Annotated in this window: 51 protein-coding genes, 1 tRNA gene and 1 pseudogene (2 of these 53 running past the window's edge); 34 read left to right on the top strand and 19 right to left on the bottom strand. The window is 60.0% G+C overall.

Features of this window, described 5'->3' with window-relative positions; genetic code table 11:
* From CRN80_RS07605 to CRN80_RS07570, 8 genes and pseudogenes are all read left to right on the top strand, one after another.
* Positions 1-374 carry the 3' end of a ShlB/FhaC/HecB family hemolysin secretion/activation protein gene (locus CRN80_RS07605; RefSeq protein ID WP_098949886.1) on the top strand. The gene continues 1,348 nt to the left of window position 1, outside the view, so 374 of the gene's 1,722 nt are visible here — the last part of the coding sequence; its start codon lies beyond the left edge, outside the window; its stop codon occupies positions 372-374.
* 30 nt (positions 375-404) lie between these two features.
* Positions 405-7,673: pseudogene (locus tag CRN80_RS07600) on the top strand (filamentous hemagglutinin N-terminal domain-containing protein).
* A 436-nt stretch (positions 7,674-8,109) separates the two neighbouring features.
* The gene (locus tag CRN80_RS07590; protein ID WP_084570995.1) at positions 8,110-8,310 is read left to right on the top strand and encodes a hypothetical protein; all 201 of its coding nucleotides are present in this window, start codon (positions 8,110-8,112) and stop codon (positions 8,308-8,310) included.
* A complete protein-coding gene (locus CRN80_RS31190; RefSeq protein ID WP_156995558.1) occupies positions 8,285-8,686 on the top strand; it encodes a hypothetical protein in 402 nt (133 codons plus the stop codon). Before CRN80_RS07590 ends, CRN80_RS31190 begins: the two co-directional genes overlap by 26 nt.
* Before the next feature lie 155 nt (positions 8,687-8,841).
* The gene (locus tag CRN80_RS07585) at positions 8,842-9,507 is read left to right on the top strand and encodes a hypothetical protein (protein WP_032894215.1); all 666 of its coding nucleotides are present in this window, start codon (positions 8,842-8,844) and stop codon (positions 9,505-9,507) included.
* A 348-nt stretch (positions 9,508-9,855) separates the two neighbouring features.
* Positions 9,856-10,329: a competence protein ComJ gene (gene comJ, locus CRN80_RS07580; protein ID WP_098949885.1), complete on the top strand. Its 474-nt coding sequence runs from the start codon at positions 9,856-9,858 to the stop codon at positions 10,327-10,329.
* Positions 10,330-10,431: 102 nt separating this feature from the next.
* On the top strand, positions 10,432-10,863 hold the full coding sequence (locus CRN80_RS07575; protein WP_098949884.1) for a hypothetical protein: 432 nt from the start codon (positions 10,432-10,434) through the stop codon (positions 10,861-10,863).
* Between the two features lie 88 nt (positions 10,864-10,951).
* Complete coding sequence (locus CRN80_RS07570; protein ID WP_169918256.1) at positions 10,952-11,401, top strand: hypothetical protein; 450 nt, start codon at positions 10,952-10,954, stop codon at positions 11,399-11,401.
* Between the two features lie 106 nt (positions 11,402-11,507).
* On the opposite strand, the gene CRN80_RS07565 is transcribed toward CRN80_RS07570, so the two are convergent.
* Positions 11,508-11,765 carry a hypothetical protein gene (locus tag CRN80_RS07565; protein WP_005783616.1) on the bottom strand — a complete coding sequence of 86 codons (258 nt, stop codon included), beginning with the start codon at positions 11,763-11,765 and terminating at the stop codon, positions 11,508-11,510.
* Between the two features lie 500 nt (positions 11,766-12,265).
* Here CRN80_RS07565 and CRN80_RS07560 point away from each other — a divergent pair, with 500 nt between their 5' ends.
* From CRN80_RS07560 to CRN80_RS07540, 5 genes are all read left to right on the top strand, one after another.
* On the top strand, positions 12,266-12,658 hold the full coding sequence (locus tag CRN80_RS07560) for a DUF2846 domain-containing protein (RefSeq protein ID WP_169913177.1): 393 nt from the start codon (positions 12,266-12,268) through the stop codon (positions 12,656-12,658).
* Positions 12,659-12,731: 73 nt separating this feature from the next.
* The gene (locus CRN80_RS07555; protein WP_098949882.1) at positions 12,732-13,424 is read left to right on the top strand and encodes a hypothetical protein; all 693 of its coding nucleotides are present in this window, start codon (positions 12,732-12,734) and stop codon (positions 13,422-13,424) included.
* A 439-nt stretch (positions 13,425-13,863) separates the two neighbouring features.
* A complete protein-coding gene (locus CRN80_RS07550) occupies positions 13,864-14,544 on the top strand; it encodes a CsgG/HfaB family protein (RefSeq protein WP_054920387.1) in 681 nt (226 codons plus the stop codon).
* Between the two features lie 29 nt (positions 14,545-14,573).
* Entirely contained in the window at positions 14,574-14,936 is a 363-nt protein-coding gene (locus tag CRN80_RS07545; RefSeq protein WP_003187504.1) for a DUF4810 domain-containing protein, read from the top strand.
* A complete protein-coding gene (locus CRN80_RS07540; RefSeq protein ID WP_005783625.1) occupies positions 14,933-15,583 on the top strand; it encodes a DUF799 domain-containing protein in 651 nt (216 codons plus the stop codon). The genes CRN80_RS07545 and CRN80_RS07540 overlap by 4 nt, the downstream gene beginning before the upstream one ends.
* Before the next feature lie 23 nt (positions 15,584-15,606).
* Here the strand turns inward: CRN80_RS07540 and CRN80_RS07535 are convergent, their stop codons facing one another.
* On the bottom strand, positions 15,607-17,544 hold the full coding sequence (locus CRN80_RS07535; protein ID WP_169918257.1) for a M10 family metallopeptidase C-terminal domain-containing protein: 1,938 nt from the start codon (positions 17,542-17,544) through the stop codon (positions 15,607-15,609).
* A gap of 493 nt (positions 17,545-18,037) precedes the next feature.
* Between CRN80_RS07535 and CRN80_RS07530 the strand changes: the two genes are divergently transcribed.
* The 4 genes from CRN80_RS07530 (at position 18,038) to CRN80_RS07515 (ending at position 21,721) form a co-directional block, all read left to right on the top strand.
* Positions 18,038-19,651, top strand: a complete 1,614-nt coding sequence (locus CRN80_RS07530) for a VWA domain-containing protein (RefSeq protein ID WP_098949880.1) — start codon at positions 18,038-18,040, stop codon at positions 19,649-19,651.
* Positions 19,652-19,845: 194 nt separating this feature from the next.
* Positions 19,846-20,418 carry an RNA polymerase sigma factor gene (locus CRN80_RS07525; RefSeq protein WP_098949879.1) on the top strand — a complete coding sequence of 191 codons (573 nt, stop codon included), beginning with the start codon at positions 19,846-19,848 and terminating at the stop codon, positions 20,416-20,418.
* A complete protein-coding gene (locus CRN80_RS07520; RefSeq protein WP_098949878.1) occupies positions 20,415-20,957 on the top strand; it encodes a hypothetical protein in 543 nt (180 codons plus the stop codon). Before CRN80_RS07525 ends, CRN80_RS07520 begins: the two co-directional genes overlap by 4 nt.
* A gap of 140 nt (positions 20,958-21,097) precedes the next feature.
* Positions 21,098-21,721: a LysE family translocator gene (locus CRN80_RS07515; protein ID WP_032894207.1), complete on the top strand. Its 624-nt coding sequence runs from the start codon at positions 21,098-21,100 to the stop codon at positions 21,719-21,721.
* Between the two features lie 36 nt (positions 21,722-21,757).
* On the opposite strand, the gene CRN80_RS07510 is transcribed toward CRN80_RS07515, so the two are convergent.
* On the bottom strand, positions 21,758-22,789 hold the full coding sequence (locus CRN80_RS07510) for an SDR family oxidoreductase (RefSeq protein WP_098949877.1): 1,032 nt from the start codon (positions 22,787-22,789) through the stop codon (positions 21,758-21,760).
* A gap of 116 nt (positions 22,790-22,905) precedes the next feature.
* Between CRN80_RS07510 and CRN80_RS07505 the strand changes: the two genes are divergently transcribed.
* Positions 22,906-23,805: a LysR family transcriptional regulator gene (locus CRN80_RS07505; protein ID WP_098949876.1), complete on the top strand. Its 900-nt coding sequence runs from the start codon at positions 22,906-22,908 to the stop codon at positions 23,803-23,805.
* A gap of 252 nt (positions 23,806-24,057) precedes the next feature.
* Here CRN80_RS07505 and CRN80_RS07500 read toward each other — a convergent pair whose 3' ends face one another.
* On the bottom strand, positions 24,058-25,278 hold the full coding sequence (locus CRN80_RS07500; RefSeq protein WP_032894204.1) for an alginate lyase family protein: 1,221 nt from the start codon (positions 25,276-25,278) through the stop codon (positions 24,058-24,060).
* A gap of 113 nt (positions 25,279-25,391) precedes the next feature.
* A complete protein-coding gene (locus tag CRN80_RS07495) occupies positions 25,392-26,204 on the bottom strand; it encodes a MipA/OmpV family protein (RefSeq protein ID WP_098952580.1) in 813 nt (270 codons plus the stop codon).
* Between the two features lie 219 nt (positions 26,205-26,423).
* On the opposite strand from CRN80_RS07495, the gene CRN80_RS07490 reads away from it, so the two are divergent.
* Positions 26,424-27,113 (top strand): response regulator, encoded by a 690-nt coding sequence (locus tag CRN80_RS07490; protein ID WP_003187519.1) that lies wholly within the window; start codon positions 26,424-26,426, stop codon positions 27,111-27,113.
* 5 nt (positions 27,114-27,118) lie between these two features.
* Positions 27,119-28,294 (top strand): cell wall metabolism sensor histidine kinase WalK, encoded by a 1,176-nt coding sequence (locus tag CRN80_RS07485; protein WP_032894203.1) that lies wholly within the window; start codon positions 27,119-27,121, stop codon positions 28,292-28,294.
* Positions 28,295-28,486: 192 nt separating this feature from the next.
* Here the strand turns inward: CRN80_RS07485 and CRN80_RS07480 are convergent.
* Positions 28,487-28,563 (bottom strand) — tRNA-Arg (locus tag CRN80_RS07480).
* A 195-nt stretch (positions 28,564-28,758) separates the two neighbouring features.
* On the opposite strand from CRN80_RS07480, the gene CRN80_RS07475 reads away from it, so the two are divergent.
* From CRN80_RS07475 to CRN80_RS07460, 4 genes are all read left to right on the top strand, one after another.
* On the top strand, positions 28,759-29,019 hold the full coding sequence (locus CRN80_RS07475; protein WP_138183502.1) for a hypothetical protein: 261 nt from the start codon (positions 28,759-28,761) through the stop codon (positions 29,017-29,019).
* Between the two features lie 349 nt (positions 29,020-29,368).
* Positions 29,369-30,811: an NADP-dependent succinate-semialdehyde dehydrogenase gene (gabD, locus tag CRN80_RS07470; protein WP_098949874.1), complete on the top strand. Its 1,443-nt coding sequence runs from the start codon at positions 29,369-29,371 to the stop codon at positions 30,809-30,811.
* A 177-nt stretch (positions 30,812-30,988) separates the two neighbouring features.
* Complete coding sequence (gene gabT / locus CRN80_RS07465; RefSeq protein ID WP_014716416.1) at positions 30,989-32,266, top strand: 4-aminobutyrate--2-oxoglutarate transaminase; 1,278 nt, start codon at positions 30,989-30,991, stop codon at positions 32,264-32,266.
* 116 nt (positions 32,267-32,382) lie between these two features.
* Complete coding sequence (locus tag CRN80_RS07460; protein ID WP_098949873.1) at positions 32,383-33,585, top strand: HDOD domain-containing protein; 1,203 nt, start codon at positions 32,383-32,385, stop codon at positions 33,583-33,585.
* Between the two features lie 127 nt (positions 33,586-33,712).
* Here the strand turns inward: CRN80_RS07460 and CRN80_RS07450 are convergent, their stop codons facing one another.
* The gene (locus CRN80_RS07450; protein WP_032894198.1) at positions 33,713-34,714 is read right to left on the bottom strand and encodes a sensor domain-containing diguanylate cyclase; all 1,002 of its coding nucleotides are present in this window, start codon (positions 34,712-34,714) and stop codon (positions 33,713-33,715) included.
* Between the two features lie 188 nt (positions 34,715-34,902).
* The gene (gene desA / locus CRN80_RS07445; protein ID WP_032894197.1) at positions 34,903-36,087 is read right to left on the bottom strand and encodes a delta-9 fatty acid desaturase DesA; all 1,185 of its coding nucleotides are present in this window, start codon (positions 36,085-36,087) and stop codon (positions 34,903-34,905) included.
* A 166-nt stretch (positions 36,088-36,253) separates the two neighbouring features.
* Between desA and dibA the strand changes: the two genes are divergently transcribed.
* The 6 genes from dibA (at position 36,254) to CRN80_RS07415 (ending at position 42,663) form a co-directional block, all read left to right on the top strand.
* Complete coding sequence (dibA, locus tag CRN80_RS07440; RefSeq protein ID WP_098949872.1) at positions 36,254-38,170, top strand: phosphodiesterase DibA; 1,917 nt, start codon at positions 36,254-36,256, stop codon at positions 38,168-38,170.
* A gap of 296 nt (positions 38,171-38,466) precedes the next feature.
* Positions 38,467-38,649, top strand: coding sequence for a sulfur starvation response protein OscA (oscA, locus tag CRN80_RS07435; RefSeq protein WP_010565387.1), 183 nt, complete (start codon positions 38,467-38,469; stop codon positions 38,647-38,649).
* A gap of 148 nt (positions 38,650-38,797) precedes the next feature.
* Positions 38,798-39,808, top strand: coding sequence for a sulfate ABC transporter substrate-binding protein (locus tag CRN80_RS07430; RefSeq protein WP_003187562.1), 1,011 nt, complete (start codon positions 38,798-38,800; stop codon positions 39,806-39,808).
* Between the two features lie 178 nt (positions 39,809-39,986).
* On the top strand, positions 39,987-40,805 hold the full coding sequence (cysT, locus tag CRN80_RS07425; RefSeq protein ID WP_032894195.1) for a sulfate ABC transporter permease subunit CysT: 819 nt from the start codon (positions 39,987-39,989) through the stop codon (positions 40,803-40,805).
* A 13-nt stretch (positions 40,806-40,818) separates the two neighbouring features.
* A complete protein-coding gene (gene cysW, locus CRN80_RS07420) occupies positions 40,819-41,691 on the top strand; it encodes a sulfate ABC transporter permease subunit CysW (protein ID WP_003187565.1) in 873 nt (290 codons plus the stop codon).
* Between the two features lie 3 nt (positions 41,692-41,694).
* The gene (locus CRN80_RS07415; protein ID WP_098949871.1) at positions 41,695-42,663 is read left to right on the top strand and encodes a sulfate/molybdate ABC transporter ATP-binding protein; all 969 of its coding nucleotides are present in this window, start codon (positions 41,695-41,697) and stop codon (positions 42,661-42,663) included.
* A 107-nt stretch (positions 42,664-42,770) separates the two neighbouring features.
* On the opposite strand, the gene CRN80_RS07410 is transcribed toward CRN80_RS07415, so the two are convergent.
* A complete protein-coding gene (locus CRN80_RS07410; protein ID WP_098949870.1) occupies positions 42,771-43,298 on the bottom strand; it encodes a DUF962 domain-containing protein in 528 nt (175 codons plus the stop codon).
* 83 nt (positions 43,299-43,381) lie between these two features.
* On the opposite strand from CRN80_RS07410, the gene CRN80_RS07405 reads away from it, so the two are divergent.
* A complete protein-coding gene (locus CRN80_RS07405; RefSeq protein ID WP_098949869.1) occupies positions 43,382-44,068 on the top strand; it encodes a Crp/Fnr family transcriptional regulator in 687 nt (228 codons plus the stop codon).
* On the opposite strand, the gene uraH is transcribed toward CRN80_RS07405, so the two are convergent.
* The 3 genes from uraH to CRN80_RS07390 all read right to left on the bottom strand — a co-directional run bounded on the left by uraH (position 44,063) and on the right by CRN80_RS07390 (position 46,170).
* Positions 44,063-44,473 carry a hydroxyisourate hydrolase gene (uraH, locus tag CRN80_RS07400; protein ID WP_032894191.1) on the bottom strand — a complete coding sequence of 137 codons (411 nt, stop codon included), beginning with the start codon at positions 44,471-44,473 and terminating at the stop codon, positions 44,063-44,065. The genes CRN80_RS07405 and uraH overlap by 6 nt on opposite strands.
* A 27-nt stretch (positions 44,474-44,500) precedes the next feature.
* Positions 44,501-44,974, bottom strand: coding sequence for a heme-binding protein (locus tag CRN80_RS07395; RefSeq protein WP_098949868.1), 474 nt, complete (start codon positions 44,972-44,974; stop codon positions 44,501-44,503).
* 191 nt (positions 44,975-45,165) lie between these two features.
* A complete protein-coding gene (locus CRN80_RS07390; RefSeq protein WP_098949867.1) occupies positions 45,166-46,170 on the bottom strand; it encodes an AraC family transcriptional regulator in 1,005 nt (334 codons plus the stop codon).
* 101 nt (positions 46,171-46,271) lie between these two features.
* On the opposite strand from CRN80_RS07390, the gene CRN80_RS07385 reads away from it, so the two are divergent.
* Positions 46,272-47,345, top strand: coding sequence for a fatty acid desaturase (locus tag CRN80_RS07385; protein ID WP_098949866.1), 1,074 nt, complete (start codon positions 46,272-46,274; stop codon positions 47,343-47,345).
* Positions 47,346-47,348: 3 nt separating this feature from the next.
* On the opposite strand, the gene CRN80_RS07380 is transcribed toward CRN80_RS07385, so the two are convergent.
* The 3 genes from CRN80_RS07380 to CRN80_RS07370 all read right to left on the bottom strand — a co-directional run bounded on the left by CRN80_RS07380 (position 47,349) and on the right by CRN80_RS07370 (position 50,212).
* Complete coding sequence (locus CRN80_RS07380; protein ID WP_032894187.1) at positions 47,349-47,663, bottom strand: hypothetical protein; 315 nt, start codon at positions 47,661-47,663, stop codon at positions 47,349-47,351.
* Positions 47,664-47,801: 138 nt separating this feature from the next.
* Entirely contained in the window at positions 47,802-48,617 is an 816-nt protein-coding gene (locus tag CRN80_RS07375; RefSeq protein ID WP_098949864.1) for an ABC transporter ATP-binding protein, read from the bottom strand.
* Positions 48,614-50,212 carry an ABC transporter permease gene (locus tag CRN80_RS07370; protein WP_098949863.1) on the bottom strand — a complete coding sequence of 533 codons (1,599 nt, stop codon included), beginning with the start codon at positions 50,210-50,212 and terminating at the stop codon, positions 48,614-48,616. The genes CRN80_RS07375 and CRN80_RS07370 overlap by 4 nt, the downstream gene beginning before the upstream one ends.
* A 279-nt stretch (positions 50,213-50,491) precedes the next feature.
* Here CRN80_RS07370 and CRN80_RS07365 point away from each other — a divergent pair, with 279 nt between their 5' ends.
* Positions 50,492-51,493 (top strand): ABC transporter substrate-binding protein, encoded by a 1,002-nt coding sequence (locus CRN80_RS07365; RefSeq protein ID WP_098949862.1) that lies wholly within the window; start codon positions 50,492-50,494, stop codon positions 51,491-51,493.
* A gap of 100 nt (positions 51,494-51,593) precedes the next feature.
* Here the strand turns inward: CRN80_RS07365 and CRN80_RS07360 are convergent, their stop codons facing one another.
* Positions 51,594-52,514, bottom strand: a complete 921-nt coding sequence (locus CRN80_RS07360; protein ID WP_098949861.1) for a LysR family transcriptional regulator — start codon at positions 52,512-52,514, stop codon at positions 51,594-51,596.
* Positions 52,515-52,696: 182 nt separating this feature from the next.
* Between CRN80_RS07360 and CRN80_RS07355 the strand changes: the two genes are divergently transcribed.
* Positions 52,697-53,602: a TauD/TfdA family dioxygenase gene (locus CRN80_RS07355; protein ID WP_098949860.1), complete on the top strand. Its 906-nt coding sequence runs from the start codon at positions 52,697-52,699 to the stop codon at positions 53,600-53,602.
* 124 nt (positions 53,603-53,726) lie between these two features.
* Here the strand turns inward: CRN80_RS07355 and CRN80_RS07350 are convergent, their stop codons facing one another.
* The 3 genes from CRN80_RS07350 to CRN80_RS07330 form a co-directional block, all read right to left on the bottom strand.
* Complete coding sequence (locus tag CRN80_RS07350; RefSeq protein ID WP_098949859.1) at positions 53,727-55,334, bottom strand: alkaline phosphatase family protein; 1,608 nt, start codon at positions 55,332-55,334, stop codon at positions 53,727-53,729.
* Between the two features lie 666 nt (positions 55,335-56,000).
* Positions 56,001-56,462 (bottom strand): HIT family protein, encoded by a 462-nt coding sequence (locus tag CRN80_RS07335; RefSeq protein ID WP_098949857.1) that lies wholly within the window; start codon positions 56,460-56,462, stop codon positions 56,001-56,003.
* 108 nt (positions 56,463-56,570) lie between these two features.
* Positions 56,571-57,228, bottom strand: partial view of a LysR family transcriptional regulator gene (locus CRN80_RS07330; protein ID WP_098949856.1) — the 3' portion only. The gene runs 287 nt beyond the window's last position; 658 of the gene's 945 nt are visible here — the last part of the coding sequence; its start codon lies off the right edge, out of view; its stop codon occupies positions 56,571-56,573.

Below are 57,228 nucleotides of genomic sequence, written 5' to 3'. Positions count from 1 at the left end.
ACCCGCTGTTTTCGCCGCAGCGCATGAGCCTTGGCGGCTCGGCCTCGGTGCGTGGCTTCAAGGACCAATTGCTCACCGGCGACAGCGGCGGCTACTGGCGCAACGAAGTGCGTTGGGCGCGCCCGGTGACCCTCGACTGGATGCGCCCTGCCTTCGCCGAGTACGGCGCCAGTGTCGGCTACGACCAGGGCGTGATCCGCAACGACCGCTACAACGGCAACGTTCATGGCCGGGTGTCCAGCAACTCCCTGGAACTGTTCGCCCGTGGCAAACATGTCAGCACCAGCGTGACCTTTGCCCATTCGTTAGAAAGACCCGGTGTGGTGACCGAGCGCGAAGCGCCGATCTACTTTCGCATGGATTTTTTCCTGTAATTCAACGCCCCGCTGCATGAGAGCCTGACAATGGATGTTCGCCAATTCGCCTTCCTGGCCCGCCAACCTTCTGCCGCCCTGAAGCGCCGGGACGCGTTCTTCGGCCTGCCCAAGCGCGGGCTGGCGTTGATCCTCGCCAACGCATTGTTCTGGCAGCCGCTGCTGGCCCAGGCCGAGGGCATTGTGGTCAGTGCGCCGGGCACCACCGTGGGCGCGGCGGGCAATGGCGTGCCGGTGGTCAACATCGCCACCCCCAATGGCGCGGGCCTGTCCCATAACCAGTTCAAGGACTACAACGTCGGCCCCAACGGTGTGATCCTCAACAATGGCAACGGCGCCATGGTCAACACCCAGCTGGGCGGGATCATTGTCGGCAACCCCAACCTCAAGGGCGGCGCGGCGAACGTCATCCTCAACGAAGTCAACGGCGGCAGCCCCAGCCAGTTGCGCGGCTACACCGAAGTGGCTGGGCAGTCGGCCAAGGTCATCGTGGCCAACCCGTACGGCGTGACGTGCAGCGGTTGCGGCTTTATCAACACCCCCAACGTCACCCTCACCACCGGCAAACCGGTACTCGACGCCAGCGGTCAGTTGCAGCGCTATGAAGTGGATGGCGGCGCCGTGACCATCGACGGCGAAGGCTTGAACGCCAGCAACGTCGAACGCTTCGACATCATCACCCGCTCGGCAAAGATCAACGCACAAATCAACGCCCGCGAACTCAACGTGATCGCCGGGCGCAACGACGTCGATGCGCAAAGCCTGAAAACCACCGCCCGCGCCGATGACGGCAGCGCCAAGCCCGAGCTGGCAATTGACTCCTCGGCCCTGGGCGGCATGTATGCCGGCGCAATCAAGCTGGTGGGCACCGAAGCCGGTGTGGGCGTGAAGCTCGACGGCACCCTGGCCGCCAGTGGCGGCGATATTCAGCTCGACGCCAACGGGCGCCTGAGCATGGCGCAAACGGCGGCCACCGGTAACGTCAAGGTCACCGCGCAAAACGTCGACCTCACCGACAAGGTCTACGCCAACGGCAATGTGCAGGTCACCAGCGCCCAGGCTTTGGTCAACCGCAAGAGCATCGCCGCCGGCCAGCGCATCGAGATCAACGCGGCCAGCGTGAACAACCCCGGCATCATCGAAGCCGGCGTCGCCGCCGATAACAGCCGCAACACCACGGGCGACCTGGTGGTGAACGCGCAAACCGTCACCACCAGCGGCAACCTGTTGGCCAGCCGCGCCCTGGCGATCACTGCCGCGCAAGCGCTGACCAACCAGGGCGCGATCATCCAGGCCAAGACCGTCGAGGTCAGCAGCGCCAAACTCACCAACCAGGGCGCCAGCGCTCGCCTGTTTGGCGAGCAGAGCCTGGCGATCAACTCGCCGGCCATCGTCAACCTCGGCGGCTTGATCCGCTTCGGCGAAGGCCAGGCCGCCACGCTTAACAGCGCCTCCCTGGACAACCGCCAGGGCCGTATCGAAATGGCCGGTGGCAGCCTGGTGCTCACCAGTGCCGACCTGAACAACAGCGGCGGGCAAGTCATCGCCAACGACCTGACCGTCAACGCCGGCAACCTGAACAACCAGAACGGCGTAATGGTGGCCAAGACCGCCACCGTCAATGCCAGCAACCTCGACAACAGCCTCAAGGGCCTGATCCAGGCCGACGGTGGCGCACTCAACCTCGCCGTAACCAACACCTTCAACAACAATCAGGGTTTCGCCCAGGCCAGCACCGATCTGAACGTCACTGCCGGCACCCTCAGCAGCAACGCAGGCGGCGTACTGAGCGCCGACACCGGCAAGCTCACCCTCACCGCCGCACAACAGCTCAACAACGCCCAGGGCCGCTTGCAGGCCGGGCAGGGCGATATCGAACTGCACGCCGCCAACCTGGATAACCAGGGCGGCACCATCGTTGGCAAGCAACTGCTGCTCGACGTGGCTGGCGGCGATATCGACAACCGCGCCGGGCGCGTGTTGGGCGACCACCTCGACGTACGCGCCTCGGGCCTCGACAACCGCAACGCCGGCCTGCTGGCCGGTGGCGCCCAGGGCGTAAGCCTACTGCTCAAAGGCCCGGGCCAGTTGCTCAACGCCCAGGGCCGTATCCAGAGCGAGGGCCTGCTGCAATTGCAAGGCGAGCGCTTGGACAACAGCGCTGGCATCCTGCTGGGCCAGACCGTCGACGTCACCGCGCAAACCCTCACCAACAGCAACAAAGGCGCGCTGGTCAGTGATGGCGGCGACGTGGTGCTCAAGGTCAGCGACCTGCTCACCAACGTCGGCGGCCAGATCGACGCAGGCGAACGCAGCGTGCTGGTCAAGCAACTCACCACCCTCAACAACGACGGCGGCACCCTGCGCGGCAAGCGCCTGGACATCGCCGCCCAGCACCTGAACAACGACAACGGCCAACTGCTGGCCGGCGCCGAAGGCCTGAGCTACAGCGGCCAGGATGTGAGCAACCGCAAGGGCCTGATCCTCAGCGGCGGCGCCCTCACCGAACTGAACACCACCCGCCTGGATAACCAGGGCGGCACCGTGCAGGGCGACAGCCTGAGCGTCACCGCCAACAGCGTCGACAACGCCAGCGGCGGCCTGATGGCCAGCCTGGTCGGCAACCTGCAACTGACCGTAGAAGCCCTGGCCAACCGTGGCGGCAAGCTGTTCGGCAAAGAACAAGTGACCGTCAGCGGCGCCAGCCTCGACAACAGCGCGGGCGGCCAGATCAGCGGCAACCAGCTCAACCTGACCTCACGCGATACGCTCACCAACCAAGGCGGGCTGATCGAAGCCAACCAGGGCCTGACCCTCACCGGCGGCAACCTGGATAACAGCGCCAACGGCCAACTGCGTGCCCTGGGCGGTGCCAGCAGCCGCGTCAACCTCAGCGGTGCGTTGAACAACCAGAACGGCACCCTCGAATTCGGCAGCCAGGCCTTCAGCCTTGACGCGGCCAGCTTCAACAACCAGAACGGGATGCTGCAACACGCCGGCACCGGCCTGTTCCACCTCAACACCGCCAGCCTCGCAGGCAGCCAGGGCAATATCCAGGGCATGGGCAGCGCCGACTGGGCATTCGGCAAGGTCGACGGCCTGGGCCGTGTGCAACTCAACGACGTGCTCACCTACAAGAGCGACCAAGGGCTGGCCTTCAAGGCCGGCGACCGCATGGCCAGCGCCAAGGGCTTGGTCCTCAACGTGGCCAGCCTGGACAACGGCGGCGAACTGCTCAGCGACGGTGACATCAGCATCACCACCGGCGATATCACCAACAGCGGCCGCGTCTCGGCCCTGCAAACACTCACCGTCGCCGCCAACAACCTCAGCCAGAACGGCGGCCGCCTGGCCGCAACCAATGCGCGCCTGACCCTGGGCGGCACCCTGGACAACCTCGGTTTCCTCACCGCCCGCCAACAACTGGACATCGCCGCCGCGCAAATCAACAACCGTGGCACCCTCGGTGCCCAGGGTGCAGTGAACCTCACCGCAGTCAACGGCATCACCAATGCCGCCGACACTCTGCTGTTCAGCGGCGGCGACATGACCTTGCGCAGCAATGGTTTCAGCAACAGCTATGGCGATGTCTACAGCAAAGGCAACCTGAGCTTCGCCGCTCGCGATGGCGGGCGTGCCGTGCTGTTCAGCAACCGCTCCGGCACCGTGGAAAGTGAAGGCTCGATCGGCATCAATGCAGGCTTTATCGAAAACGCCAAAGACGCATTCGAACTTGGGCAAACGCTGACCACCGGCAGCTTGAGTTGGATCTGTGGCCAGCACTGCGGCGAGAGCGACAACTGGGAACGCGGCGAGATCACCATCTACGAAACGTACCTTGAGGCAGCGACCAAGGACTCGGCAGCGGCACGCCTGGTGGCAGGCAAAAACATGCTGCTGCAAGGCGACACGGTGCAGAACCGCTACAGCCTGATGGCCGCCAATGGCGACCTGAGCATCACCGCCGGTGACCTGCTCAACCAGGGCGCCGCCACCCGCACGGGCCAGCGCAAGCTTGTCATCGGCACGCCAGGTCACGTCTCCGACGATTTGTTTGAACGCATGCAATATGTCGACGTGCCCGCGTTCAATGCGGCCACGGCGGCTGGGAATTTCGACAAGGCGCGCTTCGAAGAACTCAAAAGCCGCTCACCCAATAGCCTGCCGTTCGCCTACGCAAGTGACGTCACCACCTGGACCAACAACAGCGGCCCCGGCTACGACGCCACCCTGCAAGCGGGCGGCACGGTCAACCTCAACGTCGCCCGCACCCTGCAAAACGGCACGCTGCACAACAACACCCTGGCGCAGTTGACCGGCACCCTCGGCGACGACCAGACCGGCATCCCCGTTGGCGGCATCAACATCAACCTGAGCAAACACGCCAACGACCCGAGCGCCCAGGCGCCCGGCAGCGTATTGCCCGTGGTAGGCGTGGCCCCTGGCGGCGGCTTCGTGCCCGTGGACTACACCGGCACCGCCTTCGCCCCGGTCGACCCCACCACCTCGCCCACCTTCCAACTGCCCAAGGGCGAGTACGGCCTGTTCGTCAAAAACGCCGACCCTACCAGCCACTACCTGATCGAGACCAACCCCGAGTTCACCTCGGTGTCGGGCTTCTTCAGCTCCGACTACATGCTCGGCAAACTCGGTTTCACCGCCGACAACGCCTGGCGCCGCCTCGGTGACGGCCAGTACGAAACCCGCCTGATCCGCGACGCCGTCCTCGCGCAAACCGGCCAACGCTTCCTCGCCGGCGGCCTGTACAGCGACGCCGACCAGTTCCGCTACCTGATGGACAACGGCCTCGCCAGCAAAGACGCCCTGCGCCTGAGCCTGGGCGTGGCCCTCACCGACCAGCAAGTCGGCGCCCTGACCCACGACATCGTGTGGATGGAAAACCGCGTCATCGACGGCCAGACCGTCCTCGTACCGGTGCTATACCTGGCCCAGGCCGACTCGCGCAACGTGCGCGGCAACAGCCTCATCCAAGGCCGCGACCTCAACCTGGTCACCGGCGGCGACCTGATCAACGTCGGCACCCTGCGCGCCAGCAACAACCTCTCCGCCATCAGCAGCGGCAGTATCTACACCGGCGGCCTGGTCGAAGCCGGCAACAACCTCAACCTGCTGGCCCAGGACAGCATCCGCAACGCCATGGCCGGCGAAATCCGCGGCAAGCAAGTCAGCCTTACGGCCCTCAAAGGCGACATCACCAACGAGACCACCGCCATCCAGGTGCGTGACGGCGCCGGCATGCGCACCCTCACCGACACCAGCGCCGGCACCATCGTCGCCCGCGAAAACCTCGCCATCGACGCTGGCCGCGACCTCAACAACCGCGGCGCCCTTACCGCTGGTAACGACGCCAATCTCACCGCCGGCCGCGACCTGAACCTCATCGCCGCCAGCGACACCAGCGTCAAACACGAGAGCCGCGACGGCGGCGAGAAATCCACCATCACCACCGACGTCAAAAACCTCGCCGCCAGCGTCACGGCGGGCGGCAACCTCAACATGCAGGCCGGGCAAGACGTCAACATCATTGGCAGCAATGCCACGGCGGGTAAGGACATCAACATCCAGACTGCTCGCGATTTCAACGTTGCGTCCGTTGGGGAGACGCATAAGGTTGAGGGCAGAGAAAAGGACGGGAAGAAACGCATCAAAACGTCGGACGAGCAGGTAACGCAGGAGGCTAGTGTATTGACGGCAGGCAGGGACTTCACCAGTCAGGCCGGGCGTGACACGACACTGGTGGCGAGCAAAATCAGCGCCGGAAATGAGGCGTACCTGTACAGCGACCGTCGGCTGGGTCTGTTGGCTGGGCAAAATAGCGCCTACACCCTCTATGACATGAAAAAGAACAGTGGTTGGGGCAATAAACAGACCCGTCGTGATGAGGTGACGTAGGTTACGCACGTTGGTACTCAAATCACAGCCGGTGGCGACATAGGCTTGATAAGCGGCAGCGACCAGTTATACCAGCGCGCCAATATAAGCAGCGGCAAGGATGTCAACATCCTGAGTGGTGGATCGGTGACATTCGAGGCGGTAAAAGACCTGCACCAAGAAAGTCACACCAAAAGCAAGAACGATTTGGCCTGGACGAGTTCTTCCGGGCGAGGAAGCACTGATGAAACTCTCCGCCAGACTCAGGTTGTTGCACAGGGCAAGTTCGCGATCCAAGCTGTCAATGGCCTGAAGGTGGACCTCAACCATATCGATCAAAAAACTGTTGCTCAAACCATTGATGTAATGGTCCAAGCGGACCCGCAGTTGGCTTGGTTGAAGGACGCCGAGAAGCGTGGTGATGTTGATTGGCGTCAGGTTCAGGAGGTCCACGATTCCTTCAAGTACAGCCACTCGGGCCTCGGGCAGGGCGCGATGCTGGCTATCATTATCGTCGTGACGGCACTGACGGCAGGCGCAGCAAGCGGTCCACTAGGCGCAGCGGCGGGCGCCAGTGCGGGCTCCGGTACAGCCATGGCGGCGGCTGGTAGTTCGGCGATGGTGACGGCGGGCACAGCGACGGGCGTGGCCGCAGCAGGTTGGGGCAACGTCATGGTCACAACCGCGCTTTCTTCAATGGCCGGCACTGCAGCTGCCAGCACAATCAATAACAAGGGCAACCTTGGGAAGGTATTGGAAGATGTAACCAGTGCTGATGCATTGAAAGGCTATGCAACGGGAGCGGCAATTGCAGGTTTTGGTGCGGCATTTACCAATGGCTGGGGACGTGAGTTGACTTCCGACGGTAACTACAAAACGGTGAGCTACGCTGAGCGAGTCAAGGCCTATACAGCGAATACTACGTTGAAAGGTGTGCTGAGCGGTTCAGATAAAAAGTCGTGGCTGACGATTGCGGGTACCGGAGCGATGACGGAGGTCTATGAGTTCTCTGCTGGTCGCGGGCCTGATGTCCGGCCAGGAGTCGATAGGGACACAGGGCCAGCATATGAGGCTGGAGCCGACGGTTTCGTTCCGAGGCAGTACACAGACGATGTGATGCGAGAAGGGAAGAATATTGGTTTAAATAAAGCCATTGAGTGTGAAAGCTTCTATGCGGTATGCCATGGGACCCCCATCAGCAATATGCTCAATCAAATACCTGGGTTTAATGCGTTTGCCACGCTGCATGATGGATGGATGATTGACCTTGAAGCTTATAAAGCCGCGCCAATGTCATTGTTTGAAAATTTGGGCAGTATGCCTCCAGCTCTAATGACTAATTACGGTGCTTTATATGACAAGTATCGGCCACAAATAGAATCGGAGAGAAAGCGTGAGCAAAATTAGCGTAATAATGGTAGTTGTATTTCTGATTGCGGGTTGCGCGCCGTCACGGTCTGCGTGGGTATCCAGTAAAGATGGATGGGTAGGTACCACGTTTGAATCTCACGTATACAGCATTTGCTCGCGCACGCCCCATACATGTACTGAGCCATTTTGGTCCCCCGCTAACAAAGAAAAAACGTTCGATAGGGTAGTAAAAGAAAGCAGCGGGACGCGCTACTACATAACCTGGATTAGGAATTGTCGCTATTCGGTGCTTGTGTCTCCGGAAAGTAGGATAGTGTCATGGAAGTATGAAACTAATAACTTAGAAAGTTGCTATTTGTTTTAGGGTGATATATAAAGAAAAAGGGCGAATTTATTTAGGCTGGAGTTGGAAGGCCTATTAAATAAATCTGTCTCCTTTTGTTATAGCTCTGGTAAAACTGCGGGGGCGGACATGTCCATGACGGTCGCAGGAAAAGATGTATGCGGTTTCTGCAAAGGTGACATTGCTGCTGCCGCAGAAAAAGCTGAGTTGAAATCGCTCACCGTGAAAGCTATAGATGATAAAACGGGACTTCCGAGAAACTATTACTGGGAGACAGGCATGAAGTCCATTAAGGAGAAAATAGATGATAATTGGAGGGTATACACTTAATCCTGAACACGGTAGATTGCAAATCCCTCTTGTTCGCCAACCGTCCCTGGAAGATGTGAAGTCCATTATAAGCAAGTATAGAAAATTTGACGGTGTCGCTTCGTTGTCTATTTCACCGACGCCTGAATATGGACCGTATGAAATCAATCTTTACGCTGATTCTGGAAATTATCTTTTGATGCTAAATCAATACCTTAAAGATGGTGAGCACGTCGTGCGTACTCTTAATAATACGTCGATGGGGACAAGTTCAGTTGAGATTTTGGGCGACTATTACCCGGCGAGTTTCATAACTAGAGATATAGGTGTCGTTACTTCTTGTTTTCAAGAGTTTTTGAATTTTGGTGATGTGAGTTCGTTCGTCTTGAGTGCATAGAAATAATAAGAATGTAATAAAAGAGTAAAGGGGGGCAAATTTATTTTAATTCGAGATGGCGGTAAAGCCCTATTAAATAAATCTGTCCCCTTTTGTTCAATAGATATACTTAATGAGCCAAATATCAGAAATATTTCTGTAAGGGTGGCACGGTGATGACCACATATAAACTCGAATTTCGACATAGACCTAGTGTTTCAGAGTCTATCGAAGAGAGGCATAAAGATTTTTTGAGAGCTATAGGCGATTTGGGCGTTCCGTGGAATTTGAACGATGCCTTTGACGTCCCCCCTATTGGAAGCGAGTTGGTGACCTCGGTGTCATTGGATAAGCTACTTCCAGTCGGCGTTAAAGGTCGAATTTCATATGCTCTGCGAGATCAGAAGTATCTCCAAGATGATGCGCAGTTTGATGATACGCTATTTATTGAATTTAAAGACTCCAAAGTCGACTATTTATATTTGTTGAAGATTGTTTTTCCTGTTTATATAAAGGCGTTTGGCTCCTATCGCTCAGCTTTACATGATTGGAATGTTACGAGGAGCGATTGGCCTTTAGTGTTGGAAGCTTGTGATGCTACGAAAAAAGACGTTAACGGTAGGGATGGCGTTTTTCGTATAAATGCGGCGAATTATTTCGATAAGGAATTGTGTTTTCGCGCCTTTGGAAAAGGGTCGCGTGAACTTGTCGATTTGTTGAATGGTTATGTAGAAGAAGTGTGTGAGTTTGAAGAGGGGGTTTTGATTGTAATTAGTTATACTCCGCTTTCTGCCGACGAACTACTCAGTGCGGGTGATCGACTAAAGAGCTTAGTGGTTTGATTTTTTTGTCTGGTCAAATTGGTTGATATATTACAGTTTTGATTAGGCTTGGTTGAGTTGGTGTAAAGGTTCTGTTTTGGTAGTTCTTTAACAAAATGGTTTCTTGTAAGTCGGTCGGGCAGTTATGAGTTAACTGCCCAGATTCTGCTTTAGATCTTCGCGTTTAATTTTCGTCCAGTAATATCCAGCAGATCACACCCGTCCCTCAGCGGGATAGCCAGAAATAGCGCAAGAACATGCAACATAATCGCACAATTGCTGATCTTCTCCCTAAATGCCAGTTATTAAATAGAACTGTCCCCTTTTCATTCGCGATGGTGAGAAGGTCGGAATTAAGGTGGTGAACTAATGGCTAGGTTTAGAGAAATTATATATTTGTCTTATTCGCAATTTTGCGTGTTTTTGAGTTCGCTTGATCAGCCGTACAATGATTGGAGTGTTCGTGGTTATGCGCAAGGATTTGCGTGGAGGTTAGGGAGTGTCTCTTTTAGAGCTTTGGTTGACGAAGGGTACCATATAATTAGCCTTTTCATTAACGAACAAGTGCCCGCTATAAGCGCAGACGTGGTTCGGGCCTTTAAAGTTCCCTTCTCGGTGATAGATAGAAATATTGAGGTTGGTAGTATTTCGAGTACGGTTCCTCTAGAACTGCCTGAAGGAGATTATTCTCTTCAGGTCGCATTTATAAGACCCTCCTCAAGTGGAGTGTATGAAATAAATGTCCATTTGAATTTAGGGGGCTGCGATTTTGAGGTGTTGAGAGCTGACGCCGAAATTGACGAGCAAGGTGAGTTTGATATCGATGCGGTTCCTGCGAAATAAAATTTCGGAGAAATGGGGGCGGATTTATTTTAATTCGAGATAGCGGTAATAAAGCTTATTAAATAAATCTGTCCCCCTTTTGTTCAAAAAAGGAGCTGAATAGTGCATTCCGTACCGCTAGAACATGAGAAGCAAAAATTGATTTTCTACGTGGCTCAGGACTTAGATCAGTCTATTAGATCTCATGTGCAGCAGCTTGTGAATGAGTTCGCCGCGTCAAGAAAATGGAGCATTGCCCCGCCAACCTTTATTGACGCGATAGACGAAGGGGGCGCGGAAGTAGTGGGTGGAATGTTGGAGATTTATTCAGCGCTGCAACCAAGCATACTCTCCGTTGATATGGATTCGAAAAATCTAGATGAAGTAGAAGAAATAATCTGCACTGTAAAAAAGTTATCTGAAAAACAAAATATTTCTTTTGAATTTCAACTGGATACAACTTATGTTGGCGCCATTGATGATGGTGTTATTGATCGAATCTTGCTGGAAGGACTGCTCGTCCCGTGGCGAAATCATATCAAAGGGAAAAGTTGAGCTGGTGCAAAGATAAGAAAAGGGCATAGATTTATTTTGATTCGAGATCGCATAAAAACCAATCAATGGTTGAAGGGAGCCATACATAATGACTGATGAAACAAAAAAGGGATTTTGGCGTTGGGGTTTTGCATTGTTGTTTGTTGGTATAGCGGCGGTCTTGATAAAACAAGCAACAGAAGAAACGCCTGAGCCTAGCAAACCAACCTTCCTTAGTGACTTGATAATCGTCACCGCGAGGACGCACGCGCGTAATTGGAAGGTTGACAAAAATACAGAGCTTGTTCGTATGGAGGCGACTAATAGTCATACTATAACGGTTTATTATTCTTTATTGAATTATGATTCTGATGTTTCTAGTTTTAACTTGGAAGCTACCAAATCAGCAGTTGTAAATATTTTTTGTGATCCCAAAAATTTTGAAAAACAATCCATTTTTTCGCTGGGCGGTACTTACGTTTATGTTTTTGGTAGCAAAAATGTAAAAGAAATTGGCCGATTTGAATTTAACAAAAAGAATTGTGAAGGTTCTTTGTAAACGCTTGGTCATCAAGGCGGAGCAGTGCGAAAGGGCAGGTTTATTTAGCCTTTACCCTCCCCGCACGAGGCCAAAGCGGGCGACACAAAGGCCGCCCGGTTTTCACTCAGGACGGATCGGCATTAAGCCTGCGACTGATGACATCCAGCAAATCACACCCATCACGCAGCGGAATGGCCAGCAAGTGGGCGAAGTCTGAAAGTACTACGGCATCGCTGCTGAGTTGTTCGCGGAAGGCCAGGTTTTCCAGCAGTTGGGTGACGGCCCGAATGCGGTGCACGGCGGCGTCGTGAAGGACGTCGAGAGGTGCCTGGGTGTCGATGATCAGGGCTGGGACGGTGCAGTCGTGGCCGGTTAGGGGCATGTATCTATTCATGGTACAACCTCGGTCAGTAAGTGAGGCTGTCACTTGTCGTCGCCAAACGAATGGGTGACAGCTGTACGCAGGTTGGCGAACCGGGACCGAGTTCCGGCAGACCCGAAGGTCTCCCGCGCACAGCTGCCATAAAGCAGCAATGCGGGTACGGAAGCCCCTGCAAGCAAGCAGAAAGCTTTCGCATACGGTCAACGGATCGCCAAATCCGATCGCCCTGTTGGGCGACGGCCGGACTATAAGCCCCTGACCCAAATCCGCGCAAGGCATCACAGCAATGGCACAATGCCTCGCGCCATGCCACTCATTGCCGACACAACGGCGATGACCAACGCATCAAAAAATGAGATCGCGCCATCATCGGCACTCTCAAAACCGCTCCACCGTTACCCACAAGGAAGAAATACATGATCAAGTTGTTCTGCAAAGCCGCTGTTGTTCTGTCCCTTGCCACGCTGTTTGGCTGTTCCTCTACGCCGTCGGTGGAGAAGATGCAGGCTGACGTGGCGAACTATTCGCTGCCCAAGGCTGCCGTGGCTGATAAAGGCCTGGTGTACGTCGTGCGCCCGAGCAACGTAGGGATGTTGGTGCGGTTCAACGTGTTCCTGGATGACAAGGAAGCCGACTCGGAGATGGGTTACAACCGTGGTAACCAGTACATCTATTTTTTCGTGACGCCGGGCAAGCACGTGATCAGCTCCAAGGCTGAAAACTGGGCGGATATGCCGATTGATGTAAAGGCGGGCGAGGTGGTTTACCTCAAGCAGGAAGTCGAAATGGGCTTCGCCGTGGCGCGTAACAGCCTCAAAGCGCTGAGCGAAGTCGAAGGCCGTTATCTGGTCAAGGATGCGTCCTTGGGCACCATTGCCAAAGAAAGCAAATGAGTTGAGCCAGTGTGTCGGCAGGGTCCAGGCCCTGCCGGCTTCTCGTATTCACTGCAAACATTAAAGGACTGATGTGAAAAACCTCCTCCTCATTCTCTTCACCACCCTCATCCTCGGCGGCTGCGTCAGCCACCCCCTCACTCCCGAAAACCGCGCGCAGATCAAGACCGTCAAAGTCCTGCCCGTGAAGTGGGAAAAGAACATGGTGTACTTCGGCCGCGAACAGGCCTGGGGCGCGGCCCTGGGTGCCGGGGTTGGCGCGGGTGTTGGCATGGCTAGCGGGGCGTCCAAGCTGGGTACTGCGGCGTTGAGTGGCGCCGGGTTTGCCGGCGGCATGAAGCTTGGGCAGTTGGCCGAGATGCCGACGCCGGTGGCTATTCTGACGGTGATGGAGGCGGAAAAACTCGATGTTGGCGTGTTGCTCAAGCAGGGCTTTGTCGATGAGTTGGGTAAGACTTCGACGCTCAAGGTGGTCGGCGACGATGAGCCGGCTGATGCGCAGATTCAGCTGACCGTGTCTGAGTGGGGTTTTCGCCTGACCCAGGGTTTCAGCAGTGTGATTTATCCGACCCTTAACGTGTTAGCGCAGATGGATCGCGGCGATGAGATGATCTGGCGCACCTTTGAAGCGGTTACGCCGTTCAATGGTCAGAATGTCTATGGCTACACCCCGTTGACCTATCGCACTGACCCTGAAGCCTTGCGCCGGGCGTTGACCGGGATTACGCAGATTTCTGCGCAGTACCTGGTGAAGGAGCTCAAGTAGGGCTGTGCGAAGGCTGGCGGCTGTTGGTGTAATGCCAGTCAGTTAAGGATTTTTTTGTAGGAGCGAGCTTGCTCGCGAAAAACCTACAGGCGCCGCGTTCATTCAGAAAGCACGCGTTATCGTTGACGTTTTTCGCGAGCAAGCTCGCTCCTACAGTAGACGTGTGCTTATGAAGGCCGTGTGTCGGTTGCTGTACTGGCGCTTTCGCAGGCAAGCCAGCTACCACATTTGATCTTTGTTGCTTTGAGTATTGCGGTCGGCAGGAGGGTAAGCCTCCCACCTATGGCCGAAACAACTTGAGAACCGCTCTCAACCCCGTAAAATGCCGCAGCCGTTGCATCACCGTCTTTCAGGGAAGAATCCAGGCCAGCGCGTTTTCAGGCTGCCTTTCTCCTTGGAAAACCCAGCAACGCTGATTTCCTCACCCAAGGAGCACCCTGTGAAGACACTGTCCAAAATCCTGCTGTCGGGCCTCACCGCCGCGGCGCTGTTGACCGTGGCCGGTTGCGCCACCGAGAGCAACCGCGCGATGCCGGTGGAGCAAGTCGCCAGCGCCCACCTGGCCTATTCCGGCGTGCGTGTGCCGATTGCCGTGGGTAAGTTCGATAACCGCTCCAGCTACATGCGCGGCATCTTCTCCGATGGCGTTGACCGTCTCGGCGGCCAGGCCAAGACCATCCTCATCACCCACTTGCAGCAGACCAACCGCTTCAGCGTGCTGGACCGCGACAACATGGGCGAAATCTCCCAGGAAGCCAAAATCAAAGGCACCGTGCAGAAGCTCAAGGGCGCTGACTATGTGGTGACTGGCGATGTGACCGAGTTCGGCCGCAAAGAAACCGGCGACCGCCAGCTGTTCGGCATTCTCGGCCGTGGCAAGACCCAAGTGGCCTACGCCAAAGTCGCGTTGAATATCGTCAACATCAACACCTCTGAAGTGGTGTATTCCACCCAGGGCGCCGGTGAGTACGCGCTGTCCAACCGTGAAGTGATCGGCTTCGGCGGCACCGCCAGCTATGACTCCACCCTCAATGGCAAGGTGCTGGACCTGGCCATGCGCGAAGCGATCAACCGCCTGGTCGACGGCATCAATGCCGGCGCCTGGAACCCGCGTAACTGATCAGCCATACCACAAGGAGCAGTACACGGATGAGCAAGGCAGTGAAATTGGCGCTGACGTTGGCAGCAGTCGCAACGGTAGCCGGGTGCCAGACGGCGCCCCAGCCCCTGTATCAATGGGAGAGCTACCAGCCGCAGGTTTACGAGTACTTCAAGGGCGAGCCCAAGGAAGCGCAGGTGGAAGCACTGGAGCGCGATCTGCAGAAGATCAACGCCAGTGGCCGCAAGGCGCCGCCGGGTTACCACGCGCACCTGGGCATGCTGTACATGAACATGGGCAAGGATGACCAGATGGTGCAGGAGTTTCGCACCGAGAAGGCGCTGTTCCCTGAGTCTGCTGCGTACATGGACTTTCTGTTGAAAAACGCCAAAGCCGGAGTCGCCACCAAATGAGCCTGTTAAAACTCACCGGCGCCTTGCTGGCCCTGGCGTTGCTCGGCGGTTGCGCCGCACCCAAGACGGTTGATTATTCGGCGTACAAACAGGCGCGGCCCAAGTCGATCCTGGTACTGCCGCCGATCAATGAATCGCCGGAAGTGCAGGCGTCCTACAGCCTGGTGTCGCAAGTCACCTACCCGCTGGCCGAAGCCGGCTACTACGTGTTGCCGATTGCCCTGGTGGACGAAACCTTCCGCCAGAACGGCCTCACCACCGCCAACGATATCCAGGCCGTACAACCGGCCAAGCTGCATGACATCTTTGGCGCGGACGCGGCGCTGTACATCACCATCAGCGAGTACGGCACCCAGTACATGCTGATCTCCAGCGACACCTCGGTGACGGCCTCGGCCAAACTGGTGGACCTGCGCACCGGCACCACCTTGTGGACCGGTTCGGCGCGCGCGTCGAGCGAGGAGGGCAACAACAACGGCGGCGGCCTGGTGGGCATGCTGATCACGGCGGCGGTCAAGCAGGTGATTAACAGCTCTACCGATGCGGCGCACCCGATTGCCGGTATCACCAGTGCACGGTTGCTGTCGGCGGGGCAACGCACCGGCATCTTGTACGGCCCGCGTAACCCGAAATACGGCACGGACTGATCAGCGGCAACCGGTAAACCGCGTCACCTCTGACGACGGTGCTGTTGGATCAAGTCGATGCGGGTGGCCGTGCCCATGGAGTCGCGTTGCCCGTTCACGTGGGTGCCGATGGAGCCGTTGTGCAAGGCAACGATTTCGCCGGTGTCGACGCTGATCAGCGGTGAACCGGAAGTGCCGGGTTTCTTGAAGGCATCGTGGTAGACCGTGCCCTGATAACCGCTGTCCTGGTCGTATCTCTTGAGAGTGGTGGGTTGGCCCTCGGCATTCAGAAATGAAATGCCGAGGGCCTCTTGCCCATGGTTGGGCATAAAGACTTTCTGCCCAGGCGATGCTTGGGGGCCGGAGGCCAACTTGAGTGGCCGGAACTGCTCGGCCAAGGCTTTTTTCTCGCCGGCGGGCAAGTCGACACGCAGCTCGGCGTAGTCCAACCGTGCGTCGCCACTGAGCGGGTTGGGGTCCAGCGGCACTTTGCGCTCTACCTTCATCCGGCCAGTACTGTCTTGCTCATACCCCAGCCAAAGCTCGAGCTTGCTGCCTTTGGCCAGCGCGTCGCGCACATGTTGGTTGGTCAGCACGCTGTTGCCATCGTTGATCAGCGAGCCGGTGCCCAACGAACGGGTATGCACGCGTTCGTAGCCCCATGAGTCACGTGTAATGCTCACTTCGCGAATCGTGCCCACGGCCCTGGCGGCGGTATGCATCGGCGTGCCCTTAAGGGATGCGTTGGCGTAGTTCTGCAAGGAGAACGGTGCCTGTTGCGGCGCGGATGTTGGCGTGGTGTGGGGCTTGTACGGTGCCACATCCGCTGGCGACGGCGGCCGCGGGGTTGGCGGTTCAGGCGTAACCCGGGCGGGTGGGGTTGGCATACGGTTCGGTTGGGAGGCTCGGCTGATCACGTCGTCTGGCTTGATTGGCCCTTGGCTCTTGATATACAGGTCGGCTTGGCCCGAGCCGTTCAGGTCAATGGCCAGGCTGTGCTGGCGCGTGTTCGGGTCATAACCGAGCAACGCCTCGCCCGGCCGGCCGCTGAAACGGCGCACAAACTGCAGGTCCTTGATACCGGCGGCCTGCAGCGCGTTGGACACATCGATCTTGTCCTGCCCACTGGTGAAATCGGTGATCAGGTCGGGGTGCTGTTGGGTCGACTCGCTGGCGTTGTTATACACAAACGTATCCTTGCCCAGCCCACCGGTAAGGGTGTCCTGGCCCAGGCCACCGGTCAGGCGGTTATCAGCGTGGTTACCGATAAGTCGATCTGCGCCCGTGCCGCCGATGGCATTTTCCAGGGTCACGCCTTTGGCAATGGAGACGTTGCCTTTCATGCCACCGACATCGGAGAAGTGTTCAGCCTTCAAGTTGATGGTCTGGTCCTGATGAAACTGCGAGAAATCCAGGGTGTCGTTGCCGCCCCCATCCCACACGCTGAACACGGGCGCGTCGTCCGCTGAGTTGAGGCTGAGGAAGTCACGCCCGGTATTGGAGTTGAAGCCGTAGACCGTGTCGGTGTCGCGGGTTTTGTAATTGGCACCGTAGAGCTTTTGGATGGCCGTAATGTCGTCCATCAGCGGCGCGCTGGCATAGTGGGTTTGGCCGCTCTTGTTGTGGTCATGGCCCAGGTGGCCGGCCCACCAGTAACTCATTAGGCTGTAGGCGCGATTGTCCTCGGCGTAGCTGGCATTTTCAGCGTAGCTGCCGCCGTTGTTGTATTTGCCAGGATGCATGAGCCCCAGGGTATGGCCGATCTCATGGACTAGCAGAGACCGGCTGAAACTACCGTGAGTGAAGGGGCGATTGTTGCCGCCTGAGGCGAACCAGGCTTGTGTGCCGTCGCTATAAATGCCCGGATAAGACGCATACCCTGCCAGGCCGGTCTGCGGGTCATTGCCCAGTAAAATTTGCCCTTTGAGATCGGGCGCATTTTCGGTGAAGGACACATTGGCGACATCTGCCCAAGACTGCATGGCGCGCCTGGCCTGTTCTTTTTGAGAGTGGGAGAACTCACTAGCGCCGCTGGGTGTGTTGTAAGTGCCTTGGGAGGGTGTGAAAAAGCGATAGCCGATAGGTGTGGTGCTGTCCTGGTTTCGCTCTTTCCAACGATAGCCGGTTCGGGTGATTTGCTCTGCCGCTTGCTCAGTGGTGTAGGACGGCTTGTCTGAAGCGGCCCCTGCATAGCTGGGCCGTTCGACGAGAGGCTCATAGCGGTTTGTGGGGTTGTGCCTTACAGAGTTCATCGCGTTTTCCCTGATTTAAAAGCCTCCAAAGCACTCAAGAAACAGATTGTCCTGATAGGGAGGCGAACCCTCGATATGTGGTTAGTGGTGAAAACGGGTTCAGCCGGTTGTGTCTCTAAGTGTGACGCAGCGACCGGAGGCAGAAGTAACCGTGTTTAACCCGTACGGGTGTGGCGTTACGTCTGAGCTGTTGAACGGATCATTCATTCCCGAGGTTCAGCCCATGTCCCGCCCGCTGCTCTTGCTGCGTCCTGCTGCCCAATCTTTTGCCATAACGCTGCTGGTGGCGCTCGGCGGTTGTGGATTGCCGTCCTCCCCCGAGGTCGGCAAGCCCGTCGCTGAGTTACAAAGTGCGCCGGCCCAGGGCGCTCTGGTCAAACGTAGTGCGATGCCTGCACCGATGATGGTGCGGGAGATGGCAACCCTGGCTGAGCGCAGCGAACCCCGCGAGCAATACGCCAACCTGCCCGACAACCCCGTGCACCGCGTCGCCGAAACCCCGGTCTCCACCTTCAGCGTGGATGTCGACACGGGCAGCTACGCCAACGTACGGCGTTTCCTCAACCAAGGCCGCCTGCCGCCCGAAGGCGCGGTGCGATTGGAGGAAATGGTCAACTACTTCCCCTACCACTACGCCCTGCCCACCGACGGCTTACCCTTTGGCGTCACTACCGAAGTGGCCGCCACACCATGGAACCCGCGCACCAAACTGCTGCGCATCGGCATCAAGGCCTCCGATAAAACCGTGGCCGAACTGGCGCCTGCCAACCTGGTGTTCCTGGTGGACGTGTCCGGCTCCATGGACCGTCGCGAAGGCTTGCCGCTGGTCAAAAGCACGCTGAAACTATTGGTGGATCAACTGCGTGATCAGGACCGCGTGTCACTGGTGGTCTACGCCGGTGAATCCCGCGTGGTGCTCAAGCCCACCTCCGGGCATGACAAAGCCAAGATCCGCAACGCCATCGACCAACTCACCGCCGGCGGCTCCACGGCGGGCGCGTCCGGCATCGAACTGGCCTACCAGATGGCCCGCGAAGGCTTTATCGGCAACGGCATCAACCGCATCCTGCTGGCCACCGACGGCGACTTCAACGTGGGCATCAGCGACTTCGACAGCCTCAAGCAAATGGCCGTGGTCCAGCGCAAAAGCGGCGTATCCCTGACTACCCTCGGCTTTGGTGTGGACAACTACAACGAACACTTGATGGAACAACTGGCCGACGCGGGCGATGGCAACTACGCCTACATCGACAACCTGCGCGAAGCGCGTAAAGTGCTGGTGGAGCAACTCAGTTCCACCCTGGCCGTAGTGGCGCGGGATGTGAAACTGCAGGTGGAATTCAACCCGGCCCAGGTCAGCGAATACCGCCTGCTGGGCTATGAAAACCGCGCCCTGAAGCGTGAGGATTTCAACAACGACAAGGTCGATGCCGGCGAGATTGGCGCAGGGCACACGATGACCGCGCTGTATGAAATCGTGCCCAAGGGCGAGAAGGGCTGGTTGGAGCCTCTGCGATATGCCGCGGCGCCTGCGACCGAAGGCAAATCCGATGAGCTGGCGATGTTACGGGTGCGCTATAAGCCCGCTGCGGGCGGTAACAGCCAGTTGATCGAACGCCCCATCGCCAATCAGGCTACCCCGGCCAGCGACGACCTGCGCTTCTCGTCTGCCGTCGCCGCCTTCGCCCAACAGCTCAAGGGCGATGGCCGCTACACTGGCACCATGAGTTTGCAAGACACCGCCAAACTGGCGCGCTCGGCCCGCGGCGATGACCCCTTCGGGCTGCGCAACGAATTCGTGCAACTGGTGGAGTTGGCCCAAAGCCTCAAACCCTGATCTCGCTCACAACCGAGATCAAATGTGGGAGGGGGCTTGCTGCTAAAGCTTTTTGTAGGAGCGAGCTTGCTCGCGAAAAACTCACACGCACCGCGTTTATCCAGCAAGCACGCGTTATCGTTGACGTTCTTCGCGAGCAAGCTCGCTCCTACAGTAATCCTGTTTCGGCTGACCAAAAGGAGTTCGCCCACGATATGGACGTTCCAGATGACTCACCCAGCGACGAATCGCTGCTGGCCCGCTACCGAACCGGTGACGCTGCCGCCTTCGAAGCCTTGTACGCGCGCCATCGCCAGGGCCTGTACCGCTTCCTCGTGTCCCTGTGCAACAAAGCCGAACTGGCCGAAGAAATCTACCAGGACACCTGGCTCAGCCTCATCCGCAGCACCACCCAGCCACAAGGCCGGGCGAGTTTTCGTACCTGGTTGTTCCAGATCGCCCGCAACCGCCTGATCGACCACTGGCGCAAGCACGGCATCCACAACCCCCTGCATGACAGCTACGATGAACAACTGCACGCCCAGGCCGACGACAGCGACGGCCCCGAACAACAGCTGAGCCTGAGCCGCGACCAGGCCCGCCTCGACGCGGCCCTGCAAGACCTGCCCGAAGACCAGCGCGAAGTCTTCCTGCTGCGCCTGCACGGCGAGCTCGAAGTACCGCAAATCGCCACCCTCACTGGCGCCCCGCTGGAAACCGTAAAAAGCCGCCTGCGTTACGCCCAGCAGAAACTGCGCCGCCTGCTGGCCGAGGAGATACTCGCATGAACGACTCCCGACACACCCCAGACGACGAGATGCTCCAGCACTTTCGTCAACACAGCACGGGCGAACCGCCCGCGTCCCTCGACGCCTTTATCCTTAACGCCGCCCGCCGCGAAGCGCCCAAGCCCGCGCCCAACCTGTGGCAGCGCTGGCTGCGTGCATGCCAGCAACCGCGCTGGCAAATGGCATTTGCCAGCCTGGCCGGTGTGGCGTTGCTGGTGGGCGTGATCACGCGCACCCCCGAGTTGGACCCGGTACACAACACACGTCTCGCTGCCCCGGCCGCGTTCTCCGCGCCTGCGCCGATGAGCGCGCCGCCCCGTGCCGAGTCCTACAGTGCCGAAATGAGCAGCGATGCCTTGCCCCAAGGCAAGCTGGCCAAGCGCGCTGCACCGCAACCCCTAGAACTTGGCTTGCAGGAAGTAGCGCGCCTGCGCGCGGCAGGGGATGAGGCCGCAGCGACGACCAAACTTGCCGAGTTGCAAAAGCGCTTCCCTGGGCAAAACCTGGAAGAACGCCTTAAAACCTTGCCGCCGCGCTGACCCCGTGGCGATGGTATCGCGCGATACCATCGCCGGCTTGGCGGCAACGGGTCATAAGCATATGAATTTATAGTCAGTAGCGGGGTGTGTAATTACTGCTAGTTTGCCTGGAGAGCTGCTGCCCCATACAAGGAGTTCCCATGTTTACAGCAGCATTGATCTACATCCTGGCGGTGATAAGCCCGGGCCCCAACTTCATCATTGTCAGCCGCTTCGCCTCGCTGGGCTCGGTGTCGACCGGCATCGGCGCGACCCTGGGCATCTGCACGGTCGGGGTGTTTTTCTCGACGATTTCGTTGCTGGGCCTGGCGGCTTTGTTGCACCAGTACCCGGCGTTTTCCAAAGTCGCCACGTTATGCGGTTCGGCGTACCTGCTGTACATCGCGTACAGCATCATCAAAAGCGTGCTGGCCAAGAACACCGGCACGGCCGAAAGCACCGCACCGGGCACGACCAGCTTCGCCAAGGCCTACCGCGTGGGGGTGATCACCAATATCAGCAACATGAAAACCATCGCTTTCATGATCAGTATCTATGCCGGCTTTCTCTCGGTGCCGCGCTCGGAGATCGACAAAGTGCTGGTGGTGATGCTGTGCTCGACCCTGGAAGTCATCTGGTATTCAGTGGTGGCGCTGCTGTTCGGCCAAGGTCCGGTCAAGGCGCTGTTCCTCAAGTACACCCGGCAGATCGACGTCGGGCTGGCCGTATTTCTGGTGGCGTTCTCACTGAACAACGCCATTCCTGTGCTGATCGCCAGTCGATGAGGTTGGGCTATGAAATATATGGCTTAAGGATGCGTTTCAAGCCTCGCCGTGAGCCCGGTACCAGGCCACCGTGTCCGTGAGGGTCTGCTCCAACCCGCGAAAACTCAGCCCCAGTTCCTCTTCACTTTTACGGTGGTCAAAGCGGGTACGGTGCTCCTCGCGTATCAACAGCCGCAACGTCGCCAGGCTCAGCAAGATAGGCTTTCCACTCAGGTACGCGTAGGCCTCTTGCACCGCTGCCAACAGGTACAGCGCGGGCAGCGGCAGTTGGCGCGAGGGCACCTTGACCCCAGCAATACGCCCCAGCACCGGCATCAGCTGGCGCATGGTCAAGTTGCGACCGGCCGCGAGATAACGCTCGCCCCGTCGCCCGCTTTGGGCGGCAGCAATGTGCGCCCAGGCCACATCGCGGGCATCGACCAGAGAAAAGGTGCCCGGAATCAGCCCCGGCAACTTGCCGTTGATAACGTCCCTCACCAACTGCCCCGAAGACGTCGGCCCACGGTCACCCGGCCCCCACATCCAACCGGGCAAGACCATGCAGGCGTGCATCTGCGGATGGCTTTCAAGAAACCTCAACACCTCCCGCTCAGCCAGGATCTTGCTGCGGTAGTAGTCATCCGCATCGGCTTCGGCCCGCAGGCACGTCTCGTCGATCGGCGTACCGGGGGCACCGTCGAGCACGGCAATCGACGAGGTATGCACAAACCGTCGCACACCGGCGTCATACGCCTGTTGCAGCAGGGCCCGCGTACCGACGACATTGATCTTCTCCAATTCCTCCCAATGGCTGCCGCCCTTGTAGTTATCCCGAAAAAACGCCGCGCAGTGAAACACCGTATCGCAGCCTTGCAACGCTGCCGCGAAGGCATCCACATCCGCCATGTCCCCCACCACCTGTTCCACACCCGGCACATCGCCGAACTGCTGAGCGCCCTTGGCCGCCGAGCGCACCAGCGCCTTCACCGCATAACCCCGTGCGACCAGCTCCCGTACCAGGTTGTTGCCCAGCAAACCGGTGGCACCGGTCACAAAGGTGCTGCGCAAGCGATTGGGGTTCGTGTTCATACAGGCCATTCCATTTGTTGAGAAGGCCAGTAGATATACCCGCGAGCCCACGCCGTAAAAACAGCGCCTGCGGCATAATGGCTTTGCACATCTGCACACCAGGGAAGCGCGGAGATATGGCATTGCAGGCAAATTGGGACGATCTTCGACTGCTGCTGGCAGTCTCACGGCGCGGCAGCTTTTTACAGGCAGGCCAATTACTCGGTATCGCGGCGTCTACCGTCTCCCGCCGCCTCACCCAACTGGAAACTGCCCTGGGCGAACCACTGGTGGAACGCGGCGTAGAAGGCTGCCGGCTCACCTCCCGAGGCCAAGCCCTGGTAGACGTCGCCCTGGCAGCCGAATCCGGCCTGCGACGCCAGGCCCCCGTCGACGGCGCGCCAGCAATTCTCAGCGGCACCGTGCTGGTGAGCGCCGGCGAAGGCTTCTCTGCCAGCGTGCTCGAAGCCGCCAGCCGCTTCACAGCGCAGCACCCAGGCTGCTCCGTAGAACTGCAGGTCACCACCGACTTCCACAAAATCGTACGAGGCGTAGCCGATATAGCCATACGCACCGTACACCTGGGCGAACCCTCTTTGATCTACCGAGGGCTCGGCAAACTGGACTACGGGGTCTTTGCTACCGCCGAATACCTGCAACGTTTTCCTGCGCTAACTCCCGCCACTGCCGCCAGTATTGCCTTGCTGCCGCCGCTGGACCTGCTACCGCAAATGCGCGCCGCGAAAGCTGCGGGGCTCGACCATGCGCCCATCAGCGTGAGCTCGTTTGCCGTGCAGCTTGAATCGGTGAAGCGAGGGATGGGCGTGGCGGTGTTGCCGCGAATTCTGGCGACGGGGTTGAATGAGGTTTTCCAGGAGATAGAACTGCCGCCGATGGAGGTTTATTTGGTTACGCGGCCGCAGGCGTTGAAGCAGGGGCATATTCAGGGGTTTTTTGGGGTGTTGGAGGGGGTGTTGCGCGGTGAAATCTCAAGCCTGGAAAAGCAGCATTCCGGGAATTCATCAAGGCCTTCGTAATCCTCAACCCATCGGGATGTAGGCGCTTAGCCACTCGTAGCAACATCGAGTTGCGCGTGCAAGTGGCTCACAAAAAAGCCCCGGGTCTTAAGACCTCGGGTGTTTCATTCATGTCTGGCTCTACACTTCTGCGGCGATGGTGCTGGCGTCCTTTGACATTTCCAACACACCAATGCGTTCTTGCCATTCCCCGAATTTGACAGGTAGAAAGGACGCATTTGTAATGCGCAGCGCAGCTTCGGTGATATACCTCTACGGCATCAGCTGCATCTGCGACAAACCGTATTCCCCCAACGAATACAGCAACGTCCCATACCCCAGCTGGACGTAGCCAACCCTGTCAGCACCATAATCCCCGCCACCACCTTCCACTTGGACGTTATTTGCCATGGCCTGCACATTCGGTGCGCTGAGGCCCTTTCGCACGGCGTAGTGGTTGTAGAGCAGTTCCCATATCGGACGGGTTTCGCCGCGATGATCGGCCGAGATGACGGTCTGTTTGAAGCTGCTGTTGGGGATGGGGGTAAACGGCACCTCCTGGCCAAGGTTGTACTTGGCCACATACTCGGCGCCCTGCAGCACGCGATTGTTCTGGTAGCCGAACAGGTCGTTGCCCTGGTTCCAGGCCATTTGGCAGAAACTGCCGAGCAGGGCTATGTCGAGCATGGCGTGTGACTGATCACGTCCGCTTTCCTGGACTTGACCGAGGCCATCGCCGTAGAGCTTCCACACCGCGTGGGCGATGGCGCCGTTACCGGTGCCGTGCTTGAAGTAGTCGACGGCCTCGTTGTAGAGATCGCGGCGGTCGGTCAGTACGCCGATGGCCAGCATCGAGTTCATGTTGGCTAGGTCCCAGCTGGCCCCATGATGATCAGGCCGGGCGCCGTCGTGGTTCACCAGGAAGTCATGATTGATGGGGTAGAACACAGTGAGCATCATGCCTTGAAAACGCTGGAAATCTTCCGCCCGCCACTTTGGGTAGCTGCGCAGCAGTTCGGCCGCGTTGGCCAGTTGGTAGCCGTACAAGCCTGCCACCAAAGCTCTGCCGGGCTTGTCTTTGATCGCGGTGAGGGTCAAGGCCCACTGGTTCAAAATACTCACGGCCTTGTCGGCATACGCCGGGTTGTTGGAGATCTGCCAGCGCAGGGCCAGTGCATACGCGGCGGCTGCGTCGTTGAACAGAACACTGTCGTTATTCGGGCCGCCTGAAGTGGGGTACACCACCGGCATCGGGTTGGGCTGCCAGGCTAATGAGGCATGGGGATTGGCGATCAGCTTCTGCCAGCCGGCCAGCCACGGCTGGTTATAGTTGGCCAGCTTCTCGCGTATCCGCGTGAAGTCCTCCCGGGTCTGGAGCAGGCCAGGATGCACGAACGCTTCGGTATGCAGGGTGGGGGAGGCTTGACTGCCGATACTCATCAATAGCGCATAGAGCAGCACGGCTCTTTTGGACAGGTACTTCAAACGGATCATCGTGTGTACGCCCTGATGGGGAGAACCTTGCGCGGTCTGAAAAGCCATTCGCACAGGACCGGAATCTGCCCCAGGGATAGTCCAGATGAAGCCTGCATACCCGGGGCTTGTTGTCAAAACGTGTAGTTGATTGCAAACAGGCCCAAGCCAGCGGTTTCGCGCCTTACCAGCGGGCTGTCGCTGGCCTGGTCAGCGTATTGAGTCAGCGTCAGGCTGGCCAGCGTTGACCAGTGCGCGTCGAAGGTGTGCTGCCAGTTCAAGGCAGCGGAGTAGGCATAGATCCCGGCGTCGGCGGTGTACTTGCTGTAGATCGAGCGTTGGCTCTGAGCCTGGGTGACGCCGAAGAACGTCTGGTTGTAGCGGCTATCGCCGGCATGGGCGTCGATGGCCAGGCTCAGGGTGTCGCGGCTTGTGTGCAACAGTATGCCTTCCAGGCCAAAGCGGTAACGGTTGCCTCGGTGCTCGCCGGCCATGCGCAGTTCGGCTTCGCCGTTGACCGACAGCCAGTCAAGCAGTTGTTGGCTGAGGGTAAAGTCGGCGACGGTTGCGCCGTTGATATCGCCCATACCTCTGAGCTCGTCGCCGCCCGCGCCGGTAGTGCTGTCCTTCTCCTTGCGGCCCATGTCGTAATTGATCGCCGCGCTGGCGCCGAAGCCACTGTCGGATTGAAATTGCAGGCCCACGCCGCGAGTGGTGTCGGCGAACAACGCTCCGTGCTGGATGCTGAGCATCGGCAGTACGAGCGGACGGTAGCGGTTAGCACCCATGTAGCGAGGTGTGACACCCATGCCAAGGCCCAGGGTAACAGTGGTTTCATCGGCTGCCGGGCTAGCGTCGGCCGCCTGAGCCTGGGGCACGAGTGTGCAGCACAGCAGCGTGGCGGCGCCCAACAGGATGTTGCGGGTAGGGGGAGTGGTGAAGTTCATGGTCAAGCCCTTTGAGCGTAAAGAAGACAGCAGTGCGCCTGCCAACGCGCGATACCGTGCCGCCCTCGGATCGAGCTGTTCAGGCACGTTGATAGGCTTGGACAGCGAGGCGGTGATCGACATAGGATCGGCTCGCGAAAGCGGGCGTAGGGCAATACTGGCAGCGCACTTTCAATAAACGGTGCGTAAATTATCAAGGTTTCATCAAGAGGCTTCTTTGTGTCAGGAAAACGTATCCTCATCGTCGAAGACGACGCCGACAGCGCCAACATTCTCGAAGCCTACTTGCTCCGGGATGGCTATGAGGTGGCCCTGGCCGAAGACGGCCAGCGCGGTCTGGACCTGTACAAAAGCTGGCAGCCCGACCTGATCCTGCTCGACGTGATGCTGCCGCGCTTGAGCGGCACCGAGGTGTTATCCGCCGTTCGCCGTAGCAGTGACACGCCGGTCATCATGGTCACGGCCATGGGCGACGAACCGGAAAAGCTCGGTGCCTTGCGTTATGGCGCGGACGACTATGTGGTCAAGCCTTACAGCCCGCGCGAAGTGGTGGCGCGTGTGCACGCGGTGTTGCGGCGCACCACCGGCAACCAACCGGTGGAACACCTGCTGCGCCATGAAAACCTGCGGGTGGATCTTGTTGCGTTTACCGCAGCCATTGAGCAGGGCGAAGCACCACCGCAATGGCTGGACCTGACCCCAACGGAATTCAAGCTGCTGGTGACGTTGCTCAAGACGCCGTCCAAGGCCTTCACCCGTGATGAGTTGCTGGAAATCTGCCTGCCGGAAAGCGAAGCCCTGGCCCGCGTCGTCGACACCCACGTGCACAACCTGCGCCGCAAGCTGGAAAACCACGGCATCACCGGTGTTCTGGTCACGGTGCGCTCCATTGGCTATCGATTCAGGTAACGCACATGCTTGAGCAACCGCGGGTCAACGACAAACCCATGTGGCGCTGGATCGGCCTGCGCATGAGCTTGCTGGCGATCGGCGCGGTGGTGGTGATCTCGGTGTGCATGTGGATCAACGTCACACTGTCGGACTGGTATTTTGTGCAGCATCTGCCGCCGGGGCCGCGTGAGGAGCTGCTGGCGTTGCGCGCGGAGCCAGAGCTCAATGAGGCACGCTTGCGTCAAGTGGTTGCCCAGTACTATCCGCTGGACTATTTCCAGCCGGCTATCGCCAATCGCGACTGGCTGATACTGATCGGCCTGGTGCTGGCCGCGATCCCTATCATCATTGGCTTCGGCCTGTGGTTTTCGCGGCCCTTGTCCAGCCAGTTCTCGGCGATTGCCCAGGGCGCCCGGCGAGTCGCCGGCGGTGATTTCCTGACGCGCCTGCCGGTGCACCGCGACGCGCCCGACGAGCTGCAACGGCTGGTCAGCGACTTCAACAGCATGACCACGCAACTGGAGCGCTATGAGCGCGATGTGCGTGAATCCAGCGCGGTCATTGCCCACGAACTGCGCACACCCTTGAACGCCGCCATGGGGCGCGTGCAGGGTATGCTCGATGAGGTATTCCCCAGCGATGCCATGCAGTTGGGCATGGTCAAGCGTCAGCTCGATCAACTCAGAAAACTGGTGGATGACTTGCACCTGTTGTCGATGGCTCGTGCTGGTCGGCTGGTGCTGGAGTGCAGCGAGTTTTCTCTGGCGGCTCTGGTGGCGGAGCGGTTGGCGTGGTTCCAGCCGCAGTTGGATGAGGCTTGCGTGCTGACGCAGGTCAGTATTGCTGATGGGCTTCGTATGCACGCCGATCGTGATCGCCTGGGCCAGGTGATCAACATTCTGGTCGATAACTTGCTGCGTTATGCGGCCGGGGGAGGCGAGTTGAATATAACGGCGCGCCGGGTTCACGGTTCGGTAGTGATTGAAGTCGGTGACCGAGGGCCAGGTATCGAAGCCCAGCATCTGGACAGCGTGTTCGACCGCTTCTGGCGTGCAGAGCGCTCCAGGGCACGTTACTCGGGGGGGAGCGGGCTAGGCTTGTCCATCGCCCGTGCGATCTGCCAGGCCCATGGCGGTACCATTACTGCCCGCAATCTGGTCGAAGGCGGTACGCTGATCAGGGCGGAGGTTCCTGTGTAGGCGTTTCTTCGTTGCTTGAGACCGGCGCTCAAGGCGGTGAAATCGTAATGATCGTAGAGCTGGAAAACTGCTTGGGAAACCGGGATTTTTTTCACCTCTACTATCCCGACGCGACTCAACACTCTCTCACCACCCACCAAACGCACAAAAAAGCCCCAGATCTCCCGACCTGAGGCTTTTTCATTCCAAATCTGGTGCACCCGGCGGGATTCGAACCCACGACCCCTGCCTTCGGAGGGCAGTACTCTATCCAGCTGAGCTACGGATGCTTGTGCGGGCGCCATCATACCCATGTCGACCTGATGCGTCCATTCCGGCATTTCCCCCGCCCCTTGTCGTCCATTTCCGACAAAAAATGGCTAATTGCCACCCTCATTCACAACTCCCCGCGCCGCACGTCCCTTTGTTTGCTTTGCTCTTGTGGCTTTACACCGCTTCCACACCGCAATTCCTCAGGTGAACGCATGCACTCCAAAGGAACCGTGATGCTCGATCTCCCGCTCAGACAAACCCTGCTGGCTCGCTCCGATTTGTTTCGAGGTATGCCGGAGCATCTCTTACGCTACGTGGCCACCCATATGGTGGAGCGCACGCTGGATGATCGTGAGCTGTTGTATTTCAAGGATGACACCCTCGCGTTCATTGCGCTGGTGGTGGAGGGCCGGATGGCCGCGAGCAGATTATCGGCAGTACCGGGGCTGTTGCCGTGTATGCGTTTGATCTGAAAGATGAACCAGATGCGCCATAATCGTTCTTTTTTTCGAACAGACTATTGCCCTGTACCCCCATTGATCCTAGGATTCGTTTGAGATTTCAAACGCTCTGTCTCCCGTGCGCCTTTCACCTATCCTGGCGTGCTGGACTGATTTCCCTGACGGCAGCCCCAGGCTGATGCCATGTAGGAGCGAGCTTGCTCGCGAAAATCGTTAACGATGACGCCGCGTTTCTGGTTTTACGCGGCGCCTTTGAATTTTTCGCCAGCAAGCTCGCTCCTACAAAGACATCGCCCACAAGGCGCCTTTCAACAACTCTAATTCGCTCCGCGTGCGCGCGGTGCTGTTAAGGAAAGCCGACATGCAGCTTAAAGACACCCAGTTGTTCCGCCAGCAAGCCTTTATCGATGGCGCTTGGGTCGAGGCGGACAATGGTCAAACCATCAAGGTCAACAACCCAGCCACGGGCGAAATTCTCGGCACCGTGCCGAAGATGGGCGCCGCGGAAACCCGCCGCGCCATCGAAGCCGCCGACAAGGCCCTGCCAGCCTGGCGCGCACTCACCGCCAAGGAGCGCGCCAACAAGCTGCGCCGCTGGTATGAGCTGCTGATCGAAAACCAGGACGACCTCGGCCGCCTGATGACCCTCGAACAAGGCAAGCCGCTGGCCGAAGCCAAGGGCGAAATCGTCTACGCTGCCTCCTTTATTGAGTGGTTCGCCGAAGAAGCCAAGCGCATCTATGGCGACGTGATCCCCGGCCACCAGCCCGACAAGCGCCTGATCGTGATCAAGCAGCCTATCGGCGTGACCGCAGCCATCACCCCGTGGAACTTCCCCGCCGCGATGATCACCCGCAAAGCCGGCCCGGCCTTGGCCGCTGGTTGCACCATGGTGATCAAGCCCGCCTCGCAAACCCCGTTCTCGGCCCTGGCCCTGGTTGAGCTGGCGCACCGCGCCGGTATCCCCAAAGGCGTGCTCAGCGTAGTCACCGGCAGCGCTGGCGACATCGGCGGCGAGCTGACCAGCAACCCCATCGTGCGTAAATTGTCCTTCACCGGCTCGACCGAAATTGGTCGCCAGCTGATGGCCGAATGCGCCAAGGACATCAAGAAAGTTTCCCTTGAGCTGGGCGGTAACGCGCCGTTCATCGTGTTCGACGACGCCGACCTGGATAAGGCCGTCGAAGGCGCGATCATCTCCAAGTACCGCAACAACGGCCAGACCTGCGTCTGCGCCAACCGCCTGTACATTCAGGATTCGGTGTACGACGCCTTCGCTGAAAAGCTCAAGGTGGCAGTGACCAAACTGAAGATCGGTAACGGCCTGGAAGACGGCACCACCACCGGCCCGCTGATCGACGAAAAAGCCGTGGCCAAGGTGCAGGAACATATCGCTGATGCCCTGAGCAAAGGTGCCAAGCTGTTGGCCGGTGGCAAGGTGATGGAAGGCAACTTCTTCGAACCGACCATCCTGGTCGACGTGCCGAAAAACGCCGCCGTCGCCAAGGAAGAAACCTTCGGCCCGCTGGCGCCACTGTTCCGCTTCAAAGACGAAGCCGAAGTGATCGCCATGTCCAACGACACCGAGTTCGGCCTGGCCTCCTACTTCTATGCCCGCGACCTGGGCCGTGTGTTCCGTGTGGCCGAGGCCCTGGAATACGGTATGGTCGGCGTCAACACCGGGTTGATCTCCAACGAAGTGGCGCCGTTCGGCGGCATCAAGGCCTCGGGCCTGGGCCGTGAAGGCTCCAAGTACGGGATCGAGGACTACCTGGAAATCAAATACCTCTGCCTGGGCATCTAAGGCACGGGATTGCAGTAAACGCAGAGGGCACGAGAGCGCTGCCCCTTTGCGTGTTTTACATGGTTATTCGCAGTGGCCGGGAAAGCTGTGGCAGTCGATCATCGCATGCTGCCGTAGTTGCCTCCCCGCCACCTATCCTTGAGCCACGCCGCCCGATGAGCGGCGAATGAGGACTTTATGAGCAAGACCAACGCATCCCTGATGAAACGCCGCGAAGCCGCTGTACCGCGCGGTGTCGGCCAGATTCACCCGATCTTCGCCGACTCCGCGAAGAACGCCACCGTGACCGACGTTGAAGGTCGCGAGTTCATCGACTTCGCCGGCGGTATCGCTGTGCTGAACACCGGCCACGTGCACCCCAAAATCATCGCGGCCGTGACCGAGCAACTCAACAAGCTGACCCACACCTGCTTCCAGGTATTGGCCTACGAGCCCTACGTAGAAGTGTGCGAAAAAGTCGCCGCCAAGGTGCCGGGTGATTTCGCCAAGAAAACCCTGCTGGTCACCACCGGTTCTGAAGCGGTAGAAAACGCCGTGAAGATCGCCCGCGCCGCCACGGGCCGTGCCGGTGTAATCGCCTTCACCGGTGCTTACCACGGCCGTACCATGATGACCCTGGGCCTCACCGGTAAGGTGGTGCCTTACTCGGCCGGCATGGGCCTGATGCCAGGCGGCGTGTTCCGTGCGCTGTACCCCAACGAACTGCACGGTGTGAGCGTCGACGACTCCATCGCCAGCATCGAGCGTATCTTCAAAAACGATGCCGAGCCGCGTGATATCGCCGCCATCATCATCGAGCCGGTGCAGGGCGAGGGCGGTTTCTACGTCGCGCCGAAAGCCTTCATGAAGCGCCTGCGCGAACTGTGCGACAAGCACGGCATCCTGCTGATCGCCGACGAAGTGCAAACCGGTGCTGGCCGTACCGGTACCTTCTTCGCCATGGAACAGATGGGCGTTGCCGCCGACCTGACCACCTTCGCCAAATCCATCGCGGGCGGCTTCCCGCTGGCCGGTGTATGCGGCAAGGCCGAATACATGGACGCCATCGCCCCAGGCGGCCTGGGCGGCACCTATGCCGGTAGCCCGATCGCCTGCGCTGCGGCCCTGGCGGTGATGGAAGTGTTCGAAGAAGAGCACCTGCTGGACCGCTGCAAGGCCGTGGGCGAGCGCCTGGTGACCGGCCTCAAGGCCATCCAGGCCAAGTACCCGGTGATCGGCGAAGTGCGTGCCTTGGGCGCGATGATCGCGGTCGAGCTGTTCGAAGACGGCGACACCCATAAGCCAAACGCTGCCGCTGTTGCTTCCGTGGTGGCCAAGGCACGTGACAAGGGCCTGATCCTGCTGTCCTGCGGTACCTACGGCAACGTATTGCGCGTACTGGTGCCGCTGACCTCGCCGGACGAGCAGTTGGACAAGGGCCTGGCGATCATCGAAGAGTGCTTCTCCGAACTCTGACACGCCCGTTCCTACGAAAAACAAAAAAACCGCTTCGGCGGTTTTTTTGTGCCTGCTTGATGTACGCACGCAGCCGCATTGTCTAAGGTGCAAGCATTGCCGATGGAGCGTGCTGGATGACTGCTGTTGATTTACCCGCTGTACCCCGAGTGTTAATCGCCGAAGCAGACCCTTGGTCGCGGGACCTGCTCAAGCAAGTGCTGTTGAATGTGCGCTGTGACGCGCGGCTGGATGTGTGCGCCGATGGGCAACACGCCGCCACGCTGTTGGGCGAAAAAACCTATGACCTGATCCTGGCCGATTGGGAGCTGCCGGGCGTGGATGGCCTGAGCCTGCTGCGCAGCGTGCGCCAGAAGCGCCGTTCGCTGCCGTTTATCTTGCTGAGCAGTCGCAATGACAGCGCCAGCGTGCGCGAAGCCTTGCCCCTGGCACCCACCGCTTACCTCACCCGCCCACTGAACATGGAAAGCCTGACCCAGCGCTTGCAAGACCTGCTGCTCAACGAAGGCGAAAGCGTGTACTGCGAGATCCCACCGCTGGCGCCGGGCATGACCTTGCCCGCCTTCCTGGAGCGACGTCGCGAGGTCTGCGATGGCGCGCCGCTGCGCGTGGATGTGAAAGCCGCCGTGCAACGCAGCCTGGGGCCCGAAGGCCTGGACCTCAAGCAGTTGGAAGACCAGGTACACAGCGACCCGCAAATCACCGCCGTGCTGATCGCCGCTGCCAACAGCGCCGGCTACCACGGCACGCCGGTGCAGACCCTGCCAGAAGCCCTGCATAAATTGGTGCCCGGCCAGAGCATGAACCTCATCCTCGGCCTGGCGCTCAAGCACAACGTGGTGTTGGGTGACCCTGGGCTGGTGGCCTACGCCGAGCGGCACTGGCAACTGTCCCAGGACAGCGCCGACTACGCCCGGCGCCTGGCGCGCATGCTGGAGCTCGATCACCAGCGCTGCTACAGCGCCTGCATCCTGCACCGCTTGGGCGACCTGGCCTTGTTGCGCTGCCTGGAAGACTGGCGCCAGGGCGGCGGCGCCCTGGATGACCAAACCATCGGCGAATCCCTCGACGCCTTTGGCGCCGCCTACGGTTCGGCATTGCGCACGCGTTGGCGCTTGCCGCTGGAGTTGCGGCAGTTGATCGCGGGGATCTATTCACTGGAAGGCGGGGTGTATTCGCGCGAAGCCCTGGTGGTGAACCTAGCGGTGCAAATGGCGCGGCTGACCGAGCACGAAGGGCTCGAAGAACTGGCCGGCAGCAAGACCGCACGGCTGCTCAAGGTAGGCCTGCCGGAACTCACCCGAGTACGCAAAACCTGAAACACCCACCGAACACCTGTAGGAGCGAGCTTGCTCGCGAAAAACGTCAACGATAACGCAGGCTTCCTGAATAAACGCGGCGCCTGTGAGTTTTTCGCGAGCAAGCTCGCTCCTACAAAAGGGTGTGTTAACCGGCGATAACGCGGTTCTTGCCCTGGCGCTTGGCCTCGTACATCGCCGCATCCGCCCGGGCAAACAGGCTGTCGAGGGTGGAGTCATCTTCGCGCAGGCCGGCCAGGCCCTGGCTGACGGTCACATTGAATTCATGCCCCTCATAGCTGAACACCAACGCCTGAATCTCCTTGCCCAACCGTTCGGCCACCTGCAGGGCCATCTCCGGTGGGCAACCCGGCAGCACAGCAGCAAACTCTTCGCCACCAACGCGCCCGAACAGGTCGCCACGGCGCAATACTCCGCGACCGCTCTCCGCGATGCGCCGCAGCACCTGGTCGCCTTCCAGGTGGCCGTAGGTGTCGTTGATGTCTTTGAAATCATCGATGTCCAGCAACAGGAACGCCAGCGGCGTGCCTTGCGCGCAGGCATTGTCGAACGCCTGGTTGGCGAGTTCGAAGAAGTGTCGGCGGTTGCTGCTTTGGGTCAGTACGTCGGTGGTGGCGAGGCGATGCAGTTCCAGCTCAAGTTGCTTCTTTTCGGTGATGTCTTCGGCGATGCCCACCACGATCAGCGCTTCACCGGGCACCACCTGCTGGTTGATGTAGCACTTGTCACTCAACCAGCGGATCTGCCCGTCAGCGGTGATGATGCGGTACTCGCGGTCCTCCACGGCACCCTGTTCCAGCACCCGGGCCAGGCTGTGCTCGGCGTAGTCGAGGTCTTCGGGGTGGACGCTGTTGCGCCATTCACGGTGGTCGGCCAGCAGCAGGCCGGCGGAGCGGCCAAACAGGCGTTCGTAGGCCGGGCTCACATACAGCACGCGGCGTGTTTCCCAGTCGATGGCCCAGAGCACGGCGTTCACGCTGACCAGCAGGGAGCTGAGCAGTTGCTCGCGCTCACTCAGCCGCTCGACTTCACCTTGAGCATGCATAAGCGCCAACAGGGTCGCCGCCGCGGCCGGGCGCGGCGGCTCTGCGGTGGGCACATCGGGCAGGCTGGGCTTTTCGTGAACCATCGGTACAACTCTCTCTGGGCGCGCCGCAGGGTGCAAAAGCGGTCACTACAAGGGGTCACCATGATGGCGAAGTGTTCTTTGAGAGAGGGGAATTGCGGTGAAGTTCCGTGAACGGCGTGGATTGACGGTGCCCGGAAAATGGCGCCAAAAAGCCAGTGCGTGGGAGGGCGAGCCCTCCCACGGCGCCCTTACGCCGCTGTAGGACGCAACGAGTAAGTCTTCAACTGGTGGGCAAAATCGCGCAGGGATTGGATGCCGCTGGCCTCGGCTTCATGCACCCATTCCTTGATCGCGGCCAGCATATCGTGGCCGTTGGAACTGGTCTTGAGCCAGATCTGCTGCAGCGCCAGGCGCTTTTCGTAGATCACGGTCAGGGCATGGCTATGTTCCAGCATGCTCTGGATGCGCAGGTGGTGGCGGTCTTCCAGCAAGCTGGTTTCCCGCGACAGCAGGCGCTTGGCGCGGTGGAACTGGTGGCGTACCGAATGATCGACCTTCTCCAGCTCCTGCTTGACCAGCGGGCCAATCACCAACTTGCGGTATTGGGCCATGATCTGGAAGCGGTTGTTGAGGATCGCCATGGCGGTGTCCATGTCCAGGCTGCCCTTGCCTTCGACGCGGTGGGCGATGGGCGCCACCCGCTGCACCTTGGCCAGGCGCAGGAAGCTGAACACTTTGATCCAGGCCCAACCCAGGTCGAACTCCCACTTCTTCACCGACAGCTTCGCTGAGTTGGGGTAGGTGTGGTGGTTGTTGTGCAGCTCTTCGCCGCCGACGATGATGCCCCACGGCACCAGGTTGGTGGCGGCGTCACGGCATTCGAAGTTGCGATAGCCCACGGCATGCCCCAGGCCATTGATCACGCCGGCGGCCCAGAACGGGATCCACATCATCTGGATCGCCCAGATGGTGATGCCGATGGTGCCGAACAGCAGCAGGTCAATCACGCCCATGAGCGCCACGCCCAACAGCGGGTAGCGCGTGTAAAGCTTGCGTTCGATCCAGTCGTCCGGGCAGTTCTTGCCGTAGATGCGCAGGGTCTCGGGGTTTTCCGCCTCGGCGCGGTACAACTCGGCACCTTTGCGCAGCACGGTGGACAAGCCCTTGATCACCGGGCTGTGCGGGTCATCGACGGTTTCGCACTTGGCGTGGTGCTTGCGGTGGATGGCGGTCCACTCGCGGGTGTTCTGCGCCGTGGTCAGCCACAGCCAGAAGCGGAAGAAGTGTTTAAGGCCGGCATTGAGCTCAAGCGAGCGATGGGCCGAATAACGGTGCAGATAGACAGTGACCCCAATGATGGTCACGTGGGTCATCAACAGCGTGACTGCCACCAGTTGCCAGGCGGACAGATCAAGAAAACCGTTGTACCACATAGGCTGTATGGCCCTCAGATAAAGTGAAAAACAGCACCCGCATTATCACTTCCTTTGCAGATAAAACCAGTCACCGTTTCATATAAGACTTACAAAGTGTTTCCTACTCTATAATCCGGAGTCTTTGTAGGGCGATTCTGGTTATTTAGTAAGGATTACTAAGCATATGCTGTTTTCATACCGAGGTGCCCTACGTGCGGGGTTGGTGTACCTGCTGGTTTCCATCCTTTGGCTCCAGCTCAGCCATTACCTATTAATCAACTTTATCGATGAACCCTTGGAGCTGGGGCGCTGGCTGCAGGCGCGCGGTTATGTGTGGGTCAGCCTCAGCGCGTTGCTCATTTACTGGATAGGCCGGCGTTTTGCCCGTGCCCACGCGTTGCAGCAACCCCTGAAAGAGAACCGCGAGCGCCTGCGCCAGGCCGCTGCGGTGTTCGATTGCACCCGTGAAGGGGTGCTGGTCACCGATACCCAGGGGCTGATCGTGCACGTCAACCGCGCGTTCATGGAGATCACCGGCTACCAATGCGAAGACGTGATGGGCCAACGCCCAAGCCTGTTCAAGTCCGGGCGCCACTCGGCGCATTTCTACCAGCAAATGTTCCAGGCCCTGGAAAGCACCGGCGAATGGAGCGGCGAAATCTGGAACCGACGAAAAAGCGGCGAGGTGTACCCCCAGTGGCAAACCATCCGCGTGATTCACGATGACCAGGGCAAGGTCAGCCACTACGTTGCGGTGTTCTCGGACATCAGCGCCATGAAGAACTCCGAGCACGAATTGGCGCACCTGGCCCATCACGACCCGCTCACCGACCTGCCCAACCGCCTGTTGTTTACCGATCGCGCCGAGCAGGCCCTGGCCTCAGCGCAGGTGCATAAGCGTGGCTGCGCCCTGCTGTTGATGGACCTGGACCACTTCAAGATCATCAACGACAGCCTGGGCCATAACGTCGGCGATCAATTGCTCAAGCTGGTGGCCGAACGCCTCAGCGGCCTGTTTGGGCCGGGGGTGACCCTGGCGCGCCTGGGGGGCGACGAATTTGCCGTGCTGGCCGAAAGTTGCCCACAGGTGGTGCAAGCGGCGGCCTTGGCGCAGCGCATGCTCAACGCCATGAAGGATCCGTTCATTTTTGACGGCAACCAGCTGTTTATCAGCGCCAGTATCGGTATCAGCCTGTTCCCCAGTGACGCCCTCAGCGCCGAGCAACTGCTGCGCAACGCCGATTCCGCCTTGTTCAAAGCCAAGAGTGCCGGGCGCGAAGGTTACGCGTTGTATACCGAAGAGCTGACGGCCCATGCCCAACACCGAGTGGAAATCGCCGGTGAGCTGCGCCGCGCCCTCGATCAACATGAGCTGCGCGTGTATTACCAGCCGGTGCACGACCTGCACGACAGCCGTTTGGTCGGCGTTGAAGCACTGGTGCGCTGGCAGCACCCGGAACGCGGTCTGGTGCCGCCGGGCGAGTTCATCCCTATCGCCGAGCGCACCGGGCTGATTGCCGACATCGATGCGTGGGTGATGGACCAGGCCTGCCGCCAGATGTGCCAGTGGCTGGCCGACGGCGCGCCGCTGAGCTTTATCGCAATCAATGTCTCCAGCCGCCTGTTTGCCCGGCGCGAGCTGTATGAGCAAGTCGCCCAAGTGCTGCACGCCACGGGGCTGGATCCGGCCTTTTTGGAGCTGGAAGTCACCGAGAGCGCCGTGATGGACGACCCGGAAGTCGCCCTGGAGCAACTGCACCGCCTGCGCGAACTGGGCCTGCGCCTGGCCATCGACGACTTTGGCACCGGTTATTCCTCATTGCTGCGCCTCAAACGCCTGCCGGTGCAGAAGCTCAAGATCGACCAGGGCTTTGTGGCGGGCTTGCCGTGGGACGAAGACGATGCGGCGATTGTGCGCGTGGTGATCGCCCTGGCCAAAAGCATGGGCATGCAGGTGCACGCCGAAGGCATCGAGCAGGTGGAGCAGGCGCGGTTCCTGCTGGATCAGGAATGCGACATGGGCCAGGGGTATTGGTTTGGACGGCCGATGCCGGCTGATGAAATCGACTGGACCCGAGCCCCTCTGATCCGCCAGGACTGACTCGGTCAATGTGGGAGCCGGGCTTGCCCGCGAAGGCGATGTGTCAGTCACTGCAGGTGTTACTGCACCACCGCTTTCGCAGGCAAGCCAGCTCCCACAGAGGTTCTGCGGCGCCGGTGTGTGTGCGTTTTTTCTGCCGAAACCCTTGCAACCCCATGCCCTATCAGAAAATTCTTTCTGGTTATATAAACATTCTTAAATAGTATTTTTAAGAATATCCGCGCTTATCTACTATCGCCCTCACGCCGCAAGCAGTGCCGCCACTGCCAGGCACTACTCATTTCAGGAGCGAGACCATGAGCGCATCTCTACGTAGCGTTGACGGCCAGGACGAAGCAGCCATTTTGCGTGAAATCCAGAGCGCCCTGCGCGACCTGCGGTTTGGCGCGGTGGAAATCACCGTGCACAACGCCCAAGTGGTACAGATCGAACGCAAGGAAAAATTCCGTCTGCAGAACCCGGGCAACAAACCCGCCTAAGAACACGTCACCAGTAGGAGCGAGCTTGCTCGCGAAAAACGCCAACGATAACGCAGCGCATCAGGTTTAACGCGGTGCTCCTGGGTTTTTCGCGAGCAAGCTCGCTCCTACAGGGTTGCGCCAACATACAAGAATTTCAGGAGCTTCTATGTCGTCGATTCGCCGTTATGCCTTGGCCGCATTGGCCAGTGCCGTGTTTGCCGGTTCCGCCGTTGCCAAGGACTACGAGTTGCTCAACGTTTCGTACGACCCCACTCGTGAGCTCTACCAGGACTACAACGCTGAGTTCACCAGCTTCTGGAAACAGTCCCACCCCGGCGACAACGTCAAGATCCAGCAGTCCCACGGTGGCTCGGGCAAGCAAGGCCGGGCGGTGATCGATGGCCTGCGCGCCGACGTTGTCACCCTGGCCCTGGCCGGCGACATCGACGAAATCGCCAAGCTGGGCAAAACCCTGCCGGAGAACTGGCAGACCCGCCTGCCGGACGCCAGCACGCCGTACACCTCCACCATTGTGTTCCTGGTGCGCAAGGGCAACCCCAAGGGCATCAAGGACTGGGGCGACCTGATCAAGAAAGACGTGTCGGTGATCACGCCCAACCCGAAAACCTCCGGCGGTGCGCGCTGGAACTTCCTCGCCGCCTGGGCCTACGGCCTCAAGGCCGGCGGCAGTGAAGCCAAGGCCCAGGAATACGTCAAAGAGCTGTTCAAGCACGTGCCGATACTGGACACCGGCGCGCGCGGTTCTACCATTACCTTCGTTAACAACGGCCAGGGTGACGTGCTGCTGGCATGGGAAAACGAGGCGTTCCTGGCCTTGAAGGAAGACGGCGGCGCCGACAAGTTCGACATCGTCGTGCCGTCCCTGTCGATCCTGGCGGAACCGCCTGTGGCGGTGGTGGACAAGAACGCCGAGAAAAAGGGCAACACCGAGATCGCCACCGCGTACCTCAACCACCTGTACAGCCCGGCGGGCCAGGAGATTGCGGCGAAGAACTTCTACCGCCCACGGGATGAAAAAGTCGCCGCCAAATACGCCCAGCAGTTCCCGAAACTGGACCTGGTAACTATCGACAAAGACTTCGGCGGCTGGAAAACTGCCCAACCGAAATTCTTCAATGACGGTGGTGTGTTCGACCAGATCTACACGGCGCAATAACTACACCGATCACTGTAGGAGCGAGCTTGCTCGCGAAAAACTTCAAGGCACCGCGTGCAAACAGACTGCCCGCGTTATCGTTGACGATCTTCGCGAGCAAGCTCGCTCCTACAGGGGTCAGGAGAGCCCGCATTCATTTGCGGGTTTTGCATATCCGTTCCGCTAACCAAGGACTATTATGTCGCGTCGTATCTCCCCCGTCATACCCGGCTTCGGGCTGACGCTGGGCTACACCGTGGTGTACCTCAGCCTGATCGTACTCATCCCCCTGGCGGCGATGTTTGTACACGCCGCTCAACTCACCTGGGATCAGTTCTGGAACATCATTTCCGCGCCTCGCGTATTGGCGGCCTTGAAACTGAGCTTCAGCACCGCGCTGTACGCCGCGCTGATCAACGGTGTGATCGGCACGCTGCTCGCCTGGGTGCTGGTGCGCTACACCTTCCCCGGGCGCAAGGTCATTGATGCGATGATCGACCTGCCGTTCGCTCTGCCCACTGCCGTCGCCGGTATTGCGCTGACGGCGTTGTACGCACCCAACGGCCTGGTCGGCCAGTTTGCCACCGACCTGGGTTTTAAGATCGCCTACACCCCCCTGGGTATCACCCTGGCGCTGACCTTCGTCACGTTGCCCTTTGTGGTGCGCACCGTGCAGCCGGTACTGGCCGATATCCCCCGGGAAATCGAAGAGGCCGCGGCCTGCCTCGGCGCCAAGCCGTTGCAGGTGTTCCGCTACATCCTCGTGCCGGCATTGTTGCCCGCCTGGCTGACCGGCTTCGCCTTGGCGTTTGCCCGAGGCGTGGGTGAGTACGGTTCGGTGATCTTCATCGCCGGCAACATGCCGATGAAAACCGAGATCCTGCCCTTGCTGATCATGGTCAAGCTCGACCAATACGACTACCGCGGCGCCACCTCCATTGGTGTGCTGATGCTGGTGGTGTCCTTTGTCTTGCTGCTGCTGATCAACTTGTTGCAGCGGCGCATCGAACGTCCATAAGGAGGCGCGGAACATGTCCCAATCGTCTATTTCCGCCGCGTCCTCGGCCAACGCCGCCCGGCGTGGCAGCGCGACCTCGCGACGCATCCTGATCGGCCTTGGCTGGCTGGTGTTCGTGCTGTTCCTGCTGCTGCCGTTGCTGGTAGTGGTGTCCCAGGGTTTGAAGAACGGCCTCGGCACGTTCTTCACCGCAATCCTTGAACCGGACGCGTTGTCGGCGCTGAAACTCACGGTGATCGCCGTGCTGATTTCGGTGCCGCTCAACCTGGTATTCGGCGTCAGCGCCGCCTGGTGCGTGAGCAAGTACTCGTTCCGCGGCAAGAGCATCCTGGTTACGCTGATCGACCTGCCGTTCTCCGTCTCGCCGGTGATCGCCGGCCTGGTGTACGTGTTGATGTTCGGCGCCCAGGGCTTCTTCGGGCCGTGGTTGCAAGACCATGACATCCAGATCGTGTTCGCCCTGCCGGGCATCGTGCTGGCGACCATCTTCGTCACCGTGCCGTTCGTGGCCCGTGAGCTGATCCCGCTGATGCAGGAGCAGGGCACCCAGGAAGAAGAGGCCGCGCGCCTGCTGGGCGCCAATGGCTGGCAGATGTTCTGGCATGTCACCGTGCCGAACATCAAGTGGGGCCTGATCTACGGCGTGGTGCTGTGTACGGCGCGGGCCATGGGGGAGTTCGGCGCGGTGTCGGTGGTGTCCGGCCACATTCGCGGCGTCACCAACACGCTGCCGCTGCATGTCGAGATTCTCTACAACGAATACAACCACGTTGCCGCGTTTGCGGTGGCCAGCCTGTTGCTGATCCTGGCGCTCTTCATCCTGCTGCTCAAGCAGTGGAGCGAGAACCGAATCAACCGCCTGCGCAACAGCGCGGGTGAGGAATAAGTCATGTCGATCGAAGTCCGTAATGTCAGCAAGAACTTCAACGCCTTCAAGGCCCTGGACAGCATCAACCTGGATATCCAGAGTGGCGAGCTGGTGGCGTTGCTGGGCCCGTCCGGCTGTGGCAAGACTACGTTGCTGCGCATCATCGCCGGCCTGGAAACTCCGGATGCCGGCAGTATCGTGTTCCATGGCGAAGACGTCTCCGGCCACGATGTGCGTGATCGCAACGTGGGCTTTGTGTTCCAGCACTACGCGCTGTTTCGCCACATGACCGTGTTCGACAACGTCGCCTTCGGCCTGCGCATGAAGCCGAAAAACCAACGCCCCAGCGAAAGCCAGATCGCGGGCAAAGTTCATGAGCTGCTGAACATGGTGCAGCTGGATTGGTTGTCCGACCGTTACCCCGAACAACTCTCCGGCGGCCAGCGCCAGCGTATCGCCCTGGCCCGCGCCCTGGCGGTGGAGCCCAAGGTGTTGCTGCTCGACGAACCCTTCGGCGCCCTTGATGCCAAGGTGCGTAAAGAACTGCGCCGCTGGCTGGCGCGCCTGCACGAAGACATCAACCTGACCTCGGTCTTCGTGACCCACGACCAAGAAGAGGCCATGGAAGTCGCCGACCGTATCGTGGTGATGAACAAGGGCGTGATCGAGCAGATCGGTTCACCGGGCGACGTCTACGAAAACCCGGCCAGCGACTTTGTTTATCACTTCCTGGGTGACTCCAACCGCCTGCATTTGGGCGAAGACAAGCACCTGCTGTTCCGCCCCCACGAAGTGTCGCTGTCGCGCCATGAGCTGGAGGATCACCATGCGGCGCAAGTGCGGGATATTCGGCCGTTGGGTGCGACCACTCGCGTGACCTTGAAGGTTGAAGGCCAGAGTGAATTGATCGAGGCCGAAGTGGTGAAAGACCATGACAGCCTAACCGGCCTGGCCCGGGGCGAGACCCTGTTCTTCAAACCCAAAACCTGAACCCAGCGCAAAACCCCTGTGGGAGCGGGCTTGCTCGCGAATGCGGAGTGTCAGTTGATACATTCATCACTGACCCACCGCATTCGCGAGCAAGCCCGCTCCCACATTTAGACCTCGCTTGGCTTAAGATCGCGGCGAGCCACCGGCCCCGAACGCTGTTCAATCTGCCGCTTGAGGTCCTGCCGCAACCCCAGCAAAAACGCCAACTCCGCCACCACAAACAACGGCCCCACGATCAGCCCCGACACATCGTCCACAAACGCAGGCTTCCTGCCTTCGTAGTAGTGCCCGACGAACTGAATCACCCAGCCCACCACAAACATCCCCACGCCGCTGCTCAGCCACACCGCCGTGCTTTGCGCCGCCAGCCCATGCCCGGCCCACACCGACAAGCCCATCAGCACCGTCATCAATACGCCCAGGGCCAGTTCCAGGCGCAAGTAAAACCACGCCGAAAACAGCGCCAGCAGCACCGCAGGTGACAGCCACAGCCCGCCCACCGACCATTCGGGGCGCGACAGCAGCACGGCCACCGCCACCACAATCAACGGGATACCGATGAAGTGGCTGGCGATGTTGCGTGGGTCGCGGTGGTACGCGGCGTATTGACTGAGGTGGTCGACGAGGCTTTTCATTGTTGTTCCTCCTGTAGGATGTTTGATCATGCCCTGTCAGCCGGTGCCTAACTGTCAACTGGGCGACAATCTTCGGAGTTCGCATGGACACAGGGACATGGCACGCACAATTGGCTCGCGGTCAGTGGTTCAACCATTTGCCGCCTGACTTGCAGCGTAGCCTGCTGGCGGCGGCGCGGTTGCGTGTGCTGACGGCGGGGCAGTACCTGTTCAAGCGCGGTGACCCGCCGTGCGGCGTGTATGCGGTGCTGGAAGGCACGGTGCGCATCAGCGCGGTCAGTGCCCAAGGCAAGGAAGCGGTGTTGAGCCTGGTGGAAACGCCCTACTGGTTCGGCGAGATCTGCCTGTTCGACAACCTGCCGCGTACCCACGATGCCCTGGCCACCGGCGCATGCAGGCTGTTGCAGGTGCCGCAGGCGGCGATGCTCGGCATTCTTGAACAGCGTCCGCTGTTCTGGCGGGAGATGGCTTTGTTGATGAGCCATAAACTGCGACTGTCGTTGATCACTATCGAACAGATAAGCCTGATGCCCGCCTCAAAGCGGCTGGCCCATCGGTTGCTGATGATTGCCCAAGGCTACGGCGAAGTGGAGCAGGCGCGTCGTGTGCTGCAACTGCCCCAGGAGGATCTGGCGGCAATGCTGGGCCTGTCGCGCCAGACCATCAACAGTCTGCTCAAGGCGCTGGAGCAACAGGGCATTATCGGCTTGAGTTACGGCGCCATCGAGATACGCGACCTCAATGGGCTGCAGCTGGCCGCGGGCCTATGAACCGCGATAGGTGGAGAAGCCGTAAGGGCTGAGCAGCAGCGGGATGTGATAGTGCTGGTCGGCCTGCTTGACCTGAAAGATCACCGGCACCTCGGGGAAGAACGTTTCGCGGTTAGCCTTCTTGTAGTAATCGCCTGTCTTGAATACCACACGGTACTCGCCCGGCTGCAGGCTGCGGTTGGCCGGGAACAGCTCGGCGATGCGGCCTTGCTGGTTGGTCACACCTTCAGACAGCGACTGCCATTTATCGCCCACGTGCTGTTCCAGGGTCACATTGACCCCGGCGCTTGGCAGGCCATTTTCCAGGTTGAGTACGTGCACGCTCAGGGGGTTGCCGTCGGCCAGGGCCAGGTTGCACAGGCCGCTCAGGCTCAGTGCGGCAAGGGTCATGCTCAAGGTTTTCATGGCGAAGTCCTTTTGAGGGAAGTGGAATCAAGGGGTGATTTTCAAGCCCAGTTGCTCGGCGGCCTGCACGGCGCAGGCTTCATCCTGCGCGGCGCCACCGGCACCGGCGATGCCTAGGGCACCGACCAGTTCGGCGTCGGCAAACAGCGGCACGCCACCGCCGAGCAACAGCAGCTCGGGCAAGCTGTTGAGGTTGGCGGCCTCGGGGTTATTACGCGCCCGTTCGGCAAACAGCCGGGTCGGGGTTTTTGTCGACAGCGCCGTGTACGCCTTGCGTTGGCTGGCGAGGCTGTTGTGCGGGCCGACACCGTCAGCGCGCAGGCCCAGCAACAGGTTGCCACCGCGGTCGAGTACGGTCAGCGCAGCGGTGCAATGGGCCAGGCTGGCGTCGGCCAGTTGGCGAGCGGTGTGCAGATCCAGCTCGGCGTGGCGTGGCAATTGTGGCGCCGCCTGGGCGGCGGTGGCCGCGGCGAGGCTCAGGAACAAGGCAGTGCGGTACATAGTGAGGGCTCCAGAAAGCAGGCCGTCACGGTAACCAGTGGATGCGGACAAAAGCCGCACAATTGGATGACAGGTTTGTAATCAAACTCAGGGATTTGGGGTGGTTGTACCGGCCTTATCGCAGGCAAGCCAGCTCCCACATGTGAACGCATTCCCCTGTGGGAGCTGGCTTGCCTGCGATGAGGCCCTTGCTACTGCAACCCGTCGCGAAACTGCCCCGGCGTCATCCCCGTCCAGCGCTTGAACGCACGATTGAAACTGCTCGTATCGGCAAACCCCAGCAAATGGCTGATCTCGGCCAATGAGCACTGCGGGTCGCGCAGGTGCAATAACGCCAGGTTTTGCCTGCACTCGTTAAGCAAGGCGTCAAACCGACACCCTTCATCGGCCAGATGCCGCTGCAAGCTGCGCAGGCTCAAGTGCATCGCTTGGGCGATGCGTTCGGCGCTTGGCTCGCCGTCCGGCAATTGCGCCTCGATGGCGGCGCGCACCTTGCGTTCCCAGGTCAGCGGTTGCAGTTGGGCGAGGGTGCGCTTGAGCACGGTTTCGTTGTGTTCGGCCAGCTCCGGGTTGGCGTCGTCCAGGTGGCTGTCGAAGTCGCTGGCGGCGAATTCCAGGCGGTCTTCGTCGGCGGCAAAGAATACTGGCGAGCGAAATACCGTGTGCCACGGCTTGGGGTCGGTAGGTTCCGGGCGCCGCAGGTAAACGGCCAACGGCGCATAGTCGCGACCCAGGCGGTTGCGGCAGGTGCGTACGTAGATCGCCGCAAAGGCATCGATCGCTTCCGGCGCGGGCGCGGGGCTACCTGGGGGTTGGAGCAGGCGAAAACGGTAGATGTCGCCGTGGCGGCTCAGCTCCAGGTCCAGGGCATCACTGACCACCTGGTGATAGCGCACGATGCGCTCGAATACCTCGCGCAAGCTGCCGCTGGCCACCAATGCGTAACCCAGTGCATGAAAGGTGGTGGGGCTGACAAACCGCGACACCCGCAGCCCAATCGCCGGGTCGCCACTGGCCTGTACCGCCAGCGCCCATAAGCGTGTGGTGGCCGACAACCGGTAGCGGGCGTTGGGGTCGTCCATCTGCTGCGGGTCCAGCCCGGCCTCGGCGCAAAGCGCGGCGCTGTCGAGGCCCAGGGCGTCGAGCTGCTTGCGCAGGGCGCGGGTCCAGCTGGCGAGGGAAGTAGGTTCGGTCATGGCAATTGGCGCTTGGGGTCAACAGATTGGCGTGCGCGGCTAGCGTCCTGCGCTAGGGTTAGGTGCAGGATTCAGGCATCACTTCACAAGAGAATGGAAGCATGGACGGTACTTCTGCAAGCCCCCAGCCGTTGAACGCACAACAGCGTTCGGCGCACATCCGCGAGGTCGTGATGGCCGAAGGCGTGCGCCTGCGCCAGCGGCATCCCTGGTTGTTGCATCAGGACGCCCTGGGTGCAGGCATCCTGGCCTTTGCCTTGCTGGGCATGCTCGGCTCGGCGGTGCTCTACATCAGCGGTCATATGGCCTGGTGGGTGTGTCTGCTGCTCAATGCCTTCTTCGCCTCGCTCACCCACGAGCTGGAACACGACCTGATCCACAGCATGTACTTTCGCAAACAGCGCGCGCCCCACAATTTGATGATGGGCCTGGTGTGGCTGGCGCGCCCGAGCACCATCAACCCGTGGATACGCCGGCATCTGCACCTCAACCATCACAAGGTCTCGGGCACTGAAGCCGACATGGAAGAGCGTGCGATCACCAATGGCGAACCCTGGGGTATCGCGCGGTTGTTGATGGTGGGGGACAACATGATGTCGGCCTTGATCCGCCTGTTGCGCGCCAAGACCTGGCCGCACAGGTTCAGCATCCTCAAGCGCGTGCTGCTGGTGTACGCACCGCTGGCCTTGCTGCATTGGGGCGCGTGGTACGTCTTCCTGGGCTTTCATGCCGCCAATGGCATTGCCAGTTTGATGGGTGCGCCCATCCAGTGGTCAGCCGGTACGTTGCAGGTGATGCAGGTGATCGATATCGCTGCCGTGGTGATCATCGGCCCGAACGTGTTGCGCACCTTCTGCCTGCACTTTGTCAGCTCCAATATGCACTACTACGGCGATGTGGAACTGGGCAATGTGATCCAGCAAACCCAAGTACTGAACCCTTGGTGGCTGTGGCCGTTGCAGGCGTTCTGCTTCAATTTCGGCAGCACCCATGGCATCCATCACTTTGTGGTGAAAGAGCCGTTCTACATCCGCCAGATGACCACCAAGGTGGCGCATAAGGTGATGGCCGAGATGGGTGTGCGCTTCAATGATTTGGGTACGTTTACGCGGGCCAATCGATATGAGCGAGAAGAACAGGCGCAGTCGCAAGTCAATCAGGCTGCGCCGGTGTGAGGTTTACTCTCCGGTAATCAGCAGGCAGGTCTGAGCCTTGCAGCCTTTGGCGTACGAAAGCGTTACAAATCTGATGGCCGCTTCGCGTGTTTTAGTGGCGATCGTCAGCGGGCGGGTCTTGGAGTCCTCGACCTGCTGGCTTTCTCCCGGCAGGACGACGGTTATCCATTTCCCCTGAATAATATCCAGTGGGGTCTTGGTCTTGTTCACCACTTCGATCAGCGGATGTTCAACCGGGGCGATGTCGGCCGCGGCCTGCGCAGCCATCGGCAGCAGGGATAGGGCCATACAGGCCATTAAATGGGAGGCTACAGTCATGCGTACTCTTCCTGAGTAAAAGGCAATTAAAAGATTTTGGGTAGATACAGCGAGCCCGCATCTAAGACGTCTGCCTCGGTTATCGCAACGCTGGGGTTGTAAGTGGGGATGTCGCTTGGGCCTGAGGTGATCGTTTTCCTAGCAGGCAATAAACGCCAGGGGCAAATCGCGAATCTGTTCACGCACGGGCGGTTGGTAGTGGTCATCGCTGATCAGTTCGTGCAGCAGTTCTTCGCGCAGTTGGTGGAATTCAAAGCTGCTGCGCTGGCGTGGATGGGGCAGGGCGATGTCGACTATTTGCTTGATGCGCCCGGGCCTGGGCTCCATCACCACCACACGGTCGGCGAGGAAAATCGCCTCTTCCACATCATGGGTCACTAGCACTGTGGTGATCCTGGCGCGGGCGCGAATTGCCAACAGCTCATCCTGCATCTGCTGGCGGGTCAGCGCGTCGAGGGCGCCGAAGGGTTCGTCCAGCAACAGGATGCGCGGGCTGGCCACCAGGCCACGGGCAATCGCCACCCGTTGCGCCATGCCGCCGGAGAGTTGGTGCGGGTAGGCGCGGGTGAAGTCGGTGAGGCCCACCAGCTCGATAAAATCGTTGATGCGCCGCGTGCGCTCGGCCTCGCTCAGCGGCTCGTTGACCAGGCCCAGGCCGATGTTTTGCGCCACGGTCAGCCACGGAAACAGACGGTGCTCCTGGAACACAATGCCGCGTTCGCCGCCGATGCCGCTGACGGCGTTGCCATCCACGCGGATCTCGCCGCGAAACTGCGTATCGAGCCCCACCAGCAGGCGCAGCAGGGTCGACTTGCCGCAACCGCTGGCGCCGACAATCGCGACGAATTCCCCTTCGGCCACCTCCAGGTTGAATTCGCGGATGGCTTCCAGTTCGAAGCCATCGACGTCGAAGGACTTGCCCACATGGTTGAAGCTGACAATCGGTGCGTTCATGCGTGTCTCCAGCGAGTGGCGCGGGTTTCGAAGCGTTGGCCGAGCAGGTTGAGGGTGGCGCCGGTGAGGCCGACCAGCAGCATGCCGCTCATGATCAGGTCCATGCGCAGCAGCTGTTGGGCGCCGATCATCAGGCTGCCGATGCCGCCATTGGAGGGCATGAAATATTCGGCGCCGAGGGTGCCCATCCACGCGTAGATCAGGCTCAGGCGCAGGCCGGCGAAAATCCCCGACGCGGCGCCCGGCAGTACCAGGCGGCGCAGGCGTTGCCAGAGGTTCAGGCGCAGCACCTGCGCGGCTTCACGAAGTTGAGGCGACAGGTTGAGCACGCTGCGCTGGGTGGCGATAAACAACGGGAAGAAGGCGGCGAGGGCGATAAACACCCACTTGGCCAACTCACCCAGGCCGAACCAGGCGGTCAGCAGCGGCACCCAGGCAAAAATCGCAATCTGACGCAGCGCGGACAAGGTTGGGCCGAACAGTCGCTCACTGCGCCGCGACAACCCCAGCCACAACCCCAAGGCAAAGCCCAGGCTGCCGCCGAGCAGCAAGCCGCCCATGGCTCGGCCCAGGCTTTTGCCCAGGGCGGTGGTCAGGCTGCCATCCAGCGCGCCGGCCAGGGTGGTTTGCAGCACGGTCCAGGGGCTGACCAGAATGTTCGGGTCTACCCAGCCCTGTTGCGTCGCGGCCTGCCACAGCGCCAACAACAGCAAGGGTAACAACCAGGGCTGCAGGCGTTGCCAGCCTTCATAGCGTGGCCCGCGGCGGATCTGCGCGGTGGCAGGGTGCGGCCAGTGCACCCACTTGCGATCCAGCCAGCCGATGCCGCGGTCAATCACCACCCCCAGCACGCCAATGACCACGATGCACACGAAGACGATATCGAGCATGAACAACTGGCGCGCCCACACCATCAGGTAGCCGATGCCTTCGCTGGAAGCCAGCAGCTCCACGGCCAGCAAGGAAGTCCAGCCGGCCGCCAGGGCCAGGCGCACGCCGGCCATGAACGCCGGCAATGCGGCGGGCAGGATCAGACGGCGGACCAACAAGTGGCCAGGCAGGCGCAGCACCCGGGCAGCTTCGCGCAAGTTGGGTTGGGCATCGCGCACGCCCACCAGGGTATGCAGGGTGACGGGCACCACGATGGCCTTGACCAGCACCACCAGCTTGAGGGTTTCGCCAATGCCGAAAAACACCATGAACAGCGGGATCCAGGCCAGGGTCGGCACTTGCGCCAGTGCGCTGAAGGTCGGGAATACCAAGCGCTCGGCACGCGTACTGAAACCCAGGAACGCGCCCAGTATCGCGCCGGCACTGATACCGGCCAGCAGGCCCCAGAACAAGCGCTGCAAGCTGATCGCCAGATGGCTCCATAACTCGCCGCCGGCCAACTCCACCGCGCTGCTCCACACCAGGGCGGGAGTGGGCAGAATCTGCTCGCTCATCCAATGATTGCGGCTGGCCAGCCACCATAAGGCAAACAGCGTGAGCGGCAGCAGCCACGGCAACACCCGCTGGCCCAGTTGCGGCCAGCGCGGCGCGATGCCTTTGGACGGGGCCGCCAGCGGCAGGCTCAGAAGTGAAATCCGGGCCATGGAAGACCTCCGAATGCGTTATGTGATTTCGATCTTACAAAATCGTGATCAAGATGATTGCGAGATAAGAAAAGTCATTTAAAGCCTCACGCCGCTACGCATCCAATGCATTCGAAGAATATTTTCGATGCTGTTTGTGCATATCCCTCTGGAGCCTGCGTGTTAGCTTGCATAGTTCTAAAAGCTATTAAATTGTGAATTTATAGTATTTAAAGTTTTGTTCAGCTTGTGCCTACTTTTTGCTCCCCAGGCGACCGTCGCCCACCAGGAGCTGCGCTTATGAAACTGCCCTTTAAACGTCTGATCAGCCTGTTCGCCGGCACCGCCCTGGCCGGGTTGGTGCATGCCGCTGACCTCAAGGAAATCCGCATCGCCGTGCCCGACCTCAGTGCCGGCAGCCAGCACAGTGGCGGTGGCATTACCGACGTGTTGCGTGAACAGCAGATCTTCGAAAAAGCCTTTGCCGACCAAGGCATCAAGATCCAGTGGAATTACTTCAAGGGCGCCGGCCCCGTGATCAACGAAGCCTTCGCCAACGGCCAGGTGGACCTGGCTTATCTGGGCGACTTGGCGGCGATCATCGGCCGCTCCAATGGCCTGGATACGCGGCTGCTCAGCGCCTCCGCACGGGGAGTGAAGCATTACCTCGGCGTGGTGCCGGGCTCCGGCATCAAGACCCTGCAAGACCTCAAGGGCAAGCGCGTGGCGGTGTTCCGGGGCACGGCCAGCCAGTTGTCGTTCGACAGCGCATTGGCCAGCCAGGGCTTGAGCGAGAAGGACCTGAAGGTGATCAACCTGGACTTCAATGCGGCCGCTGCCGCCCTAGCCGCCAAGCAGATTGACGCCACCTGGGGCGGTTCCACGCTGACGGCGTTGCAGGCCAAAGGCTTGGCAGAGATACCGCTGACCACCAAGGACCTGGGCGATGCCGGCAGCATCCAGGCCGTGCTGGTGGGCAGCGCCAAATTTGTCGATGACCACCCAGACGCCGTGGCCACCTTGCTCAAGGCCCAACAGCAAGCGGTGCAGTGGTTGACCGATGACAACAACAAACAGGCGTACATCGCGCTGGTGTCCGGGCTGGCCAGTTACCCGCCGGTGATCCTCACCAATGATTTGAAAGACCAGAAACTCAGCGAAGTTTTCCCCTCCACACTGGACCCGGTGTTCCTTGGCAAATTGCAGGATGCGGTGGACTTGGCGTCCAGGGAGAAGTTGATTCGCAGGTCGTTTCAGGTGAGTGATTGGGTGGCGCCGGGGTTGGTGGCGGCGGGGCTCTGATTTTGTTGTTGCCTGTACTGCCGTCTTCGCGAGCAAGCCCGCTCCCACAGGTTGGAATGCATTCCAAATGTGGGAGCGGGCTTGCTCGCGAAGGGGCCCGTCAAACCGCCACACTCACCGGCTGACTATCCACCTCCACCAACATCTCAATCATCGCCTTCGCCGCCGGCGACAACCGCGACCCCGTGCGGCTGACAATCCCGCAGCGCGCACTCATTGTCTCCATGTGCTGCGGCAAGTTGCGCCAGTGCAGCAGCACCAGCGCTCCCTTGGCAATGTCCTCGGCAAAGGCTTCCTCCGTGCCGACACCGATGGCATTGGTTTGCAGCACGATGCTCACCAGTGCCGGGAAGTGCTCGGTCTGGATACTCGGTGAAAAATCCATACGCCCACTCAGGTTCGCCAACAGCTTGCGAATGCCCTGGGAGATCAGCGGCGCCGCCAGCGGGTAGTCGAACATATCGTTGGTGGACAGGCTGTCCTTGGCCAACAACGGGTGCCCAGGGCGGCAGAAAAACACCCCGCGTTTGGGGGTGAGTGCGCGGGTCTGGAAATTCGGGTCGGCCTCGAACTGGCGGATGTCGGCGATAAAGAATTCGATCTCTTCACGGCTCAGGCGGCGGCTGAGGGTTTCCCAGTTATCCACCTGAAACGTGGTGCGGATTTTCGGGTGCGCGTTGATAAACCGCGCCACCGCATCCGGCACCAGTTTCACCGCTGGCGCCGGGCCGCAGCCAAAGCGCAGGTCGCCGGCGTCCAGCTTGGTCATGCGCGTCACTTCACTGCTCAGCAGCGCCGCGCCATGCACCAGGCTCAGGGCGTGCTGCAACACCACCTGGCCTTCCGGCGTGGGGCGCAAGTCCTTGTGGCCACGGTCTACGAGCACGCAACCGAACTCCTGTTCCAGCCCCTGGATGCTGCGGCTGAACGCCGGTTGGGTGATGCCCATGGCGTCCGCGGCACGCACGAAACTGCGGTGTTCGTTGAGGGCGATGAAGTAGCGCAGTTGGCGAAGATCCATATGCTTTCCCGGCATTTTAAAAATAGGTCGAAGGCATTTGCGACCCGGCAAGCTGAGGTTTTAAATGCAAGCTCTTATTCCGTCAACGAAGCATTCGTTCATTTGCTAGACCTAAATTGCATATGGATAGAGCGTTGCTGGAGCGTCCCCCACCGTTTCGCAGGCACATGAGGGTCATCACAATGAGCAACGCCGCATTAGCCGTTCAACCCATCGCCCACGCACTCGATATTCACCCGGTAGCCGGGCGGATCGGTGCCGAGATCCGTGGCATCAAACTGTCCGGTGAGCTGGATGCCGCCACCGTCGAGGCCATTCAGCAGGCGCTGGTACAGTACAAGGTGATTTTCTTTCGCGAACAAACCCATCTCGATGACCAGAGCCAGGAAGCCTTTGCTCACCTGCTCGGCGAGCCGATTGCCCACCCGACGGTGCCGGTGCGGGACGGCACGCGGTTCCTGATGGAGTTGGATGGCACCCGTGGCCAGCGCGCCAACTCCTGGCACACCGACGTGACTTTCGTCGATGCCTACCCGAAAGCCTCGATCCTGCGTTCGGTGCTGGCGCCAGCGTCCGGCGGCGACACCGTATGGGCCAACACCGCCGCTGCCTACAACGACCTCAGCGTGGAGCTGCGCGCACTGGCTGACCACCTGTGGGCGGTGCACAGCAACGAATACGACTATGCCGCCCGCAAGCCGGATGTGGCGGTGGAGAAGCAGGAGGAGTACCGCAAAGTGTTCACCTCCACGGTGTACGAAACCGAACACCCGGTGGTGCGCGTGCACCCGGTCAGCGGTGAGAAAACCCTGCTGCTGGGGCACTTCGTCAAACGCCTGAAAGGCTACTCCCAGGCAGAGTCGGCGCAGTTGTTCAACCTGCTGCAAGGCCACGTCACACGCCTGGAAAACACCGTGCGCTGGCGCTGGAACACCGGTGACGTGGCGATCTGGGATAACCGCGCCACCCAGCATTACGCGGTGGACGACTACGGCACCCAGGAACGCATCGTGCGCCGGGTCACGCTCAAGGGCGATGTGCCGGTGGGGGTGCAGGGGCAATCAAGCAAAACCACTAAAGGTCTCTAAGCCGGGTGAAGATTAAAAATGTGGGAGCGGGCTTGCTCGCGAATGCAGTGGGTCAGTTGATGAATTCGTCGCCTGACACTGCGCATTCGCGAGCAAGCCCGCTCCCACATTTGGGTTGTGGTGTTTACCAGACTCCGATTTTCACCACTTTCTCTGCCTCTGGCTCACCATAACGAAACCACTGCCCACGCAGTTCAACTTCCGTGTGGCTGATGGTAGTGCGCCGCTTCAACCCGCGTAGCCAGTCGAACAGATAGCCCAAGTGAGTTTCGCGCACCTCGGCATAGGCCGGATCGCTGCCCAGGTCGTGCTGTTCTTGCGGGTCGTTTTCCAGGTCGAACAGCTGCGGGCGAAAGCCGTCGTATGCCAGGTATTTCCAACGCTCGCTGCGCACCATGGTCATGCGGCAACGGTCGATGGGTTGCTCCAGGCGCTCGCGAGCGGGGGCCTGGAAGGCGTAGTCGTATTCGGCAATGGCGTAGCGGCGCCAGGTGGGTTGCGCGCCGTGCAGCAATGGAATCAATGAGCGACCTTCCAGGCGATGGTCGGCGGCGGGCAAGCCCAAGGCGTCGAGGAAGGTGGGCAGGGCGTCGATGGTTTCCACCAGACGCTCATCCACGGTGCCGCGGCTGACATCGGCGCTGGCACGCGGGTCGCGTACGATCAACGGAATACCCACCGCAGGCTCCAGCAAGAATTCTTTTTCACCGAGGAAATGATCGCCGAGGAAGTCGCCGTGGTCGCTGGTAAACACGATCAGCGTGTCGTCCCAGCGGCCGGTGCCTTGCAGAAAGTCGAACAGCCGTCCGAGTTGATCATCGATCTGTTTGATCAGCCCCATGTAGGTGGGAATCACCGTGAGGCGCACCTCGTCACGGGAAAAGTTCTGGCTCTCCTGGTGTTGGCGAAATGCCTGGTACACCGGGTGATCGCTTGTGTGCTCCGGTTGAATCGGCGCCTGCACATGCTCGGCGCCGTACAGCGCGTGATACGGCGCCGGGGCGATGTAGGGCCAGTGCGGCTTGATATACGACAGGTGCAGGCACCACGGCTGTTCACCTTGCTCGTCGATAAAGTCGATGGCACGGTCGGTGGTGTAGACCGTCTCCGAATGCTCTTCGGCCACCCGTGCGGGCTTGCCGGCGTTGCGCATGTGCCAGCCGCTGAGCACTTCGCTGTTCTCACCTTCGGCGGCGTTGGCCCATTCATGCCAGGGGTTGCGGCCGCTGTAGCCGTGATCGCGCAAGTACTGGGTGTAGGGTGCGGACTCGCGCTTATCGTCGAACAGCGGGCTGTCGGGGTAGATGCCGTCGTGACGCAGATATGCGTCGAAGCCGACCTCATTGAGCGGCTCGGCCTGGGCACTGTCGGGGTCGATCTGCAGGCGCTGCAAGGCCTCAAGGTTGGGCGTGGCGTGGGTCTTGCCCACCAGGGCGGTGCGGATGCCGTGGGGGCGCAGGTAGTCGCCGATCGTCAGTTCTTCGAGCGGCAGCGGTACCGCGTTCCATGCCACTTGATGGCTGCTGACATAGCGCCCGGTGTAGGCCGACATGCGCGACGGGCCGCAGATGGTGCCTTGTGTATAGGCTCGACTGAAACGCACACCGGCGGCGGCCAGGCGGTCGATATTCGGCGTGTGCAGATGGGCATGGCCGTAGCAGGACAGGTAGTCGCGGCGCAGTTGGTCGCACATGATGTAGAGCACGTTGCGCACGGGTTTTGGTTCAGACATGGGGGTTTACCGGACGGAGGACAGAAGCGTTTTTTCGCCGTTCGCAGGGGGGGCTGGCAAGTGCATTTGAGGTCTGGATTTTATGCAGGGAATGCATGGGTGTGGCTGCTGGCGCTATCGCAGGCAAGCCAGCTCCCACAGGGGAATGCATTTCAAATGGGGAAGCCGGCCCGCCTGCCGACGCCCATCTACCTGAAGCCCCACGATCAAATTGTGGGAGCTGGCTTGCCTGCGATGACGACCAGCCAGCCGACACTCATCTACCTGACGCCCCACGATCCAACTGTGGGAGCGGGCTTGCTCGCGAAGGCGGCCTGACAGCCGACACAGTCATACCGAGTACATATCCATTCCTGCGGTAACGGCCACTTAGGGTTCCGCCCGACGGCGGGTCACTTTGGAAAAGCCCCAAAGTAACCAAAGGGCTCTTGCCCCACCACTCGGCACCTCGCTTGGGCTCGGTGTGCCCGTAATCCGCCAGTGATTTGGGGGGGCGCCGCCACGCGCCATCCATGGCGCGGGGCGGCTAAACCGGCATCCCTGCCGGTTTACCCCCCAAATCACTGTCGAATTCCGGCCAGCGTGGTTTAACGGGGCGCCTGAGATCAAGATCACAAGCAGATCAAGATCAAGAGCGGCTCGCTTCGCATCGTGGTTACCTTTGGCTTACTCGGCGAAGGACCTGATGTGAGCGGCCAGTTCTGCCAGCGCTGTATCGTCTGCCCTGGCAGCGTCATGGGAGGAGACATAGCCTTCATAACGCTCAAAATATTTGTCCTGGGTCGAGCTGATTTTTTTGAAGGCGCTGCCTTCCCCGGTGCCGTGCATCGGGAATAATTTGGCGTGCAGATGGTCGACGCCATAACCCTCCAGAATCATGCCCGTTCTGGCGACACCCTTTAGCGCGTTGTCCAAAAGCGTCGCCGTCTTCTTGGCTGCAATGACCAAGTCGCACAGCACGGTGTCCGGTTCGGCAAACGCATAACTGCCGCGATGGGCTTTGGGGATAACGACACTGAACCCCGGCGTGTTGGGAAATATGGAGAGAAAGGCCATGTGGGTCTGGTCTTCCCATAGGAGATGGGCGGGAGCAGTACCGCGGGCAATGCTGCAAAAGATACAGTCCATCAAACGCGCTTCCTCGTGCGGGTCAAAAGGTTATAGACCCTCTTGTAGGTGATCTTTGTTATCTAATGATGACTTCACTGAGGTAGTGGGCCTCTGTTCGCCGCATAGTCAGACCGCAATATTTTCCAGCGCATAAGCATCCTCGTCCCTCGCATCAATCTCCTTGATCTGCTCAATCATCGCCTGCGCCAACGGCGACAACCGATACCCCGCGCGGCTGACGATCCCGTAGCGGGTGTAGCGCTCCTCCAGGTTTTCGTCCAATCCCTCAATCTGCAAACACACCAACTCACCCCGCGCCATGTGCAGCACGTCGCTGTTGGCGCTGACGATGCCGATGGCGTCCGAGCGCAGTACCACGCCCATGAGGCTGTAGCCGTTTTCGCATTCCACATTGGGCTGGTAATCCGGTCGGCCGCTGAGGTCGACGATGACTTTGCGCAGGTTCGGCGGGCGGATGGTTACCGCCAGCGGGTAGCTCATCAGCTCGGCGGCGCTGATGCTGTTGCGCGCGGCCAAGGGGTGGCCGGCGCGGCAGCAGAAGTGCCAACGGCGCGGGCGCAGGCGGTGGGTGTGGTAGTCGGGGTTGGCTTCGAAGTGGCGGGTGTCGGCGACGAAGAATTCGAACTCTTCGCTGAGCAGGCGCTTGCTCAGGCTTTGCCAGTCGTCCACCTGGAACTGCACACGGGCCTTGGGGTAGCGCCCGATAAAACTGCCAATGGCACGTGGCACTAACCCAGCTGCCGGCGCGGGGCCGCAACCGAAG

This window comes from Pseudomonas sp. FDAARGOS_380, from assembly GCF_002591235.1.
Classification (GTDB): Bacteria; Pseudomonadota; Gammaproteobacteria; order Pseudomonadales; family Pseudomonadaceae; genus Aquipseudomonas; species Aquipseudomonas salmasensis.
This window is presented reverse-complemented; position numbering and strand designations above follow the sequence as displayed.

Coding starts and splice junctions, on each gene's coding strand:
- CRN80_RS07350 (WP_098949859.1), bottom strand. CDS start 55,334: ATGTCTGAACCAAAACCCGTGCGCAACGTGCTCTACATCATGTGCGAC.
- comJ (WP_098949885.1), top strand. CDS start 9,856: ATGGCTAGGTTTAGAGAAATTATATATTTGTCTTATTCGCAATTTTGC.
- cysT (WP_032894195.1), top strand. CDS start 39,987: ATGTCGCGTCGTATCTCCCCCGTCATACCCGGCTTCGGGCTGACGCTG.
- uraH (WP_032894191.1), bottom strand. CDS start 44,473: ATGAAAACCTTGAGCATGACCCTTGCCGCACTGAGCCTGAGCGGCCTG.
- CRN80_RS07565 (WP_005783616.1), bottom strand. CDS start 11,765: ATGCCCCTAACCGGCCACGACTGCACCGTCCCAGCCCTGATCATCGAC.
- CRN80_RS07390 (WP_098949867.1), bottom strand. CDS start 46,170: ATGACCGAACCTACTTCCCTCGCCAGCTGGACCCGCGCCCTGCGCAAG.
- CRN80_RS07530 (WP_098949880.1), top strand. CDS start 18,038: ATGTCCCGCCCGCTGCTCTTGCTGCGTCCTGCTGCCCAATCTTTTGCC.
- CRN80_RS07415 (WP_098949871.1), top strand. CDS start 41,695: ATGTCGATCGAAGTCCGTAATGTCAGCAAGAACTTCAACGCCTTCAAG.
- CRN80_RS07545 (WP_003187504.1), top strand. CDS start 14,574: ATGAGCAAGGCAGTGAAATTGGCGCTGACGTTGGCAGCAGTCGCAACG.
- CRN80_RS07535 (WP_169918257.1), bottom strand. CDS start 17,544: ATGCAGTCTTGGGCAGATGTCGCCAATGTGTCCTTCACCGAAAATGCG.
- CRN80_RS07450 (WP_032894198.1), bottom strand. CDS start 34,714: ATGGTTCACGAAAAGCCCAGCCTGCCCGATGTGCCCACCGCAGAGCCG.
- CRN80_RS07360 (WP_098949861.1), bottom strand. CDS start 52,514: ATGGATCTTCGCCAACTGCGCTACTTCATCGCCCTCAACGAACACCGC.
- CRN80_RS07570 (WP_169918256.1), top strand. CDS start 10,952: ATGACTGATGAAACAAAAAAGGGATTTTGGCGTTGGGGTTTTGCATTG.
- CRN80_RS07515 (WP_032894207.1), top strand. CDS start 21,098: ATGTTTACAGCAGCATTGATCTACATCCTGGCGGTGATAAGCCCGGGC.
- CRN80_RS07355 (WP_098949860.1), top strand. CDS start 52,697: ATGAGCAACGCCGCATTAGCCGTTCAACCCATCGCCCACGCACTCGAT.
- dibA (WP_098949872.1), top strand. CDS start 36,254: ATGCTGTTTTCATACCGAGGTGCCCTACGTGCGGGGTTGGTGTACCTG.
- CRN80_RS07335 (WP_098949857.1), bottom strand. CDS start 56,462: ATGGACTGTATCTTTTGCAGCATTGCCCGCGGTACTGCTCCCGCCCAT.
- CRN80_RS07410 (WP_098949870.1), bottom strand. CDS start 43,298: ATGAAAAGCCTCGTCGACCACCTCAGTCAATACGCCGCGTACCACCGC.
- CRN80_RS07395 (WP_098949868.1), bottom strand. CDS start 44,974: ATGTACCGCACTGCCTTGTTCCTGAGCCTCGCCGCGGCCACCGCCGCC.
- CRN80_RS07380 (WP_032894187.1), bottom strand. CDS start 47,663: ATGACTGTAGCCTCCCATTTAATGGCCTGTATGGCCCTATCCCTGCTG.
- CRN80_RS07485 (WP_032894203.1), top strand. CDS start 27,119: ATGCTTGAGCAACCGCGGGTCAACGACAAACCCATGTGGCGCTGGATC.
- CRN80_RS07540 (WP_005783625.1), top strand. CDS start 14,933: ATGAGCCTGTTAAAACTCACCGGCGCCTTGCTGGCCCTGGCGTTGCTC.
- CRN80_RS07405 (WP_098949869.1), top strand. CDS start 43,382: ATGGACACAGGGACATGGCACGCACAATTGGCTCGCGGTCAGTGGTTC.
- CRN80_RS07560 (WP_169913177.1), top strand. CDS start 12,266: ATGCAGGCTGACGTGGCGAACTATTCGCTGCCCAAGGCTGCCGTGGCT.
- CRN80_RS07385 (WP_098949866.1), top strand. CDS start 46,272: ATGGACGGTACTTCTGCAAGCCCCCAGCCGTTGAACGCACAACAGCGT.
- CRN80_RS07585 (WP_032894215.1), top strand. CDS start 8,842: ATGACCACATATAAACTCGAATTTCGACATAGACCTAGTGTTTCAGAG.
- cysW (WP_003187565.1), top strand. CDS start 40,819: ATGTCCCAATCGTCTATTTCCGCCGCGTCCTCGGCCAACGCCGCCCGG.
- gabT (WP_014716416.1), top strand. CDS start 30,989: ATGAGCAAGACCAACGCATCCCTGATGAAACGCCGCGAAGCCGCTGTA.
- CRN80_RS07375 (WP_098949864.1), bottom strand. CDS start 48,617: ATGAACGCACCGATTGTCAGCTTCAACCATGTGGGCAAGTCCTTCGAC.
- CRN80_RS07525 (WP_098949879.1), top strand. CDS start 19,846: ATGGACGTTCCAGATGACTCACCCAGCGACGAATCGCTGCTGGCCCGC.
- CRN80_RS07510 (WP_098949877.1), bottom strand. CDS start 22,789: ATGAACACGAACCCCAATCGCTTGCGCAGCACCTTTGTGACCGGTGCC.
- CRN80_RS07365 (WP_098949862.1), top strand. CDS start 50,492: ATGAAACTGCCCTTTAAACGTCTGATCAGCCTGTTCGCCGGCACCGCC.
- CRN80_RS07520 (WP_098949878.1), top strand. CDS start 20,415: ATGAACGACTCCCGACACACCCCAGACGACGAGATGCTCCAGCACTTT.
- oscA (WP_010565387.1), top strand. CDS start 38,467: ATGAGCGCATCTCTACGTAGCGTTGACGGCCAGGACGAAGCAGCCATT.
- CRN80_RS07505 (WP_098949876.1), top strand. CDS start 22,906: ATGGCATTGCAGGCAAATTGGGACGATCTTCGACTGCTGCTGGCAGTC.
- CRN80_RS07475 (WP_138183502.1), top strand. CDS start 28,759: ATGCACTCCAAAGGAACCGTGATGCTCGATCTCCCGCTCAGACAAACC.
- CRN80_RS07500 (WP_032894204.1), bottom strand. CDS start 25,278: ATGATCCGTTTGAAGTACCTGTCCAAAAGAGCCGTGCTGCTCTATGCG.
- gabD (WP_098949874.1), top strand. CDS start 29,369: ATGCAGCTTAAAGACACCCAGTTGTTCCGCCAGCAAGCCTTTATCGAT.
- CRN80_RS07370 (WP_098949863.1), bottom strand. CDS start 50,212: ATGGCCCGGATTTCACTTCTGAGCCTGCCGCTGGCGGCCCCGTCCAAA.
- desA (WP_032894197.1), bottom strand. CDS start 36,087: ATGTGGTACAACGGTTTTCTTGATCTGTCCGCCTGGCAACTGGTGGCA.
- CRN80_RS07495 (WP_098952580.1), bottom strand. CDS start 26,204: ATGAACTTCACCACTCCCCCTACCCGCAACATCCTGTTGGGCGCCGCC.
- CRN80_RS07590 (WP_084570995.1), top strand. CDS start 8,110: ATGTCCATGACGGTCGCAGGAAAAGATGTATGCGGTTTCTGCAAAGGT.
- CRN80_RS07430 (WP_003187562.1), top strand. CDS start 38,798: ATGTCGTCGATTCGCCGTTATGCCTTGGCCGCATTGGCCAGTGCCGTG.
- CRN80_RS31190 (WP_156995558.1), top strand. CDS start 8,285: ATGATAATTGGAGGGTATACACTTAATCCTGAACACGGTAGATTGCAA.
- CRN80_RS07460 (WP_098949873.1), top strand. CDS start 32,383: ATGACTGCTGTTGATTTACCCGCTGTACCCCGAGTGTTAATCGCCGAA.